A 55168-nucleotide genomic window follows, 5' to 3' on the forward strand; every position below is an offset into this window, starting at 1 on the left:
TCAAGCCCGCTGGACCATGCGCTGGAAAACCGCCCTGAACGCATTCGACATCACCTTCGACGGCCGACTCTCCGCAGCCCGCCAGTAACCCCAACCACCCCGGTTACACCGCTCGTTTGACAGGCCCGGATCTCGACGGGCTGATCGACGAACCGGACATCGCCAATTCAACCTGAGTAGGGGTGAGTTTCTGAGGCGCTCGTTGGGGTACGGCGGGACTCGAACTCGGTGGGACGTGACCGAGCTCGCCGTGGGCGTCGCTGGTTGCCCCAGTCGATGTACTCGGCGACAGCGATCTCGACGTCGTTGATGCCGGTCCAGGGCGCGGTTCAGCGCGCGGGCCGCCCCGGGTCTCCGTCCCCTCCGCCGTCTGCACGGAAGGGGACGGAGACCCGGGGCGGACCGCTACGGGCCCGGGGTCAGCCTCCGGTGCCGGCGGCGGGGCGGTCGGCTCCGCCGGTTCCGGTGGTCCCGTCCGTTCCGGTAACCGCCCCGGAAGCCGCGCCGGAGTCGGCTGCCGTCCGGGCGGCCGGGACGGCCTCCCCCTCGCCGGCGCTGTCCCGCTCCTGAAAATCGATCTTCGTGAACTGCTTGTTCATGTTCTTCATCAGCAGCCAGATGGCCCCGCCGAGAAGAGCGAAGACGATGAAGCCGAGGACGCCGGGCGTCACCTTGTTCTTGTCCAGCTCCTTCGCCAGCGGGACGAGCTGCGTCATGGCCTGGTTGCTCCAGGCGGCGGCCAGGGGGAGGGTGCTGTCGATCGTCATGGGGTCAATTCTCCCGGATGCCCGCGAAGAGGTCGTCCTCGGGGAGGGACGTCTCCACGTGCGACTTCACCAGCTCGTACTCCTCCGTGGGCCAGACCTCCTGCTGGATCTCCATCGGCACCCGGAACCACCCGCCGTCGGGGTCGATCTGCGTGGCGTGGGCGATCAGCGCCTTGTCCCGGACGGGGAAGAACTCCCCGCAGGGCACGTAGGTGGTGAGGGTCCGCTCCTTGCGGGCGAACTCCTCCCAGCGCTTGAGCCACTCCCCGTACGGGGACTCCATGCCGCGGGTCAGCAGCGCCTCGTGCAGCGCCAGGGTGCGGGGCTTGTTGAAGCCCTGGTTGTAGTAGAGCTTCAGCGGCTTCCAGGGCTCCCCGGCCTCCGGGTAGCGCTCGGCGTCCCCCGCGGCGTCGAAGGCCACCATCGAGATCTTGTGGGTCATGATGTGGTCGGGGTGCGGATAGCCGCCGTTCTCGTCGTACGTGGTGATGACGTGCGGGCGGAACTCGCGGATGAGCTTCACCAGCGTCCCCGCCGCCTCGTCCACGTCCTGCAGGGCGAAGCAGCCCTCGGGCAGCGGGGGCAGCGGATCGCCCTCGGGCAGCCCCGAGTCCACATAGCCCAGCCAGGCCTGCTGGACACCCAGGATCTGCCGGGCCTCGTCCATCTCCTTGGCCCGCACCTCGTGGATGTGCTCCTCGATGTAGGGGTCACCCTGGAGCTTGGGGTTGAGGATGGAGCCGCGCTCCCCGCCCGTGCAGGTCGCGACCAGCACGTCCACCCCCTCGGACACGTACTTCGCCATGGTCGCCGCGCCCTTGCTCGACTCGTCGTCGGGGTGGGCGTGCACCGCCATCAAACGCAGTTGCTCGGTCAAGACTCATCCTCGGTCAGTGGTCTCGGCCCCCTCCGCCGCTCGGAGACGGCGCCTTCTATAGTGACCGAAGCGGGAGCCCATTCATTCCACGTTCCCGGGCCCGGAGGAACCACGATGACCGCCACGCGCACCCCCCTCCCCGAGGGCCGGTACGGCCGCTCGGCCGACGAGCGTACCGACCGGGTGCTCAAGGTCACCGGTGCGGTGCTGGGCGCGGGGATGCTCGCCCTGCTCGGCTGGTTCGGTTACTCCTCCGTGACCGGTCAGGAGGTGAGCGGCGAGCTGATCAAGTTCCAGGTGGTCTCGGACGAGTCCGTCGAGGCCCATCTCGAGGTCCGCAAGGACGCCGCCACGCCGGGTCTGTGCACGCTCCGCTCGCTCTCCGAGTCGGGCGCCGAGGTGGGCTGGAAGGACGTCCGCTTCGATGAGCGCGCGGACCGGATCGACAGGGTCGTGACCGTCCGCACCACCGAGCGCGCCACGACCGTGGAGCTCCTCGGGTGCCGGGCCGCACCCCGCGGCTGACCTGCGGCCGGCCTGCGCACACCCGGACGTACGGGTTTTTCTCCCTTCCCTTTTCCGCCGGAATTGTTAGGCTCGTGGTTTCGCCCACCCGTGGAGGCGCAGACCCTTCGGGTAGGGCGTTGCTTTGTATTCCCAGCACGGACGAGGAGCACCTGTGACCCAGACCAGCGACAACGTCACCTGGCTCACCCAGGAGGCGTACAACCAGCTCAAGGCCGAGCTGGAGTACCTGTCGGGTCCCGCACGCACTGAGATCGCCAAGAAGATCGAGGCGGCTCGGGAAGAGGGTGACCTGCGGGAGAACGGCGGTTACCACGCGGCCAAGGAGGAGCAGGGAAAGCAGGAGCTTCGCATTCGCCAGCTCACCCAGCTGCTGCAGCACGCCAAGGTCGGTGAGACGCCGCCGGACGACGGGGTGGTCGAGCCCGGCATGGTGGTGACGATCGCCTTCGACGGCGACCCGGACGACACCACCACGTTCCTGCTCGCCTCCCGCGAGTACGCCAGCTCGGACGTGGAGACGTTCTCCCCGCAGTCGCCGCTGGGCCAGGGAGTGAACGGCAAGCGGGTCGGGGACGAGGCGCAGTACGAGCTGCCGAACGGCAAGATGGCCTCGGTGAAGATCCTGGAGGCCAAGCCGTACAAGGGCTGAGCCGCCGCCCCGCCGCACCCCGTCCCGGCACGTGGAGCCGGAGTGACGCGAGCGGCCGGAAACCGGGCGCACACCCCGGAACGGCGGCACCCGCGCGGCCACACCCGCACAGGGCGGAACCCCCGCCACGGACGACACGTACCGGGGGTTCCGCCTTGCTCGGGCCGCGTCAGACGGCCGCGGAGCGGTACTTCCGCACGGCGAGCGTGCGGAAGACCGCGATGATCAGCACCGACCAGAGGACGGACGCCAGCACCGGGTGCTGCATGGGCCAGGCGTCCGCCACCGGATAGCCGGCCGGAAGGTTGCCGAACAGTTCCCGGCACGCCTGCACGGTCGCGCTGAAGGGATTCCACTCGGCGATGTGCCTCAGGAAGGTCGGCATGTTGTCGGAGGGCACGAAGGCGTTCGAGATGAACGTGAGCGGGAAGAGCCAGATCAGGCCGCCGGAGGTGGCCGCCTCCGGGGTCCGGACGGAGAGCCCGATCAGCGCGCCGATCCAGGAGAAGGCGTATCCCAGGAACAGCAGCAGGGCGAAGCCCGCCAGCATCTTGAGCACGCCCTCGTGGATCCGCCAGCCGACGAGCAGGGCGACCACGGCCAGCACGACGACGGTCAGCGTCGTCTGCACCAGGTCGGCGAGGGTACGGCCGGTGAGCACCGCGCCGCGCGCCATGGGCAGCGACCGGAAGCGGTCGATGAGGCCCTTGTGCATGTCGTCCGCGATGCCGGCGCCGGCCCCCGCCGTGGCGAAGGTGACGGTCTGGGCGAAGATGCCCGCCATCAGGAACTCCCGGTACAGCTCCGGGCTGAGGCTGCCGCCGACGCTGATGGAGCCACCGAACACGTAGCTGAACAGCACCACGAACATGATGGGCTGGATCAGCCCGAAGACGATCATCTCCGGGATGCGCATCATCCGGATCAGGTTGCGCTTGGCGACGACCAGGGAGTCCTTCGCGGACTGGACGATCCCGCCGCGCGGGCGCGGGGCGGCCGTCGCGGTCCTCGTCTCGGTCACGGCGCTCACGTGGCGGCCTCCTCGGGCTGGGCGTTCTCCTCGCCGTGGCTCTCCGCCGCGTGGCCGGTGAGGGAGATGAAGACGTCGTCGAGGGTGGGGCGGCGCAGACCGATGTCGTCGATCTCGACGCCGCGGGCGTCGAGCTCGCGGATGACCTCGGCCAGGAGCTTGGCACCGCCGGTGACCGGGACGGTGATCCTGCGGGTGTGGTTGTCGACGCTGGGCTCGCCCTTGGCGAAGCCGCTGAGCACCTCGCCGGCGGTGGGCACGTGTTCCCGGTCGTGCACGACGACCTCGACGCGTTCCCCGCCCGTGCGGGCCTTGAGCTGGTCGGAGGTGCCGCGCGCTATGACCTTGCCGTGGTCGATCACGCAGATGTCGTGGGCGAGCTGATCGGCCTCCTCCAGATACTGCGTGGTGAGCAGCAGGGTGGTGCCGCCGGCGACGAGCTCCTGGATGATCGACCAGAGCTGCTGCCGGTTGCGGGGGTCGAGGCCGGTGGTGGGCTCGTCCATGAACATCACGGGCGGGCTGACGACGAGGGCTGCGGCGAGGTCGAGACGGCGCCGCATACCGCCGGAGTACGTCTTCGCGGGCCGGTCGGCCGCCTCGGTGAGATGGAAGCGTTCGAGCAGCTCCGCGGCGCGCGCCTTCGCGTCGCGCCCCGTCATCTGGTAGAGCTGGCCGACCATCCGGAGGTTCTCGCGGCCGGTGAGGTATTCGTCGACGGCGGCGAACTGGCCGGACAGGCCGATGGAACGGCGGACTTCGTTGGGGTGCTTGAGCACGTCGATGCCCGCCACGACCGCGGATCCGCTGTCGGGCCGCAGCAGGGTCGTGAGGACCCGTACGGCGGTGGTTTTCCCGGCGCCGTTCGGGCCGAGCAGCCCGAGCACCGTACCTTCGGGGACATCGAGATCAACGCCGTCCAGTGCCCGCACAGCGCCGAAGGTCTTCACCAGACCTTCGGCGTAAATGGCGCCTGGCATGGGACTCTCCTGGTGTTATTGACTTTTTGCGATGAATCGTTCGTTGTGTCGCGTTTCCGCGCCGGGCAGCGGTCAGCCTCCGCGGCCCGGCGCCGGGGAGGGGAGCGGCGAGGTGGCGCGGGGGCCATCACTCTAGCGCACTCACGATATATCGCGTTAGCCGCACCCCCGTGGGTCCATCGGCCTCTCCGTCCCTCCCGTTCGCGACCGTCCCGCCGCCCGCGTCATGGGCACCGCACCGCCCGTCCCTCTCACGGCAGGACCGTGTAACCCGCCTCCCGGATCGCCTCCCGCACCTCGGCGCAATGTTCCGGCCCCTGGGTCTCCAGCCGCAGCTCCACCTCCGCCTCCGAGAGCCCGAGCCGCGGATCCGTCCGGGCGTGGCTCACGTCGAGGACGTTAGCGTCCGCCTCTGACAACACCCCCAGAAGCGTCGCGAGCGACCCCGGACGGTCCGTGAGCCGCAGCCGCAGTGACAGATACCGGCCCGCCGCCGCCATGCCGTGCCGCAGGACGTGCTGCAGCAGCAGCGGATCCACGTTCCCCCCGGAGAGCACCGCCACGACCGGGCCCTCGAAGGAGTCCGGCTCCGACAGCAACGCCGCGACCGGACTCGCACCCGCCGGTTCCACGACGAGCTTGGCCCGCTCCAGGCACAGCAGCAGCGCCCGGGACAGCGCGTCCTCGGTGACCGTACGGACTTCGTCCACCAGTTCGCCAATGATTTTGAAGGGCACGTCCCCCGGCCGCCCCACCTTGATGCCGTCCGCCATCGTGGACGGCGACGCCAGCGCCACCGGATGCCCGGCCGCCAGCGAGGGCGGATAGGCGGCCGCACCGGCCGCCTGCACCCCGACCACCTTCACCCGCGGCCGCAGCGCCTTGACCGCCAGCGCGATCCCCGCCGCCAGCCCACCGCCGCCCATCCCCACCACGATGGTGCCGACCTCCGGGCACTGCTCCAGGATCTCCAGTCCCACCGTGCCCTGCCCGGCGACGATGTCCCGGTGGTCGAAGGGGTGGATGAACACCGCGCCCGTCTCCCGCGCGTACTCCTGGGCGGCCCGCAGCGTCTCGTCCACGACCTGCCCGTGCGTCCGCACCTCGGCCCCGTACTCGCGGGTCGCGGCCACCTTCGGCAGCGGGGCGCCGACGGGCATGAAGACCGTCGACCGCACACCGAGCAGAGAGGCCGCCAGCGCAACCCCCTGGGCGTGGTTCCCCGCACTCGCCGCCACGACCCCGGCCGCGCGTTCCTCCTCCGTCAGGCCCGCGATCCGCACATAGGCGCCGCGCAGCTTGAAGGAACCGGTGCGCTGGAGGTTCTCGCACTTCAGATGGACCGGAGCGCCCACCAGCCGGGACAGATGCCGGCTGCCCTCCATCGCCGTCACCCGGGCGACCCCGGACAGCATCTTGTGCGCGGCGCGCACATCCTCCACGGTGAGCACGGACGGGGCGGCGGACTTGTGGTCCGCGTCACAGCCATTGGTTGCAGCCATGCCGCCAGTCTCGCAGGACCCCCCGGTCACGCGCGCCCCGCTGATCAGCGCACGGGACCGGCGCCCGGTTCGCCCGGCACCCGTACGGCCTCCGTCCCGGCCGCGTAACCTGTGGCCATCCCATCGCCCCTTCACGAAGTGAGCCCAGGCCATGCCCCCCACTCCGGATGTGACGACTCCCCCCGACCGCGGCCTTCTCGACGACCTCCAGCACCAGGTCGCGGTCTTCGCCCGGCGCGCGGAGCAGACCCGGCTCGGCGGCGTCGGACAGGTGCGGAACTCGATGGACCGCGCCGCCTACCTGCTGCTCAACCGGCTCGACCGGGAAGGCCCCATGGGGGTCAAGGCCCTCGCCGCCGGCATGGGCATCGACTCCTCGACCGTCACCCGCCAGGTCGCCCCGCTCGTGGACACCGGCCTGGTCAAACGGGCCTCGCACCCCGAGGACGGCCGCGCCGTCGTCCTCGAACTCTCCCCGCGCGGCCAGGCCCGGCTCGACGAGGTGCGCTCCTCCCGCCGGCAGCTGATGGAGCTGCTCACCGAGGACTGGACGGAAGAGGAACGCACGCTCTTCTGCGAACTGCTCACCCGCTTCAACACCGCGCTCTCCGCCCGCCACCACGCGGTCGCGCCCACCGGGCAGCAGGACGTACCCCGCACCCCGGCCCCGGACGCCCGCTGACGTCCACCGGCGCTCCGCCCGCACCGCGGTACCGGCTTCACCGCGGCACTCCTGCCCCGGCGAGCCGCGGCCGGTGCCCCGGTCCCCGCCGTGGACATGCTCTGCCGACAGCCTCTTGACCGCGCCCCCGGGCTGCCGTCCCATGGAGGGCGGGAGGCGCTGTGCGAGAGCGTTGGGCGGAGCAGGACCGCCGCCGGGCCCGGGAGTTCCACGCGTTCGTCGCGGGCGCGGCCGGCCGGCTGCTGCACACCGCGACGCTCCTGACCGGTGACCGGGCCGCTGCCGAGCGGCTGTTGACCGCCGCCCTGGCCCGCACCTACGCCGGATGGGACAAGCTGCGCGGCGACGACCCGTACGACCTCGCACGCCAGGAGCTCGCCGCCCGCTACGCGAACACCGCCTGGCGCCGGCGCAGGCCGCGCGGCGGGGTCCTCGACGGACTCACCGCGCAGGAGCGGCTGGTCGTCGTCCTGCGTCTGCGCGAAGGAGTTCCCGAGGAGCAGGCCGCGGCGCAACTGGGGCTGCCCGCCGACCGGGTGCGCGCGACCTGCCTGCGCGCCGTCTCCCGGCTGCGCTCCTCGTCGCGCGCGGGGCCCACGACCGGGGCGGACGGGCCGGAGTGGTCCGGGGCGAACCCCGCGCACGGCGCACGGCGCCGGATCGGCGGCACAGGCCGGGCCGACGGAGCAGGCCGGGCCGACGGAGCAGGCCGGGCCGACGGAGCAGGCCGGGCCGACGGAGCAGGCGGAGAAGGCGACGCAGGCCGGGCCGACGGCACCGGCAGGGAAGGCGGCACCGGCGGAGTGGACGGCGCAGGCGGAGCAGGCCGCACAGGCCGGGCCTCCCCCCGCCCCCGCCCGCCCGTGGCCGGGGAGAGCGGGCCGTGAACCGGCCCGGCCCGCCCGGCTTCCCCGGCCCGCCCGGCTTCCCCGGTCCGCCCGGCCCTCCCGAACCGTACGGACTCCCCGATCTCTCCGGCATACCGGACCACAAGGAGGAGATGGTCCGGCGGATGCTCGACGGACCGCACCCACCGGTTCCCCCGGGCCTGGGCGCACGGGCCGCGGCCCGCGGAAGGCGCGCGGTGGCGCGCCGCCGGATGCTGCACGTGCTGGTGCTCGTCCTCGCGGGCGCGGTCGTCGGCGCTCTTCTGGTCTGGGCGGCCGTCAGCCAGCCCTGGTCCCCGCCCGAGATCACCACCCCGCCGGTCGAAGGCCTGTGAGGGCGAACCGCGCTGCCCGCGCACCGAGCGCGTACGCCCGGCGCGCGAGCAGCGCGGAACTCGGCCCGGCCGCCCCGGCCGCCCCGGTCAGCCCAGCGCCTGCGCCAGGTCCGCCAGCAGATCGTCGGCCGCCTCGATCCCGACGGAGAGCCGGACGAGATCGGAGGGCACCTCCAGCGCCGAGCCGGCCGCCGAGGCGTGCGTCATCCGTCCCGGGTGCTCGATCAGCGATTCGACGCCGCCCAGCGACTCCCCGAGGGTGAAGAGCCGGGCCCGGTCGCAGACGTCCACCGCCGCCTGCTCTCCGCCCGCCACCCGGAACGACACCATGCCGCCGAAGCCCCGCATCTGCTTGGCGGCGGTCTCGTGTCCGGGGTGGCCGGGGAGGCCCGGGTAGAGCACCCGCGTCACCTTGGGGTGCGCGATCAGCATCTCGGCGACGCGCTCGGCGTTGGCGGTGTGCCGGTCCATGCGGACGGCGAGGGTCTTGATGCCGCGCAGCACCAGCCAGGCGTCGAACGGCCCGGCGATGGCGCCCATCGCGTTCTGGTGGAACGCCAGTTCCTCGCCGAGTGTGTCGTCCCCCACCACCAGGGCGCCGCCGACCACGTCGGAGTGCCCGCCCATGTACTTCGTGGTCGAGTGGACGACGGCGTCCGCGCCCAGGGCGAGCGGCTGCTGCAGATACGGGCTGGCGAACGTGTTGTCGACGACCAGCCGGGCACCGGCGCCGTGCGCGACCTCGGCGACGGCGGCGATGTCGGTGATGCCGAGCAGCGGGTTCGACGGGGTCTCCACCCACACCACCCGGGTGCGGGGGGTGAGCGCGGCCCGCACGGCCGCCGGGTCGGAGGAGTCGGCGACCGACCACTCGACGCCCCAGCGCTCGACCACCTTGGCGAACAGCCGGAAGGTGCCGCCGTAGGCGTCGTTCGGGATGACCACGTGGTCCCCGGGCTTCAGCAGCGTCCGGAGCAGGCAGTCCTCGGCGGCCAGCCCGGAGGCGAAGGCCAGCCCGCGGCGGCCGCCCTCCAGTGCCGCGAGGTTCTCCTCCAGGGCTGTACGCGTCGGGTTGGCCGAACGGCTGTACTCGTAGCCGCCGCGCAGCCCGCCCACGCCGTCCTGCTTGTACGTGGAGACCTGGTAGATCGGCGGGACCACGGCACCGGTGGCCGTGTCGGCCTCCTGGCCCGCGTGGATGGCAAGGGTCTCGAAGCTCGTGGCTCCGTGCTGCTGGTGCTGGTCGCTCATGGGCCCGAGAGTAGTACCCGGGAGGGCCGCGCCCGGAACTTGAGCGCACCACCCGCGAGTAGAGAGAGTGGGGGCGCGACACTGGTAGTGCGCCCCGCCGCCCGAGCCCGCGCGCGGGCGGCCCGATCCGCCACCGTGACGGCACAGGACACCGACAGGACCTCCATGGACATGCTTTTCCTCCTCCTCGCCCTGACCATGATCGGCGCTGTCCTGGTCGTCTTCCTGCGGCGCATGCGCGGCGGCGCGCAGGCCACGGGGGCTTACGGCGCCGCCACCGACCCGGAGCGCTACGGCTTCGCCCCGGTGGAGCGGCTCGACGTCAGGCTGCCCGGCCCCGACCAGGAGCTGAGCGAGACGCTGAACGAACTGGTGCGCACCCAGGACTGGCGCCCGGCCCAGCGGCTGCTCGCCGCCACCGCGGACCCCGAACTGCGCTGGCAACGGGTGCAGAGCCTGGCCGGGGCGGCCTCCCACGAGCTGGCGGAGCGGCCCGGCGAGGGCGGCCGGTGGCTGCGGACCTGGCGGGTCGAGGCCCCGAAGGACGCCGGGGCCGCGGTGGTGCACGCGGAGTTCCTGGTCCACCAGGCCCGGCAGACGGCGGCCGTCTCCGGCACCGGCTCGGACGAACACCGGATCATCCTGGAGGAGGCGCGCTCCGTGTGCGCCGACGCCGCCCTGCTCGCGCCGGGCGACCCCACCCCGTACATCGTCGAACTGGCGATCGCCCGCGGCCTCGGCTACCGGCAGGCCGACTTCGAGGAGCTGTGGAGCACCGTCACCGCGCGCGCCCCGCACCACATGGGCGCGCATCTGGCCGCTCTGCACTACTGGTGCGCGAAGTGGCACGGCTCGAAGGAACTCGCCGACGCCTTCGCCCAGCGCGCGGCGGCCGCGGCCCCCGAGCGCAGCCTGCTGCCCGCGCTGCCGCTGTTCGCGGTCTTCGAACACCTGCCGGAGGTCAACACCGTCCGCAGCCTCTACCAGAGCGATGTGGTCACCAAGGCGATCGAGGGCGCCCTGTACGCCGTCCGCGGCGCGCCCGCCGACCACCCGGTGCTGCCGCACGTCCGGCACCTGCTGCTGTGGTTCCTGGTGCGCGCCGAGCGCTGGGCGGACGCGATGGAACAACTGGCGCACGTGGACGGCCATGTGGGCGCGGTCCCGTGGTCGTACGGCGCGAACCCGGCGGCGGAGTACGCGGCCCACCGCGCCCTGGCCGTCGCCGGCTGGGAAGCCGCGGGCGGCACCCCGGCGACGATGCCGCGCTGACCCGGGCCGGGCCCCGCACGGGCGTCCCGCTCCCCGAACGGAAGGCGGGAACGGCGCGGCCCTATGATGCTCCCTCCCGGGCGGCGAAAATCCGTTCGCCCCCCGGTGAATCCGGGGGGACACCGTCCATGGAAACAGCGCGCATCGTCACCTTCGTCGTGGTCGGCCTGATCGTTGCCGCCTGGCTGAGAAGGACCAGGGACAAGCACGGTCTCGACTTCGCCGCAACCGGTACCGCCGCCCCGCTGTCGCCGCGGGAAGCAGAGCTCGGGCTGCTGCCGGCCGAACGGCAGGACACCGAGCGTCCCGGGCCCCGCCCGGAGCTGACCCCCGTCCTCGACGCGGCGGCCAAGGGCGACTGGCAGCCCGCCGCCGCTCTCCTCGCCGGCACCCACGGAGACTGGGAGCGGCGCATGGTCTGCGTGGACGGGCTGGCCCAGGCGGCGATTCGCGACGACGCCTGGCTCAGAGCGTGGCGGGCCGCGCGGCCCGAGGACCCGGCAGCCGCTCTCGTCCAGGCGAACACCACCACGAAACTCGCGTGGAAGGTCCGCGGGCCCCGTATCGCTCAGCACACGACCGCGCAGCAGTTCGAGGGTTTCCACGACCTGCTGGTGCGGTCCCGTGAGCAGATCGCGTACGCGGCGTCACTGGCCCCCGAGGACCCGTCGCCGCACGTGGTGGAACTCTGGACGGCTCTGGGCCTCGGCTACTCGCACGACCAACTGCGCTCTCTGTGGTCCCTCATCACGGAGCGGGCCCCCCACCACTACGCCGCCCACTACGCCGCCCTGCAGTACTGGTGCGCGAAATGGCGCGGATCCGAGGATCTGGCGCGCGAGTTCGCGGCCCGCGCCGCCGCCTCGGCGCCCCGCGGCAGCCTGCTGACGCTGCTGCCGCTGATCTGGTGGTACGAGCACAAGGACGACACCGCACGCAGCGGGGACTACCGGACCGCCGCCCTCACCACGCAGGTGAACGCCGCGCTGGAGGACGTCGCGGCGGCACCGGCCGACCACCCTCGTCTCCCGGAGGCCCGGCACCTCCTGGCCTGGTTCCTGGTGAAGCAGAAGCGCCACACCGCCGCCCTGGAACAGTTCCTCCTGGTGGACGGCTACGTGGACGCCCTGCCCTGGCGCTACCACACAAATCCGGCAGCGGTCTACTGCGCGGCCCGTGAGATCGCGGTCCGCCGCAGCCGCAAGGAGACCCCCAGGACCCGCCGCGCCCAGGACTGACCTCACGGGGCACCACACCAAGCGAAGCCCTGCCGGCCCCTGCGTGCCTGCTGCGAACCGCGAAGGAGCCCGGTCCGCCCGCCCCCCTTCCGCACCGCCGGCGGGCCCCGGACAGGCACAGGCACAGGCACAGGTACAGGTACAGGCACCGGATGCGGCACCGGATGCGGAATCCCCGGCCCGCGCCGTACGTTCTCCGGAGCGGACACCACAGCCGAGGAGCGCACCTGATGTTCTGGACCCGCACGCCGCAGCTGCCCACCCCCGAACAGGCCCTCGAAGGCCGCCCCGAACCGGGGTACACGGTCCCCGACCGCCACACGGTCCTCGGCAACCCCCTCCTCGGCCCGTACCCGGAGGGGCTGGAGATCGCCGACTTCGGCCTCGGCTGCTTCTGGGGTGCCGAACGCAAGTTCTGGCAGACCCCGGGCGTCTGGACCACGCTCGCCGGCTACCAGGGCGGCTACACGCGCAACCCCGCGTACGAAGAGGTGTGCAGCGGCCTGACCGGCCACACCGAGGCCGTCCGCGTCGTCCACGACCCGCGGGCCGTCTCCTACGACGCCCTGCTCAAGCTCTTCTGGGAATCCCACGACCCCACGCAGGGCTTCCGCCAGGGCAACGACGTCGGCACCCAGTACCGCTCGGCGATCTACACCCACTCCCCCGCCCAGCAGGCGGCCGCGGAGGCCTCGCGCGACGCGTACCAGGCCGTCCTGACGGCCCGCGGCTACGGCACGATCACCACGGAGATCCTCCCGGCCGACACCCGCCCCTTCTACCCGGCGGAGCCGTACCACCAGCAGTACCTCGACAAGAACCCGAACGGCTACTGCGGCATCGGCGGCACGGGCGTCAAGCTGGGTGACCCTTCGGAAACCAACTGGGGCCGCTCCTGCCCGACGGGGATCGCACCTACGGAGGAGTGATCCGCCACACCTGAGCCCCGCGGCCGACCGTCCCCCCGCGAGCCGCGCTGGGCCCTTTTTCAGTCGAAGTCGCAGTTCATAACACTCCGCGGCCGTGCGCTCACTACGATCCGTCGCATGGCGACTTCGGGGGTAAGAAGCAAGAAGCTCGGTGGACTGGGCCAGTGGTGGGGAGTTCTGGTCGGCTCCTTGTTGATCGCGGCCTGGATCAACAAGGCGGCCGGACCGGTCGTGATTGTTCTGCTATCCTCCGGCGTCCTGCTCTGGTGCTTCTTCCAGGCACCAGTGACATGCCAGGCTGAGGTACGAGGACGTACAGACGGCTGCCGCAACAACGCGTCTGGTCTCCTCTTGGGCTGTCACATTCGGCAACACCGTTGGCAGAAGCTCAAGATGCTCGTCGTTCGCCGCCAAGTGCGGGCGTTCTGCTCAGGGTTGTTCTCCGACGGCAAGGCAACGGTCGTCACACTGGCCGGACTCGGCAGTTTTGCCTCCGGCCTTGCTGCGTTCATCCCTGGACTCGCCGACTGACGAGCGTTGACTGCCCCCGAGACGCTGCCCCGAGGATCACCCCAGGTACGGCCTCTCCCGGTGCTCCAGGAAGTGCCGGACGCGGAGCCGCTGCGTGTGGTGCATCGGGAGGGCGTCGATCTCGTCGGGGCTGACGAACCGAAGCTCCGTGGACTCGTCCGAGATGGCCAGCTCCCCGCCAACGATGCGCGCGGTGAAGCACACGTTGAACTGCCTCCGCACCTCCCCGTCCGTGTAGGCGATCACGTGGCGGGGATCGGTGTAGGTGCCCACCAACCCTGTGATCTCCACGTCAAGGCCGGTCTCCTCCTTCACCTCCCGGACGGCCGTGCCCGGCAGGGAGTCGGCCATCTCCATGCCGCCGCCCGGAAGTGCCCACAGATCGTTGTCGCGGCGACGCTGGAGCAGGATGCGCCCCTGGTCGTCGGTCACCACGGCAGAAGCGGCGACAACAAGGCTGTTCGGCTCGGGTGCGTCTGGGGCGTCGTAGTACTCGGTACGCGACAGAGGTCAGTCCTCCTGTACGGGCTTCGCCGTCTTCCATACCGCGTCGAAGCTCTGGGCGTAGGTGTCGAAGATCCCGCCGTCACCATTGCGACGCAGATGCCAGACAGGTGCTCCGTAGGCGTTCACTCCCCACACATGCGCATTGGCCAAGAGCTGATCGTCTGCCCGGTAGACGGAGTTGTAAAGCGTCGTCTCGTGAGTTCGGATCTCGATGCCCGGCACTCCGATCAACGACCGGTAGTGCATCAGAGCCAGCTCACATCGGGACTCGATGCCGTGGCCGAACCGTTCCTCCGCGCCACGCTGCCGGACGTTGTCACTCTCGGGATCCCCCAGTGCGATCCGCACGGAGCATCCTTCGGCGGCGCGCTCGCGGAGCAACTCGTTGAGCCGGGGGTACGCCTCGTGCAGGAAGATCGCCGCGTAGACGAGGACGTCGATGTTCTCGCGGGCCTGGGCGAACATGTCGGTGAACGCCGACACCGGGACGTCGGCTCGCTGGTCGTACAGAGCGACCAACTCAGGACTGACAGCCCGGGCAGCACGAGCCTGCCGGAGCGCCGGCCAAAGAGCTTGCACGTCTTCTCCTAACGTCTCCGCCGCCAGCAGGGCCGTTGCCCGTCGAGGTGTTCGTCCCAGATTGACCCATCGCTCAACGGACTTGGGATCCACCTCGGCCTTCGCTGCGAGGGTGGCGTAGGTCCACCCTCCGGCTGCCATCGCGGCTCGAAGCCTCTCGTTCGGCATCGCAGTCTCTCCCCAGAACTCAGGACTTTGCTAGGGACGTTCTACCGCTACTGGGACGTCCCCAAATGGGTTTTGGAGGAGGTTTCCACGTCCTGGTCACCGGCGTGATCCTCCCTGCATGAGCGACAAGGGAGCCCCGGAAGTGGGCACGCTGACGCTGGATGTCAAGAGCGGCCGCGTCGGGCGGGTGATGGATCACTTGGGGTCACGGGTGCAACTACGGCCGCCAAGCGGCGGGATGGAATGGGACGCGCGACCGGAGGACTTGCGCCCGATCGATACCTCGGAACTCCTGGCCGCTCGGGTGGCTGAGCGCAACGCCAACAGTGGAGGCAGGCTGTGACCCGCGCGATCTTCCGCCACATCAGGTGGACGATGGCACGGGAGACGGCCCGGGAAGCACCCGAGATGGTGCACGAGCTGGAATGCACGACGTGCCACGCGGAGTCCAGCCCTGCGGATGACTTCGAGACCGTCCGCAACTGGGCCTTTGCCCACACGAGCGGCAACCCGGCACACCGCGGATATCGCGAGACTGTGACGCGGTTCTGGCGCATGACGCCGACGGACGGTGAGCGCCCGTGAGACAGCGAATACTCAGCGTCCTGATCGTCGCCTTCTGGACAGCGGCCGTGGTGCCGCTCGCCGTGATCAGCACACCCTGCAACGGCTGACCCAAGACATGTGAGACCGGACCACCCCTGGCCTGGACAGCATCCGGGGTGGTCCGGCCCGGAGCCCTCGCGGACCCCGGTGCCGGGGGTACTGGGGCCGCTGTCATGCCCGTGACCGGCGGGCGGGGCGGCCCAGGTGCTCAACGACAGCTTCTGGGAATGAAGTTCTGTGCAGCACGATCCGATGGACCCGGACTTCAGCGGTGAAGGTCTGGACCCGGACGGCTGGGTGTGGGTGCAGGGTGTGGACTACGTGGCCGGCTGGCGGAGTGCCACGGACGCAGCGGCAGAACTGATGGCCGCCGTGGCTGAGGCGGGCGTTGACATATCCGGGTTCGAGTCTCGGGCGGACACGGCACCTGACGGCTCGGGCATCGTCCGGCTGGCGATTCCCGTAGAGGCGGCACGCGCGATTGCAGCCGTTGCGCGCAGGGGGAACACCGAGTTGGCGCCAGGCAGGCTGACCGGCCTGCGGCAACCAAGTCGTACGGCCTGGAAACAGCTTGGGAATCACCGGCCACTTGGGCTGCAAAATGGCCCCTGACCTGCTGGAACGATCCGATTCGGTGACCGTGACACAACTCGTTGCTGACCGTGGTTGACCGCAGTTCGCTCCCCAATCAGGCACGCATCGGGCACGGCTGCTCCAGCCGGGGAGAGAACTGCACAACCCACACGCTTTCCAACTGTGTTGGAGCGCTTGGAGCCCGCGTACGGGGGCGTTCACCTGCGTTCATGGGCGGTCGGATGGTGTGGCAGCCAGGGTACGCGGTCCGTGCTGAACGTCCGTGAACGGGACTGAATGAGACGGAAACTGAGACGGCGCCGCGGATCGGCACGCTACCGTGTCGGGCGTGTGCCACCCAGCAGGGACCAGCTCGTATGACCTGGGAGAGAGTGCGCCGACCGCCCCGGATCTACGGTCTGGACATGGCCCGGAACATGGTCCGCTCGCGAACCATCCCGTGGCTCGGCACCGGTTCGAGCGTTCGCTCCTTTCGCACGAGGACTGCGCAGCCGCAAGTGTGGGGACAAACCTGGCGGACGTGCTACGGCCGGGTTCTTGCCAGATGGAGGCGGGCGAGTATGGCATTCATGCAAGAAATTCTGGTGTCACTTGTGGCCAGTTCTGTGTTCGTAGCCCTGGCCTGGACGTTGTCGAAAACCGCACGCCGGGTTCTGCGTGGTGTGGCGGCTCATCTGCTGCGTCTGGACGTGGAGGAGGTTTTTGCGGGTGGTAGTGACGTGGCCGCCGATCTCACGCGGGAGTTGAGCAAGTCCCGAGAAGTGGCAATCCTGACGAGCCGGGGCATGGACTTGCAGCGCGGCCCGTTCCAAGAATTGTGGAGGCGTTGTCAGGCAGGCAGGTGCCGCTGCCGGATACTCCTGCCGCGTCTAGACGTGCCGACTGGCGAACGGGACTGGATCAATGACCGGGAGGAGGAGCTGCAGGCGTTCGATACATCATTCAGTGCGGGGCAGTTGCGCCGCCAGATTACCTCTACTCACGATTACCTGGCGCCGCTCGCGGCGGGAAGAGTTGAGGTGCGTGGCTACAACTTCCCGCATTTGGCCCGCGTTGTTCTGACCGAACGGGCCGTGTATGTGACGCGCTACCGAGCAGACGAGCACGGTTGGAACACACCTGTGTACAAGTATCGCCGGGGAGAGACGTACGACCTGTGGACCCGCGTGTTCACGAAGCTCTGGCAGGAGAACCCGACCGGCTGACTGCCACTCGCGGGACAATCGGAATGCAGCCGTGCCATGGACGTTTGTCAACCTGCGCACCCAGCTTGGGAAGCCTGGGTCATGGACGGACGGTTGCTCAGCTGGCCTGCGGCGGATCCGGAACGGGGGCCAGGTGGTTGCCGACTGGTTCCCCGCCGTTCCCCGTGGTTCTCCGCGAGACCTGGCACTCATCTGGCACGTCTGTCCGGTGCCTCGCCAGCAGTTGGCAGGGCGCGAGAGTGCTTCTCGTACGCCTCTACGATGCGAGCCATGGGGACCTCCGATTCCGCACCGCTCATACGCGCCTGTCGGCTCGCGGTCGCGACCGTCGATCAGGCGGAGGTGGCGAAGGCCCTCGGCTTGGCGGACATACGGGAGACCACCTGGGCCGACGGGGCGGAACTGATCGACGGGGTGGCACACGACGAGGAGGAGCGGTTCTCTGCAGTCGTCGTCATCCCACCCACGCGGGGGTGGACCGTGGTCGTCACGCGGACCCGGGCAATGGCACGTCGGGTCGGAGGTACCGTCAGACCAGCGGCGGCTTGCGTCACTTGAACGTCTTGCGCCGTGCGGCGGGCGGTACCGGCTGAACGCCGAACTCCCCCGGCGGTATCCGCAGCGCTGCTCCACGCAAGAATGCTGTCGCCATACCGTGTCTCCGCTCGGGCGATCGCCACACGGGCGGTGGCCTGAGCCCGGTGGAGGATGACGATCGTGTCCCTGACGGCAGCACATGACCGGCTTGTCGAGGTGTTCGGCGCCGACGGCGTGGTCCGGGCGCCTGATGCCCCGGTCCTCCATGAGGAGTCCCGGCGCTGGCTGGCCGAAGTCGGCGTGCCGCGGCAAGCAGGTTCCATGCGGCTCGACCCGGACCCGCCGGGTGGACTGCGCACTGTCGCGTCACACTTCACTCCCGGTGCCGAACTGCCGCCGGGCGTCGCCGAGATGCTGGTGATCGGGGAAGTGGTGGACCCCGAGGAGCAGGGCGCGGTGGCGTACGACCCGGACACAGCGCAGCGCAAGGTGCTGCTCGACCCGGTGAGCGGACGAGTGCACCTCGTGTGCTTCTTCGTCGAGGAGAATTCGGCCGGCTTGCTGGAGCTGCTGGCACCGGGCCTGTCGATGCTGGTCGCTTTGTCCTCCGATGTCGAGGAGTTGCGCACCGAGCGCGGCGAGTTCGCCCGCTTCGCCGGCCGTTTCGGGCCGGAGGTGGTTGCCGAACTCACCCGGCTCATGCTGGACCGGGTGCGGAGCCGCGGTCCGGAGCTGCTGCGATGCGTCCGCGATGTCTCCCGGCTCTGGCATATCGAGGCACGGATACGGCCGCTCGCCAAGATCGCCGGGCCTGGCGAGGGTTTGCTGCTCGACCTGCCGGACGGCTTCCTGGCCGGGGCTTTCGGCGCGGACGACGTGGTGTGCTTCCCGGACGAGGATGTTCCGGCGGTGCTCACTCACGAGCCGACCAGGCGCTTCCTCCGTGAACAGGGGCTGCCACGGGACGCCGGGTGGTTCACGGCCCGGGACGAGGAACGTCCCCTGAGGTCGCTGTGGGACCACTGGTTCGCGGATGACGACGCGGATCCGGATGAGGCCCCGGCGAACGTCCACGAGCTGGTGGTGCTCGGATACCTGATCGACGACATCGATCTGGTGGTCGAGGGACCGACCGGCCGCATCCTGGGCTGGTACGGGCCGGAGGCAACACTGCGGGTGGTCAACACCGATGTGTCCGGACTCGCCTTCACCACCTGGCTGTGGCACCAGGAGCAGGCACTCGACCGGGACGAGCGTCTCACCGATTCCTACGAGGAGCTGGCCACCACGATGACGGAGGTCCTTGCCCGCGTCGACCCGGCGGCGTGCGAACCCACGGGCGCCGAAGACGACTTCAGGTACTGGTCGGAAGTCTTTGCCGACGAGGGCGGAGGCGGACTCAGCGCGGGCTGAGGCCATCCGCGTGATCTGGCGTCACGCCCTCACGTTGCCGCGCCGTCTCGCCGAAGCCGGCGTGCCGGGCCGGAGGCCTCGTCCGTCGTCTTCCACGGGCTGACACCCGGCTTCCCGGTGGGGTGCCCGGACCCGGGTCCGGGTCCGGGTCCGGGTGCGGGTGCGGGTCCGGGTCCGGGTCCGGGTCCGGGTGCGGGTCCGGGTGCGGGTCCGGCTACGGATACGGCCCGTTGCATGCCTGTCGAGGGGGTGCATGGGCGGCGAGTGCCGGAGCCCGGCGGGCCCGGGCGCGGTCCCGTTCCGCGGTGGCCGGGTGGGCCGGACGGAGCAGTCCGGCGGGGTCCCGCCCCGCGCAGCGTGCACGCTGGTCCGGGAAGGACACGGCGTCACGGGCCGGGCCCCGGCCCCGGGTGGCTTCGAGCCGCCCCCGGATCCCGGTGTGCCGGCGGCGCACGCCGTGCGGAAACGAACCGGACGCTGGGCGGAGCGTGAGACGACTGGGCGGAGCGTGAGACGGCTGAGCGGATCTGAGGCGGCCGGGCGGAGCGTGAGACGGCTGACCGGAGCGCGACGAGCCGGCGGACGGGCCGGGGACGCAGGCGCGGCCGGTCCCGGGTCCGGTGACCGCGCCCTGCTCGTCCCCCTCGCCCTGCAGAACTTCCTGATGACGTACAACGCGACCGCCATGAACGTGGCCCTGTCGGCCGTGGTCAGGGATCTGCACACCTCGCTGACCGGCGTGCAGTCGGCGATCTCGCTCTACGGCCTGGTGGTGGCCGCGTTTCTGATCACCGGGAGCAAACTCGGTGCGCGCCACGGGTACCGGCGCACCTTCGTCCTCGGCGCGGAGATCTTCGTCCTGGGGACGCTGGTCACCGCCGTCGCGCCGAGTCTGGTGTTCCTGCTGGTCGGCTGGTCGCTGCTGCAGGGGGTGGGTGTGGCGCTGATGATCCCGGCGGTGCTGTCCCTGCTCACCCACGCCTCCAGCGGGGCCTCCCGTACCAAGGCCTTCTCCGCGGTCGGGACGGCGGGCGGTATGGGCGCGGCGGCCGGTCCGATCCTGAGCGGGGTGATCACCAGTTATGCGAGCTGGCGGGTGTCGTTCATCCTGGGTGCAGTGATCACGGGGACCGTCGTCCTGCTCCTGCGCCGGGCGCGGGCTCCCGAACCGCCCCCGGTGTGCGACCGGCGTTTCGACGTCCCGGGTGCGGTGCTGTCCGCCGTGGGCTGCGGACTGCTCGTCATCGCGACGCTCCTGGCGGGGCGGTACGGCCTGTTCGAGGCCCGGCAGGATTTCGAGGTGCTGGGCCGCACGCTGCTGCCCCGTGGCGGCCTGTCCCCCGTGGTCGTGCTGGCCGGCCTCGGGCTGCTGGTCCTCGTCGCGTTCGCCGGCTGGGAACTCCGTGTCGTCAGGAGGGGCAAGGATCCGGTGGTGCGTGTCTCCGTGCTGCGCGACCGGACGATCCGGACCGGTTCGGCGGCCCAGGCGATGCAGTTTCTGGTGCCCGTCGGTGCCCTCTTCCTGGTCCCGGTCTTTCTGCAGACCACGCTCGGACTGGACGCGCTGTGGAGCGGGCTCGTCCTCCTCCCGACGGCCGGGGGCCTGCTGGTGGCCGCCTCGCTGGCGGCCAAGGCGATCGCGGGAGGACGGATGCGGCATCGCACCGCCCAGATGTGGTCGTTCCTGTGCATGCTCGCCGGCTGCCTGGTGATCGGTGCCCTCTTCGTTCCCCGTGAGCAGAACGCGCTGGTCATCGGGCTGGCATTCGCACCGGGGCTCTTCCTCATCGGGCTGGGCCAGGGGCTGGCCACGACGACGGCCGACCTGATCCAGTCGGTTCCGCCGGAGCGGGAGGTGAGCGACGTGACCGGGCTCTCCCGCAGTGGCAGCTATCTCGGCAGTTCCCTCGGGGTCGCCCTGGCCGGCGCCTTCCTGACCACGGCCCTGGTCCATTCCTTCGAGGCCGAGACGGAGAAGAGCTCGGTGCTGACCGCCCGCCAGAAGCAACTGGTCGTGAAGACGCTGGAAGAGCAGGTGCACGTCACGGCGGCGAGTGACAGCAAGGTGCGGGCGAAGCTCCGTTCCCAGGGCGTCACCGGTGATGCGGCGGACGAAATCGTCCGCATCAACGTCCGGGCCCGGGAACAGGCACTGACCTTCGCCGTCGCCGGTATGGCCGTGCTGGCCGTCGGCGGTCATCTGGTGACACGGCGCCTGCCGCGGGTGCGCGCCCGCGGCGGGCGTCCGGAATGACCCGCGGCGGGCGCCTGCCGCGGGCTGTCCCCGGGCGGCGCGGACGGCGGCCTGGAGGAACCCCGCCGGACGGTGCGTGCGTCCGGCGGGGCCCCTGGCTCGGCGGCCCGGTCAGCGGAAGTTCACGTCGCTGCAGATGTAGTACGACTGATCGGCGTGCGAGGCCTGCCAGATCGTGTAGACGACGTGGTGGCCGCTGCGGCCCGGGGCGCGGACGTCGACCGGCATGGTCCCGCTGGGCGCGATCCTGCCCGTCTCCGCCACCAGTTCGAGATCGCCCCAGCCCAGCCGCTGCCTGGCCGGGTCGAAGCCCTGCTTGGTGACGTAGACCCGGAGGTAGTCCGCGCCGTGGTGGGCCTGGTCCGTCAGGGTCACCGTGAATGCGGCACCGACGTCCTTGGTCTTCCACGGCCCGGGCGTGTCCATCGAGGCGTACCGGCCGTCACCGGTCAGGCCGGCGCTGCACAGCTGCCCGTCCGGGATCGCCGCCCGGTGGTTGCCGCCCACGTTCTCCCGGTACAGGCCGTTCCAGTTCCACATCGCGTTGGTGTCGTCCTGCCACGCCTGCCAGCACATGGGGTCCTGCTGGGCCATGGCCGGGTTCTGGAAGTCGCTGCCCCAGCGTTCCCAGCAGCCGTAGTTGCGGGACGGCGGGTCGGTGACCGACCCGTGGGCCACGGCCGTGCCCGACCAGGGGATCAGGCAGAGCAGTGCCGCGGACAGCAGCGTGAGGACGCGGAGCGGCCACGAGGACAGCCCGCCGCGTTGATGCCAATGCATGGGAGATCTCCGCCTTCCGGCTGTGGGCTTCGGAAATGGGAGCGCTCCCATACTGCCCCCTTGGATGAACCCCGAAACACTTCATCCGGGGACGGGGACTGCGAGGCACCGGCCGGCACCAGGAGCCCCGCACTCCCCAACCGTCACAGACTGCCACCGCTGGGGGGCGACGGAACGGCGGGTGGGCCATGCTGGTGTGATGACTCAGGTGCGCGCCGAGATTCTGGTGAATGGCACATGGCTTCCGGTGTATTCCATCCACTCCGCCCCCCACCTGGAACACGAGCCCACCGTTCTCGAACCCGTTTCGGCCGACGAGACCATGGTCGATCTCGTTCTCCGGCCCCGGCTGGAGAAATGCCTGCAATGGCAGCGGCCGGTCTGGGTGACCTGTACGGACGGCACCACGGTCTTCTACGCGGCCGGCGCGGCGGGCCCTTTCCGTATCGCGCCCGTCCGGCCCGGCCCCGCCACCGGCTGGCGATGACACACCCCGCCGGCCCCGCGGCGCTCCCGTCCGCCGGGGCCGCCGCACCGCCGGACCGCCGCCCCGCCGGGCCGCCCGGCGCCCGATCCGCCTGATCCGCGGGGGCCGCCCGATCCGCGGGGGCCGCGAGGGCCGCTGAGCCCGCCTCCTGCCGTCCGCTCCGCCGTCGCGCGGCGGACGCGCGTACTCCGTCTGCCGCGGTCCGCGATGCGGAGGCCGGAACTCCCTCGTAAATTCTCAGCCATCGCGATTCCGGTATCGCCCCGGCGCATCCGGACCGCTTTCGCCACCGGCCGGCGCGTGAGCCGGCCGTCTCGGAAAGTCTCGGCACTGGGGAAATCCATGCAGCGATGCGCAGCGTTCCTGTCCCGTCGTATGTCCGGCTTCGTCATCACCCTGGTGATCGCCCTCGCGGCCGCCGTCCTCCCGTCCTCCTTCGGCACCGCCCGGGCCGATGAGAGGACGGGACCGAAGCGATTCGCCGTCGGCGTGCTGGTGATCACCGCGTTCGACGTCGAAACCCGTCCGTGGCTGGAGCGCGAGCACCTGCCCGTCCGGATCGACGTGCCCGGGGCGTACCGCCCCCTCCACTGCGACCGGCGGGGGCTCTGCGTCGCCGAGACCGGCCGGGGGAAGACACGTGTCGCCACCAGCATGACGGCCATCCTGAGCAGCCCCCGGCTCGACTTCCGTGACGCCCACTTCATGAGCGCCGGGATCGCGGGGACACCGCCGGACGCCGGAACCCTGGGATTCGCGGCCTGGGCCCGGTGGGTCGTCGACTGGGACCTCGGACACCACGTGCTCCCGAAGACCGCGCCCGACATCCCCTACGGCTACCTCCCCGTCGACACCGGGACCAACGCGTTCCGGCTCAACGACGAACTGGTCACCCGCGCCTACGAGCTGACGAAGGACGTCGAGCTGGCCGACAGCCGGGAGGCCAGGGAGCTGCGCCGGCGGTACCCCGGCCAGGCCGGCCGGCGCCCGTACGTCGACATCTGCGACACCATCGCGGGTGACGACTACTGGGCCGGAAGGAAGCTGTCCGAGACCGCCCAGTACATCACCGACATCTGGACCCACGGCCAGGGCGAGTACTGCACCACCCAGAGCACGGACACGGCCGTGGCGGCACCCCTCGCCGCGTACGGCCACCTCGACCGCTACCTCAGCCTCCGCACCGCCAGCAACTTCGACCAGCCGTACCCGGGCCAGACCATCCGTGAGCTGCTGACGGCGCCCTGGCAGGACATCGCGGTCGAGAACGCGTACCGCGTCGGGTCCGTCATGGCGGACGACCTCCTCGCCCGTTCGGCGGAGGGCTGAGCCGCGACCGGCGCCGCTTCGCACAACGGGAGACCGGCCGCGCGCAGCAAGCCGGCCGGGGCCCCCGCCCCGCCGCGGGGAGACGGAAGGCAGGCTGTCCTTCCGGCTCCCCGCGGAAGCGGGCGGGCGGCTCCTCCCGCGGCGGGTCAGACCTCCAGACCCGCCTCGATCCGCTTGAGCTGGTGGCGGGCCATGGCCAGGTTCGCGCGGCCGCGGTCCAGGGCCAGGTAGAGGAAGAGACCGGTCTTGCCGCGGCCCTTCATCAGCCGGATCAGGTGGTACTGGCCGCCCAGCGTGATGAGGATGTCCTCGATCTCGTCCTTCAGCCCCAGGTGCTCCATGGTGCGCACCTTCGCCCGCACCACGTCGGTGTTGCCCGCGGCGGCCACACCCAGGTCGAGATCCTTGCCGCCGCCGAGGGTTCCGAGGGCCATACCGCTGTTGAAGTCGACGAGCGCGACGCCGACGGTGCCCTCGATGGACGTCATCGCTTCCTTGAGGGCGGTTTCCGTGTTGCTCATATCGGTTCCTGCTTCCCTTTCCTGATGGGTGTTCTGTTCAGTGGTGGTCTGTCGGCCGGAGACGGACGGACAAGGGGACGAGGGCGGACGGCACGGACGGCACGGACGGCACGCGGGGAACGGTCCGGGTGAACCCGGACGTCCGCGCTCCCCGCGCCACCACCCGCCGCCGCCCCCCGTCGCGCCCCGCCCGCCGGGACGGCGGCGGCCGCCCTCCACTGCGCGAGGCAGCGCCCGCGGCACCCCCGGCCCTTCCGCTCAGCCCTGCTGCTCCGGCCGTTCGAGTGCGCCGTCGACCATCTCTCCGATGCGGGCGCCGGACCGCCGCGCCTCCAGATGGAGCCGCCCCACGTTGGTGCGCGGCCCTGCCAGCACGGTGACGACGGTCGCCGTTCCGGCCGCGTAGGTGGCGACGTAGCCCCGGTCGCCCCGCGTCAGCAGCTCACGGAAGCCGCCGCGGCCGGTCGCGTCCGTCAGCCGCAGGGCGACCCCGAGGGCGGCCGCGGTCAGTGCGGCGACCCCCTCGGCGCCCTCCCCGGCCCCGTCCTGCGCCAGGACGAGCCCGTCGGCACTGGCCGCCAGGGCGCCGGTCACCCCCGGCACGCGGGCTCTCAACCGGGCCAGCTCCTCCAGGATTTCCGGTTCTGCCTTCATCAGCTGCCTCCTCTCGGCGCGCTGTCGGAGTGCTCGCCTCATGACACCGCTGAGGGAGCCTCATGAGCGGACGGGGAATTCACATGGCCTCCAGTGCGGCTCGGAGCCGGCGCAGCAGGTCGACGTCCGGGTCCTCGGAGATGTCCGCGACCCAGGCGGGCAGGGCGGGCCGGGGCGGTTGCTCCCCCGGACGGGGCGTTTCGATGTGGCCCGCCGCCGCGAGCCTGCGGATGTCCAGCAGGGCGTGGAAGGCCGGGCGTCCCAGCAGCCGGGCGATGTCCGCGGGGGTGCGCACCCCGTCCGCGAGGTCGAGGACGGCCCGCTGCCGGCGGGTGACCGCCGGCGCCCGTATCGGGGCGCGCCGCACCACGGGGGCGGTGTCGACCTGCGGATGCGGCCACACCGCCTCCAGCAGGGCCCTGCGCCGCCGCGTCTCCCGCTCGACGGCCTCGACGCGCACGGGGCGTACGGGCCCGAGCCAGTGTGCCGCCCCGTGGCGGAAGCGGACCGGGCCGCGGCCCGGGGCCAGCGCGAAGTAGGCCGCGTCGAACAGGGCGCCGAGATGGCAGATCTCCAGTTCGCCGCCGGCGAGCCGCCCGCTCTCCACCAGGAAGCGGCCGACCTCCCGGCGGGCACCGGCTGCCGCGATCGCCTCCCGCCAGCCCTCGGCCGGCAGCCTGCCGCCCGCGGCCAGCAGGATCTCCAGTCCGGGAGCCACCGGGCTCTCCGCGTGCACGATGCGCCCGTCGACCAGGTAGAGCGTGCCGGACTCCCCGAACAGCGCTCCGGTGGCCCGCCGGGCGGCCATGCGGGCCAGCAGCGGGGAGAGCGCCGGCCGTGGCGCGGTCCCGGCCCTCATACCAGGGCCAGCCGTTCGACCAGGTCGCGCAGCCGCAGCCGGGCCAGGGCCAGGTTTCCCTCGTCGCGTCCGAGCCACAGGTAGACGAAGACACTGTCGTCCAGGGTGTTCTCGACGAAGCGCAGCAGGTGGTAGCCGGTACGGGTGGTGAGCAGGAGGTCCTCCACGGGGACCGGGCCGGCGCCGGTCCCGGCCTCCCCGCCGTCGGCCCCGTCGTCCTCGGCCGATCCAAAAGCGGTGTGCTCGGCCGCGAGCCGGGCGAGTTCCGCCATCTCCGCCGCGGTGACCTCGTGGTCACCGTTGGGTGCGTCGCCCGCCGTCCCCAGGGCCAGCCCGCTCGTCCACTCGATCACGGCGGCACCCCGCGCCCCGGGCAGCACCATGGCTTCCATCAGGCACTCGTCGATTCCGGGCACGCCGGTGTCCTCCCCATCCCCCAAACGTGCTGAGACGGCTGTCACCCCGCATCAGTGACCAGGAGGTTACGCAACGTGCCCCACTCGCACGAGAATTCGGGCATTCTCCTGCGGCATATCCAACCGGTCGCATAGGGTGACGGCGCCCTCGCTGCGTGCCCGCTCGGCGGTGCTCCGCGCCGGCGCCCGCCGCGCGGGTGTCGGCCCAGGTCGGACGGGGTCCGCCATGACATCCCGCCGTGCGGCCGTCAACCGGGCCGGCGGACGGCCGGCGGACAGACGGCGGACAGACGGACGACGGACAGACGGACAGCAGGCAACAGCCAACCGGCGCGGCGGACGGCGGCGCGGCGGCCCCGGCCGGCACGGAGGTGGCGCCCAGTGGGCGGCTGTGAACAGCGGGTATACGGAAGCCGGCGAAAGTGGAGCCGGAGCCCGTGCCTGTGCTAGCCCTTGTCGGTGACATCCGGCAGTTGAAGGAAGCGGTGCAGCGTGAGCGGTACGTCGATGATCGTCCTGGGGATCGGCTTCTGCATTGCCCTCTACCTCCTGTTCATGACCCCGAAGGGCGGCGAGAAGGGGGACCTCTGAGCGCACCGGCCACGGCCCGTGGGGAGGCCGGACGGCGCATCGCGCGAACGCCACAGGCTCCGCCCCCGCACCGCGGAGCCCTCGGATGTCAGTGCCCGGACCTGCGGTCCCGCCATGGGCCACGGAAACCCGCAGCACATCGGCGCACCCCTACGGCGCGACGGCCCTCGGCGCCGGAGCGGCGAGCGGCCGCCGCCCCGGGACAGCCGAGACGCCACGGACCGCGACGGACCGCGACGGACCGTGGCGTCTCCGCGCCTCTCACCGGCGGGGAGCGCGCCCGGCCCGGCCGGGATCGTCCCCGGCCGGACGACCGGCTCGGAGCGACCGGCGCAGCGCCTCCCCCCTCCGGGCCGGGTCGTAGTCCGGCCCGACCCCCTCGACCAGGAAGGCCTCCCCGTCGACGTGCCGGGTGCGCAGCGGCAGGATCTTCTGGTAGCCGGGCGAGCCGTACCAGGCCCGGGCCTCCTCCACCCCCGGGAACTCGATGACGACCAGCTGCACCGCGCACTCTCCTTCGAGCGACTCGGTCCGCCCTCCGTGAACGAGGAACCGGCCGGAGTACGGATCGAGCGTGGCCTGGATGCGCTCCACGTAGTCGATGAGGTCGAGGTGCGGACGGACGCCGGTGAAGTGTCCGATGGCGTAGGCGGGCATGGCCCCTCCCGGGATCGTTCGATGGCGGATCGTCGGTACGGCCCCGCGGCGGACCGGCGGCGGGGGGCCGGCCGGTCGGCCGGCGGTATCCGATATGCCCTCAGGAATCGGCACAGTCGGCACCGGGCGTGCAGGCGGCGGCCACGGCGAGGCTGTCCTCGTACACGTGATGCCGGGTGATCAGACCGTCCTCGACGGTCAGGCGCAGGGCGAAGGGACTCCGGAAGGTCTTGCCCGTGGCGCCGGCCGTCCCGCCGAGTTCCCCGGTGACCACGGCCTCGGCCCCGTCGACGACGACGGCGTCCACCGTCGCCCACCCCTCCCCGCTCACGGTGTGTGCGGCGAGGTCGGTCCAGTGCCCGGCCACATCGGCACGGGTCCTGCGCGGCCGGATCCAGGGGACCGCCGGGTTCGCGGCGACCATCCAGTCGACCTCCTCGGCGTAGAGGGAGGCGATGGCGTCCGGATCGGCCTCCGTCACCCGCCGCAGAAACTCCCGCACGACCTGCCGGGTGCGGGTCTCCCCGGAGCCCTTCCCGGGGCTGCCGGTGATGCCGGCGGGCGCTGACCCGCCGGGGGCCGTGCGCGTTCCGCATGCGCCGGAGAGGTTCACCATGCCGGTCATATCGAGCCTTTCCCTGGTTCGGGGGGATTCCTTGCTCCTGTGACGATCCTGCCGCCGGAGCCGGCCGGGGTCGATTACCTCCCGGGTCATGGGCTGCCTCCCACGTCAGGGGCACAGGCGGGGGCGGGTTCCCGCACGGAGGGGCGGACAGAAGAAACGTCCATGCGACATACCACCCACTTGGCCCAACGAACGGCGTCTGGAGGGTTACCCGATCATCCGGCGGTGCGTTGTCGCGGTCATGGAGCCGCGGCAGTGGTGGGAACGGAACACGGTGCTGGCAGAAGCGTTCTGCCGGAGTGACGAACAGGTGCGCTCGGCGCAGGCGATTCTGGACGAGGCCCAGGTGCACAGGTCGCGCCTGCTGGCGGCGTTCGCCGTCACGGTCGGCAGTGACGGCGCGGTGGCCGGCGTGCTGGGGCTGAACGAACGCGAAGTGCGCGTCGCACGGCGGACGGTGGGCAAGGAGGACGCCCGCGGGGTGGCGGACGAGCTGCTGACCGCGGCGATGATGCCGGACGAGGCGCGGCTGCCACCGGAGGGGGTGCCGGCGCCCGAGGCGGTCGCCGCACCGCCCGCGGGGGCGGCCGCCGTGCAGGGGGCCCCCGGCATGGCGGGAACCGCGGCGCCGGCCGGGGTGACGGGGCCCGGGTACGAGGCCGTCGGCCCGGCGCCCGAGGTGTACGCGGACCCGACGGCGTATCAGCACTACGCCCACGCACACCCGCAGTACCGGCATCAGCAACCGAACCACTCGTACCACCAGGAGAACCAGACCCAACCGCCGCCGCAGTCCCAGACGCACGCGTATCCCCAGCAGTCGTATCCCCAGCAGCAGCCGTACCGTGAACCGCGCTGGACCGGTGCCATGGACGCGTTGCTCGTCGGCAGCTGGCAGACCGGAGTCGATCTCCAGGTCCTGGCCGCCGAGTTCGGTCTCGACCTGGCCCGGCTGGTCTCGCGGGCCCAGCAGTTGTCGGCCGAGGGACGGCTCTCGCCGCCCTGGGCGGGCACCGGCCCGGGCGGCGAGCCGCGGTCGGGGCGGCACCGCCGCAGCAGCACCGACCTGGACGACGCCTACGACTTCTACGACGCCTACGGCCACCCGGTCCACCCGGGCGCCTGGGAGGTGCCGTCCACCGTGCCCGACGACATGGTCGCCAGCGTGGGCCAGCAGAGCGGTGTGCCGCACTACACGCACGGTGCCGTCGCGTAACGGCCCGTGCCGGGCTCCCGCCGGAACTGATCGCATTCCGACGGGAGCTGATCGAATTGACGTACGGGCCGGCCGGGTGTCCGCTGGAAGAGCGGGGGCAGCGGGAGAGAGGAGCCGCGCCATGCAGACCCATGCGGAGCGCCACGGCACGGCGGCGCACGCCCGGCCCCGTGGGCGCAACATCTGGCGGACACCGGTCGTCACGAGCGCCGTCTTCGGCTTCTACGCCGGCTTCCTCGACCAGGAGGGCGGCGCCTCACTCGGCAGGGCCTGGCTGCTCGGCATCGTGGCGGGTGTCGCGTTGCTGGCGCTCTGGCTGGCCGTCCACAGCATGCGCGGAAGGATGATCCGCGAGGTGCGCTCCCTGCTCTACGGGGCGCTGGCGGGGAGCGCCGTCGGCTTCCTGGTGGGGCTCAGCGGCGCCGCCGTGCTGAAGGCCTCGGCCATCGGGTTCTTCGTCGGCCTGGGCATGATGATCGCGGTGAACTACCGGCTGTACGGCAGGGTTCGCTGAGGCGAAGCCGTCCCGGCCGGCCGCTGCTCCGCGCCGCTCCCCGCTTCTCCGCCCCTCGCCCAGCGCCTCCCGTACCGGCCTCCTGCCATCCGCGCGGCCGGGTGCCCGGGCACCCGCGCACCCGCGCACCCGCGCGCCCGGGGCCACGGCACCGCCGCCGGTGTCCGGCCGCGGCTCCGGCCGGCCGGACACCGATGGGACTGCGGCGGGACGCGGACCGCCGGCCGGCCCCGTCCCCGGTGACCTGGAGGTCAGGAGGCCGGAGCGGCCCGTTCCGCGATCGTCAGCCTCCCCGCCTCGATGGTCGCGAGGCGGGGAGCGCGCCGGGCGACGGCGCTGTCGTGGGTGACCATCACGAAGGTCAGGGAGTGCTCCTTCCAGAGCCCTTCCAGCAGATCGACGATGTCGTCCCGGGTCCCCTCGTCGAGGTTGCCGGTCGGCTCGTCGGCGAGCAGCACCCCGGGGTGCTTCACGAGGGCCCGGGCGATCGCCACCCGCTGCTGCTGGCCGCCCGACAGCTCGCCCGGCAGATGCCCGAGCCGCTCCGCCAGCCCCACGGAGGCGAGGGCCTCGGCCGCGCGCTCACGCCGTTCCGCCGCCTTCACCCGTAGTGGGACGAGAGCGGCCTCGACGTTCTCCAGCGCGGTGAGCGTGGGAATCAGGTTGAAGCTCTGGAAGACGAAGCCGATCTTCTCGGCGCGTACGGCGGTGAGCCGGGACTCGCTCAGCCGGGCGAGGTCCACGCCGTCGAGGACGACGCTGCCGGCGGTCGGGCGGTCGAGGCCGCCGAGCATCTGCAGCAGGGTCGACTTGCCGCCGCCGGTGGGGCCCTGGATGACGAGCCGGTCGCCGTCGTCGATCGTGAGATCGACACCGGCGAGGGCGTCGACGCTCTCCTTGCCGCGGGCATAGCGCTTGGTGACAGCCGTGAGCTGGTACATGTCGCTCCTGATCCTGAGGGGAGTGGATGGCGGGGATCGCGCGGGTCCCGGGGCCCGTCCCGTCCCCCCGGGCGGCGGACAGCCGGACCGGCCGCGGTGGGCGGAAGGCCGAGGCATGGCCTCCGCGTCCGGCGGAACGGGGGCGGGGCCGGGGACACGGCCGCCGGGACGGAACCGGGCCCCACGCGGACGGTCACCGGGACGCGACGTGATCCGAGGAGGCCGGGACCGGGTGGTCCGAGCGGCCCGGACCGGGTCCGGGTGGTCCGGGCGGGCCGGGACCGGGTGGTCCGGGCGGGCCGGGGCCGGTGGTCAGGTGACGCGGCGGAGGGCGTCGGCCGGGCGCAGCCGGGCGGCGCGCCAGCCGCCGAAGGCTCCGGCGACCAGTCCGCCGGCCACCGCGAGCCCGACCGCGAGCCCGATGGTGCCGAGGGCGACGGGCGCGGTCAGGGCGATGTCGATGCTCTGCGCCGCGAGCCCGGCGCCGCCGCCCGGTCCGCCGCCGGGCCCGGCGGCCATCCGGCCGCCGCCGGACAGCCCCGCCCCGCGGGCGAGTTCGGCGGTGAGCCCGGGACTGAGCGCGGTGATGAGGTAGGCGCCGCCGAGGCCGAGGGCGATGCCGAGGGCCCCGCCGAGAAGTCCGTTGGCCACCGCCTCGCCGACCACCTGCCGGGTCACCCGTCCGCTCTTCCAGCCCAGTGCCTTGAGGGTGCCGAACTCCCGTACCCGGCGGCTCACCGCGGAGGAGGTCAGCAGCCCGGCCACCAGGAAGGCGGCGGCCAGGACGACGGCGGACAGCCACTTCCCGACGCCCGACGCGAGGTCGGAGGCGGTGCTGAGGGAGCCGGCGACGGTCGCGGCCAGATCCTCGGAGGTCGTGACGGTCGTTCCGGCCACGTTCTTCTGGATGGCGGCCTTCACCGCGCCGATCGCCTGGGAGTCCTCGGCCCGCACGTAGACCGTGGTGATCTCGTCCTTCGCGTCGGACAGGGTCTGGGCCCGCCGCAGCGGGATGTAGACGTCGGCGGCGGCCGAACCGCTGTCGGCGGTCGCGATGCCGACGATCTCGAACTCCGTGCCCTTGACGGAGATCTCGTCGCCGACGGCGAGGTCCTCCCGCTGGGCGTAGGCGTGGTCGACGACGGCGACCTCGGCGTTCGTCTCGCCGCCGGTGAAGGCGCGCCCCTCGGTGAGGGCGGAGGAGGTCAGCGGTCCGAGGGCGGGCTCGGTGACGTCGGTGCCGTAGACGGTGAAGGATTCGATGCCGAAGTCGGCGCCCCCGCCGCGGACTTCGCCCCCGCCCCGGCCGCTGCCGCCGCCCCCGGGCCCGGTGCCCGGCGCGGCGCCGATCTCGCCGCGCTCGAAGCTGCCGCTGATCTTCAGGTTCACCAGGCTGAGGCCGCCCACCGCGTCGGCGACGCCCTCCTGCCCGGCCACCTTCCCCACGGTGTCCGCGTCGAGCGTCTCGAAGCCCTGCACCATCAGCCGGCCGTCGCTCTGCTCCTCGCCCTCCTCGCCGGCGTCGAAGCGGAAACGGGGGCGCTGCGGGGCCTCGCCCTCCTCGGGCTGCTCCTGTGCCTTGGTGACGGTCATGTCGGTGCCGAGTCCGTACAGCGACTCCAGGACCCGGGCCTGGGCCTGCTTCATCCCCGCGGAGACGGACGTGACGACGATGACGAGGGCGATGCCCAGCGCGAGGCCGGAGGCGACGACGAGCGCCGCTTTCCTGCGGCGGCGCAGCTCGCGCCGTAGGTAGGTGAGGAACATGCGGTGACGGTAGGAAGCCGCGGTGAGGGAGGTCTGAGGCCCCGATGAGAGCCGGGTGAGAATCCACGGCGGTGGCGCGCGGCCCGCCCGGGAAACGGTGCGGGACGGCACGCAGGCGGGGGACGCCGGGAAGCGGGTGCGGGGGAGGGCACGGGGGCACGGGGGCACGGGAACACGAACGCCGGGCGGTGGCCGACGTTTCCTGTCGGCCACCGCCCGGCGGTGGTGTGGTGCCTTCCGCCCGCCGCGCTCCGCGCCCGCGCGCGGGCCCGTGCGGCCGGACCGCTCCGGCGTGAGATCAGATCGCGCTACCGGCGACCCACTCGTTCCAGTCCATGTTCCAGCCGTTGAGGCCGTTGTCCGGGGAGATCTCCTTGTCGGGGGAGTTCTTCACGGTCACGACATCGCCGATGAGCGACTGGTTGTAGAACCAGGCGCCGTCCTGGCCGGGGTCGTCCGCGCCCTTGACGTCGTTCAGACCGACGCAGCCGTGGCTGGTGTTGGTCTGGCCGAAGATGGAGTCGGCGCCCCAGTAGTTGCCGTGGATGAAGGTGCCGGAGGTGGAGAGCCGCATGGCGTGCGGCACGTCCTTGATGTCGTACTCGCCCTTGCCGTCGTCGTCCGTGAAGCCGACGGTGGCGCCGTTCATCCGGGTCTCCTTGAACTTCTCGGAGATCACCATCTGGCCGTTGTACGTCGGGTTCTCGGAGCTGCCCGCGGAGATCTTGAACTTCTTGATCTCCTCGCCGTCCCGCACCACCGACATCGTCTTGCTCTTGACGTCGACGGTGGAGACCTGGCTGCGGCCGATCGTGAAGCTGAACGACTTGCTCTGGACGCCCTTCACCCCGGGCGACCCCTCGACACCGTCGAGGTTGAGCTTGACGGTGACCGTGGAGCCGGCCTTCCAGTACTCCCTGGGCCGGAAGTCGAGCCGCTGGGTGCCGAACCAGTGACCGACGACCTCCTGGCCGCTGGTGGTGTTGACCTCGATCGCGGACTGCACGGCCTTCTTGTTCTGGATGCTCTTGTCGAAGTTGATCGACACGGGCATCCCGACGCCCACGGTGGAGTCGGCCTCGGGCGTGTAGTAGCCCAGGAAGCTGTTGTCCGGCGAGACGGTGGTGAAGGAGGAGTGCTCGGTGGCCTTGCGGCCCTCCGCGTCCTCCGCGGTGGCGGTGATCTTGTACTTGGTCGACCGCTCCAGGGCGCCGTCCGGCTTCCAGCTCTTGCCGTCGGCGGACAGGGTTCCGGGGACCTCCGCGCCGGACGCGACGGCCGTCATCGACACCGCGGAGAGCTTGCCCTTGGTGACGGTGACCTTGACGTCGTTGTTGATGCCGGCGTTGTCGGTGCCGTTCTTGGGGGTGATCCTTATTCGGGCGTCCGAGGCGTCCTTGGCAGCCGCCCGGTCGACCTGCGACTGCTTTGCGCCGTCGCCGCTGTCCCCGCCCTTGCCGTCGGAGTCAGCGCTGCCGCCACCCCCGCAGGCGGTGAGCGTCAGCACGCCGCTGAGCAGCGCGGCGGCGGCGACGACCGCTTTCCGCCGCTTACCTGTCGTCATCACACGCTTCTCCATCACTACTGTCCCCGGGTCGCGTGCCGGACGCCGCAAGCGACTCCCGGCCAGTGCCTAAAAAGAACACCTGGACCCGCCGACCCGTTCCACGGGCCTCGGAAGTGTGGCGCACGCCACGTGCTCCGCCGGTCCGGACACGACCCTCCGAAGAGTGACCGGTTGTCCCGGCGCCGTTCCTCACTCCTTCGTGTCGTAGGGCGCCTGCCGTGTGGGGCGCCTGCCCGCGTCCGCGGGTTTCCATCCATCCCGGACCGCCCGCTTCCGCGGTTCCGGATGCCCGGCCCCGCGGCGGCCGGACATCCCAACTGCCGCGAAACACACCAGGAGCGGACGATCCACGGCAGGCGGGGCACTGGTGAGAGTACCGCTCGGCTCCCGGACTTTCCCATGACCCGCGCCCTTCACTACTATCGGACCGGCCGCTCAACCAACCTGCATTGCAAGGGGTCCATGACGTGTCCGCACGCCGACCACTGCTGACCGCCTCCGCCGCCGGGGCCGTGCTGCTCGCTCTGTGGTTCGTGCCGTCCGCGAACGCGACCGTCGAAGAGGGCAGAGCTCCGGCCGCCGGACAGGTCGAGAGCCGGGCGCAGAGCCAGATCTCCGCGGAGGAGGCGGATCCCGCCGCGGGCTCCGACCCCGCTGCGGGGGAGGCCGTCACGGACGCCGACGAGCTCGCGCTGGCCGACACCGGCAGTGTCGACACCACCCCGTATCTGCTGGGCGGCACGCTCTTCCTGGGCCTGGGCGCCGCTCTGGTCTCCTCCGCCGGGCGCCGCTCGCGGACCGTCGCCTGACCGCCGCCCGGTCCCGGGGGTCCGCCCCGGCCGTCGTTCCCGCGGGCGGGGTGCCGCCCCGGGCGGAGCGGCACCTTCCGGCCGTCAGGCCAGCGGCCCCGTGACCGCCTCCGCCGCCGCGACCAGCGCTCCCGAGGCCACGAAGGCGTCCGCAGCGGCCAGGTCGGGAGCCAGGTAGCGGTCCCCGCCCGGACCTGCGACGCCCGCCGCGCGCACCGCCTCCAGCACGGCACGGGTCGCGGGAGCCGGGGTGAGCCCTTCGCGCAGTTCGACGGCGCGCGTGGCGGCTACGAGTTCCACCGCGACGACCCGGGTCACGTTGCCGAGCGCCGTGCGCAGTTTGCGCGCGGCGGACCAGCCCATCGAGACGTGGTCCTCCTGCATGGCGGAGGACGGGATCGAGTCGACCGAGGCCGGGACGGCCAGCCGCTTCAGCTCACCGACCAGCGCCGCCTGCGTGTACTGGGCGATCATCAGCCCGGAGTCGACTCCCGGGTCGCCGGCGAGGAAGGCCGGCAGCCCGTAGGAGCGGTTCTTGTCGAGCAGCCGGTCCGTGCGGCGCTCGGCGATGGACGCCAGGTCGGCGGCGGCCACGGCCAGGAAGTCCAGGACGTAGGCCACGGGCGCGCCGTGGAAGTTGCCGTTGGACTCGACGCGCCCATCGGGCAGTACCACCGGGTTGTCCACGGCGGCCGCGAGCTCCCGCTCGGCGACGAGACGGGCGTGCGCGAGGGTGTCACGGCCCGCTCCGGCGACCTGCGGCGCGCAGCGCACGGAGTAGGCGTCCTGGACGCGGGGAGCGGCCCGGAGGCCGTCGTAGCCGGTCTGGTGGTGGCCGGTGAGCCCGGAGCCGGCGAGCACCCGCAGCATGTTGTCCGCGCTGGCGGCCTGGCCCGGGTGCGGCCGGATGGCGTGCAGCTCCGGGGCGAGGACCCGCTCGGTGCCGAGCAGCGCCTCCAGGGTCAGGGCGGCGGTGATGTCGGCGGAGGTGAGGAGACGGCCGAGGTCGGCGTTGGCCATGACGAGCATGCCCAGCATCCCGTCGGTGCCGTTGAGCAGGGCCAGCCCTTCCTTCTCGCGCAGGTCGAGCGGGGTGATGCCGTGCTCGGCGAGCAGCCCGGCCACCGGGCGCACGGTGCCGTCGGGGCCCTCCGCGTCACCCTCCCCCAGGAGGGCCAGGGCGCAGTGGGAGAGCGGCGCCAGGTCGCCGGAACAGCCGAGGGAGCCGTACTCGTGGACGACCGGGGTGATGCCGGCGTTGAGCAGGGCCGCCATGGTCTCGGCGACGAGCGGGCGCACCCCCGTGCGTCCCGAGGCGAGGGTCTTGAGGCGCAGGAACATCAGGGCCCGGACGACCTCGCGCTCGATGCGGGGGCCCATGCCCGCGGCGTGCGAGCGGACGATGTTCTGCTGGAGGCGGCCGCGCAGCTCGGGGCTGATGTGGCGGACGGCGAGGGCGCCGAAGCCGGTGGAGACCCCGTACACGGGCTCCGGGCGGGCGGCGAGGGCGTCGATGACCTCGCGGGAGGCGGCGAGCGCCTCGCGGGCCCCGGCGGAGAGCTCGACCCGGGCCCCGCCGCGGGCCACGGCGATGACGTCGTCCGCGCTGACACCGGAGGTTCCCAGCACCACAGTGTGCATATCCATATTCAGGAACCCTAAGTTCTGAATCATGTTCTGTCACGACGCGGACCGCACGGCCGCGAACAGCACCCCTCTGGCCCGGCCGCCCCTTCCCTGACATGATCGGATGAACGATCGTTAACACGGTGCGGGACGACCACGGCAGCGGGACCAGGAGGCGGCGATGAGCAGCACGGCGGACGAGGTGCGGTACGGCGAGTGGATCGCCGTCCGGCGGCACGGCACCCATGTGGCGGAGCTCGTCCTGGACCGCCCCCGGGCCATGAACGCCGTCTCCACCGAGCTCGCCCGCCGCCTCGCCGAGGCGTGCGGCGCCCTCGCCGCCGACCCCTCGGCGCGGGCCGTGGTGCTGACCTCCAGCCACGAGCGTGCCTTCTGCGTCGGCGCCGACCTCAAGGAGCGCAACTCCTTCACGGACGCCGAACTGCTGCGCCAGCGGCCGGTCAACCGGGCCGCCTACACCGGCGTCCTGGAACTGCCGATGCCCACGATCGCCGCCGTGCACGGCTTCGCCCTCGGCGGCGGCTTCGAGATCGCCCTCTCCTGCGATCTGATCGTCGCCGACCCCACCGCCGTGGTGGGGCTCCCGGAGGTGTCCGTCGGCGTGATCCCCGGCGGCGGCGGCACCCAGCTGCTGCCGCGCCGGGCCGGTGCCGCGCGGGCCGCCGAACTGATCTTCACCGGGCGGCGGGTGGCCGCCGCCGAGGCACTGTCCCTGGGCCTCGTCGACCAGCTCGCGGACGAGGGCCGGGACCGCGAGGAGGCCCTCGCCCTCGCCGCCCGCATCGCAGCCAACTCCCCCGTCGGTCTGCGGGCGGCCAAGCGCGCCCTCCGCCTGGGACACGGACTGGACCTGCGCACCGGCCTGGAGGTGGAGGACGGCGCCTGGCGGACGGTGGCCTTCTCCGGCGACCGCGCGGAGGGTGTCGCGGCCTTCAACGAGAAGCGGACACCGGACTGGCCCGGGGAGTGAGCCGGGGACGGACGCCGGGCGCCGGGGCCGCCCCCGGCGCCGGGGCGCGCCCGGTGCGGGGCCGCGCCGGGTGCGGGGCGCGCGCCGGGTGCGGGGCGCGCGCCGGGTGCGGGGCGCGCGCCGGGTGCGGGGACGGACACGGGGCACCGGGGGCCGGAGGCGGGGCCCCGGAGCGTGCGCCGGGCGCGGGACCGGGCACCGGAAGCGGCCCCGCGGACTGCGCGGAAGCACGCCACGGCGGCCCCGGCCACCGCGGCAGGCACCCCGGGTCCGGGCGGCGAGACACCCTGCGGGCACCCTCCCGCACGTCCGCGTCGGCCCGGTGGCGGCCCCCGGCGCCGGCCCGGCCCCGGACTCCCGGCCGGGCCCGGCGCCCGGCCCGGCCGCGGTTCGGCAACGGCTCCCCGGCGCCCGGACGCGGAGCGGCGACGGCCGGATCTCGGACCGGAGAAGAAGCCTTCCCCAGGAGGGCGCTCACCGGGAAATGTTCCTAGTCTGGGGTGAAGGGTGTGCCCACAGTGACGGAACGCGAGGTGCCGGGTGGCTGGTGACGGCGGGGGCGACGCACGGCTGGCCGCCGTGGTGGCGCTGGCCCAGGCGATGGCCGCCGCCCAGACGCCCCGCGAGACGGCACGTGCCGCGGCCCTCGGCGCGTGCGGCGCCCTCGGCGGCTGCTTCGCCGCGATCTCCGCGTGGGAGCGGGAGAAGGGCCGGCTCCGGGTCCTGGTGAACGTCGGTGAACTCGCCCCGGGTGAAGAGGAGTTCCCGGAGGACGAGTCGTACCCCGTCCGGGACTTCCCCGAGATCGCCGAGTTCCTGCACGACCGGTGGGCGGGAGGCGGCGAGCCCGACGCCTGGGTCGAGACGGCGGACGGCCCGCCCTGCGACCGCGGCCCCGGCTCGTACTGCCACCAGCGCGTCACGGCTCTCCGGCGGCGCGGCCGGGGCTGCTGCGTGGTCGCGCCGATCGTGCTCCACGGCCGTGCCTGGGGCGAGCTGTACGTGGCCCGGCCCGTCGGCGCGCCCGTCTTCGACCGGGACGACGCGCGCTTCGCCACGGTCCTCGCCGCGGTGGCCGCCTCCGGCATCGCCCAGACCGAACGGCTGGCGGAGGCCCGCCGGCTCGCCTTCACCGACCCGCTGACCGGCCTGGCCAACCGCAGGGCCGTGGACGTACGGCTGGAGGAGGCGCTGGAGCGGCACCGGGCGGACGGCACCGTGGTGAGTCTCGTGGTCTGCGACATCAACGGGCTCAAGCAGGTCAACGACACCCTGGGGCACGCCGTCGGCGACCGGCTGCTGGAGCGTTTCGGCTCCGTGCTCTCGGTGTGCGGGGCCATGCTCCCGGGAGCGCTGGCGGCACGGCTGGGCGGGGACGAGTTCTGCCTCGTCGCCGTCGGACCGCCCACCGAGGAGGTGGTGCGGGCGGCCACGGAGCTGTGCCACCGCGCGGCCAAGCTGGACCTCGGCGAGGGCGTCGCCTGCGGGGTGGCCTCGACGGGGCAGCCGGTCGGGCCCGTGGCGTCCGCGCGCCGGCTGTTCCGGCTGGCCGACGCGGCGCAGTACCGGGCGAAGGCGGCCCGGGCGGAGGGGCCGGTCGTGGCCGGGGACGAGGGGCCCGACGACCCGGTGGTACGGATGGCCGACGCCTCTCCGACGGCTCCGGCTCCCGGCCCGGAGCGGCGGCGGTTCCGCGGCCGGTGACACCCCCGGTGCGGACCCGCCGCCCGGGACGGGCTTCCCGGGAGGCGGGCTCGCCGGGTGAGGTGTCTCGGAGGTGTCTCGGAGGTGTCTCGGAGGTGTCTCGGAGGTGTCTCGGAGGTGTCTCGCCGGATGCGGTGCCCGGCCCGGATGCGGTGCCCGGCCCGGCGCGGTGTCCGACCCGGCGCGGTGTCCGACCCGACGCAGTGTCCGACCCGACGCAGTGTCCGGCCCGGCGCAGTGTCCGGCCCGGCGCAGTGTCCGGCCCGGCGCCGTGTCCGACCCGGCGCCGTGTCCGACCCGGATGCGGGCCTGCCGGGCGCGGCCTCTGCGGGCGGCTCGCCCCGGGCCGGGGGAAGGCCCGCCCCCGCCCGTTCCGCGGGGGCCCGGCGCGGCACCCGCGCCGTCAGGCCCGTACTGGTCGTACTGGTCGCACTGGTCGTACCGCCCCTACCGCCCGTGCCGGCCGGGCGGCGACCGTCACCCCGGGCGGCGGGTGAGGAGCCAGGGCTCGACGACGCCCAGACCGCGGACCGGGCGCTGCCACATCGGCTGGAGCGCGAAGCGGTACGGGTGGGACGGCTCGGCGCCCTCCTTCTCCGCCGCGGCCGCCTCCGCCTCCGACTCCGGCGCGTCGCCGGACCGCATCAGCTCGGCCGCGAACGCCTCGTCCACCAGGACCGCGTCCTTCGGGGCTATCGACGTGAGGCGGCTGGCGAGGTTGACCGTCGTGCCGAAGACGTCTCCCATGCGCGTGGTGACGGTGCCGAAGGCGATACCGACCCGCAGCTCCGGCATGGTCTCGTCGCTGGCCAGCGTCTCGATCATCCGCAGTCCGATCTCGGCGGCCGTGCCCGCGTCGTCCGCCGCGTACAGCACTTCGTCACCGAGGGTCTTGATGAGCCGCCCGCCGCGGGCCGCGACCAGATCGGCCGCCGTCGTCTCGAACGCCTCGACGAGCTCGCCGAGTTCCTCCTCCTCCAGCCGCCGGGTGAGCCGGGTGAAGCCCACGAGGTCCGCGAAGCCGACGGCCAGCCGGCGGTCCACCATCTCCTCGTCGTCCTGGGTCTGGATGACACGCCCGGCCGCCGCCGCGAGCTGCCGCCGCCACACATAGACCAGGAACTCCTGGAGCTCCGGCAGCAGCAGCTGGACCAGCGGGTACGCGACCTCGGTGCGGGTCATCCCCGGCTCGGGGGGCTCGGTGAGGCCCTCCAGGAAGCCCTCGATCTGCCAGTCGGCCAGCCGGGCCGTGGTCTGGCCGGTGGAGCGGGCGACCTGGACGGCCATCGGCTCACTGAGCAGGCCCGCCTCGACGAGGCCCGCCAGCCGCCGCAGCGCCAGGACGTCGGCCTCCGTCAGCGCCCGGGCCTGGCCGATGTCGGCGAAGCCCATGGCCCGCCAGAAGCGGGAGGCCAGCTCCATCGAGACCCCGGCACTGCGGGCCGCCTGGAAGGGGGTGTACTGCCGCTCGGCGCCCAGGATCAGCTGCTCCAGGCGGATCGCGAGGGGGTTGTCCTCGGTCTCCTCCACCTCGTCGGAGTCGTGGGAGCCCGCGAAGGCGTTCGCGGTGTACGGCGCCCCGGCCCCGGGCGGCACCGGGGGCGGGGCGCCGGTGCCGGGCCCCTCCTCCCCGGGCGGGGCCTCGCCCGGGCCCTCGTCCGAACCCTCTGGGCCCTCCGGCCCGTCGGAGCTCTCGGCGGTCCGCCCGCCGCCCGCCGCGGCCGCGCCGCGGCCGGGGGTCCCGCCGGCATCCGGTCCTTCCGAGCCCTCGCCGGCGCCCGCGTCGTCGACGATCACTGCCCGCCCCCTGTCCGATCCCTGCGCACAGGCCTTCCGATCACATCTCGCCGCGCCGTCCGGGTCCGCCACCCGGACGGGCCCGGGACGCTGTCCCCGGCCGCCTCAACGATACGTCAGGTGTGTGCTGGCTCACTCTCTCCGGCGGCCCGCTCACCCGCGGGGCCGCAGGTGGACGATGTCGCCCGCGCCGACGGCCTCCCGGCCGCCCGCCGCGGTCCGCAGCACCAGCCGCCCGTCCTCGTCCAGGGCGACCGCCTCGCCGCTGATCTCCCGGTCGCCCGGGAGCTCGGCGCGGACCGTCCGGCCGAGGGTGGCACAGCCGGCGGTGTACGCCGCCAGGAGTCCGCTGCGCACCGGGTCGCCGCCGGCCGCGCGCCAGTCGCCGTACCACTGTTCGAGTGAGCGGAGGACGGCCCGCAGGATCGGGTCCCGGTCCGTGGAGACCGCCCCGGCCAGGGCCAGCGACCCCGCGCCGGGAACGGGGAGTTCGGCGGCGGCCAGCGACACGTTGAGCCCGATGCCGAGGACGACGGCCCCCTCGCCGACGCGTTCGGAGAGCACGCCGCCGGCCTTGCGCTCCTCCCCGTCCACCGTCACCAGCAGGTCGTTGGGCCACTTCAGCGCGGTGTCGGTGCCCGCGGTGCGGGACACGGCGGTCGCGGTCGCCACCCCGGCGAGCAGCGGCAGCCAGCCCCAGCGGGTCACCGGGACGGCGGGGCCCGGCCGCAGCAGTACGGAGACGAAGAGCCCCGAGCGGGCCGGTGCGACCCAGTGGCGGTCGAGCCGGCCGCGGCCCGCCGACTGCTCCTCCGAGAGGAGCACCGCTCCCTCGGCGGCGTTCCCGGCCGCCGCCCGTTCGGCCAGATCGGTGTTGGTGGAGCCGGTGACCTCGACGACGTCCAGCGAGGTCCACAGCCCGCCGGGGCGGACGAGGGCGCGGCGCAGCGCGGTGGCGTTCAGCGGTGGCCGCTCCAGATCGGACCAGCGGCCGGACGGTTCCGGCGCGGATCCGCCGGGCGGTGTGGCAGTCATGGGGCCAGCGTAGGCAGGGAACGAGCGGCCGGCGTGCCGGCGGGCGGGGGGTACGCCCCTCGGGCCCGCCTCCCCGGCCCTGTGCGATCGCCCACATCCCGCCGCTCCGCCGCGTCCCTCCGCGCACAGGAAGCGTGCGCCCACCACCGCCCGCACCGCGCGCCCCTCCGCGCGCGGTGGCCGGCCTGCGGAGATGTGGCCAACGCCGCACTCCCGGGACACAGCGTCGCCGATACCCTACGAGGCGGTAACCCAGGTAACCCCCACCAGGACGAGCAGGAGCCGCATCCCGATGTCCGAGCCGGAAATCGACCTTCACACCACCGCGGGAAAGATCGCGGACCTGCAGCGGCGCATCGGCGAGGCCACGCACGCCGGCTCGCAGCGCGCAGTCGAGAAACAGCACGCGAAGGGCAAGTTGACGGCTCGTGAGCGGATCGATCTGCTGCTCGACGAGGGCTCCTTCGTGGAGCTGGACGAGTTCGCCCGGCACCGCTCCACCAACTTCGGCCTGGAGCAGAACCGCCCGTACGGTGACGGCGTGGTGACCGGCTACGGCACCGTCGACGGCCGCCCGGTGGCCGTCTTCTCCCAGGACTTCACCGTCTTCGGCGGCGCCCTCGGTGAGGTGTTCGGCCAGAAGATCGTCAAGGTGATGGACTTCGCACTGAAGAACGGCTGCCCCGTCATCGGCATCAACGACTCCGGTGGCGCCCGCATCCAGGAGGGCGTCAGCGCCCTCGGCCTCTACGGCGAGATCTTCCGCCGCAACACCCACGCCTCCGGGGTGATCCCGCAGATCTCCCTGGTCGTCGGCCCCTGCGCGGGCGGCGCGGTCTACTCCCCGGCGATCACCGACTTCACGGTGATGGTCGACCAGACCTCGCACATGTTCATCACCGGCCCGGACGTCATCAAGACCGTCACCGGCGAGGACGTCGGCTTCGACGAGCTGGGCGGCGCCCGCACCCACAACTCCACTTCGGGTGTGGCCCACCACATGGCGGGCGACGAGAAGGACGCCATCGAGTACGTCAAGGCGCTCCTCTCCTACCTCCCCTCCAACAACCTCAGCGAGCCCCCGGCCTTCCCCGAGGAGGCCGACCTGGAGACCTCCGACGAGGACCGGGAGCTGGACACGATCATCCCGGACTCCGCGAACCAGCCGTACGACATGCGTTCCATCGTCGAACACGTCCTGGACGACGGTGAGTTCCTGGAGACCCAGGCGCTCTTCGCGCCGAACATCATCACCGGCTTCGGCCGGGTCGAGGGCCACCCCGTCGGCATCGTCGGCAACCAGCCGATGCAGTTCGCCGGCACCCTGGACATCGACGCCTCCGAGAAGGCAGCGCGCTTCGTGCGCACCTGTGACGCCTTCAACGTGCCGGTCATCACCTTCGTCGACGTCCCCGGCTTCCTGCCCGGCGTCGAGCAGGAGTACGGCGGCATCATCCGCCGCGGCGCCAAGCTGATCTACGCCTACGCGGAGGCGACCGTCCCGCTGATCACGGTCATCACCCGCAAGGCGTTCGGCGGCGCGTACGACGTCATGGGCTCCAAGCACCTCGGCGCCGACCTCAACCTCGCCTGGCCCACCGCTCAGATCGCGGTCATGGGTGCCCAGGGCGCGGTGAACATCCTGCACCGCAGGACGCTCGCCGCCGCCGAGACGCCCGAGGCGCAGGAGGAGCTGCGGCAGCGGCTCATCACCGAGTACGAGGACACGCTGCTCAACCCCTATGTCGCGGCCGAGCGGGGCTACGTGGACGCGGTGATCATCCCGTCCGAGACCCGCCGCCACATCACCCGGGGTCTGCGCACCCTGCGCTCCAAGCGCGAGTCCCTGCCGCCGAAGAAGCACGGCAACATCCCGCTGTAGCCGCCCGCCCCGCCGCCCGCCGGGACGGCCCGGGGACGGCGGGGACGGCAGCGGGTACACGGAAGAACGGGCAGGGGAACGGGACCGACGGAAAGGAAGGCCGGCGATGTTCAAGGTGGTACGGGGCAATCCGACCCCGGAGGAGCTGGCCGCCGCACTGGCGGTGGTCCGGGCACGCGCCTCGGCGGCCTCGTCCGCCGCGGAGGCGCCGGAGCAGCTGGACGAATGGGCCGACCCGGCACGCAACGTGCCGGGCCGCGGGCTGCCGCACCCCGGCCCCACGGCCTGGCGGAGCTCGTACTGGCCGCGCTGAGGCGCGGTCCGGCCGTGCCGCACGGCGGTGCCGCCTGAGTATCCGTACTCAGGCGGCACCGCCGTTTCCGCCGGATCATCGGACGTATGCTCTGGTCCGACCCCTCCGACGAACCGTCCCGGGACCTCCGCGACACCGAGGCGATGCTGCGGCGTGCCGGAGGCGTGCTCGCGGTCGCGGTCGTCGTGGTCCTGCTGCTCGTCCTGGGCTTCCAGGGCTGAGGCCGTCTCCCCCCGCGCCGCCGCTTCTATACGCTGTGCCGCATGCAGAACACCGCATCCGCCGCCCGCCGCACGCTCGTCCTCGCCTCCCGTTCCCCGGCCCGTCTGGCCCTGCTCCGGCAGGCCGGCCTGGCGCCCGCGGTCATCGTGAGCGGAGTGGACGAGGACGCGCTGACCGCGCAGTCCCCGGGGGAACTCGCACGGCTCCTGGCGGAGGCCAAGGCCACCGCGGTGGCGTCCCGGGCGGAGGCCGCGGGCGCGCTGATCGTCGGCTGCGACTCGGTCCTGGACCTGGACGGGCAGGCCCTCGGCAAGCCGGACGGCCCGGAGGACGCGACGGCCCGCTGGAAGTCCATGCGGGGCCGCTCGGGCGTGCTGCGCACCGGCCACTGCGTCATCGACACGCGGAGCGGACGGCAGGTGTCGGCGACCGCGTCCACGACCGTGCGGTTCGGCGAGCCGTCGGACGAGGAGATCGCCGCCTACGTCGCCAGCGGTGAACCCCTCCATGTGGCGGGCGCGTTCACGCTCGACGGGCGGTCGGCGCCGTTCATCGACGGTGTCGACGGCGACCCGGGCAACGTCATAGGGCTGTCCCTGCCCACCCTGCGCGCCCTCCTCGCCGACCTGGACCTGCGGATCACGGACCTGTGGGTGCGGGAGGAGGAGCGGCCGGCCGTCTGAGTCCCGGGAGCGCGGCGCCGGACTCCCGGCCCGCTCAGACCGGTTCGGCGTCTCCCGGCACGACCGGAGGCCGGGGCCCCGGAACCGTGCCGACCGGTCCGGTGAGCCCGGCGGGCCCTGCGGGTCCGCCGCCGGCGGCGCCCGCGGCCCCGGCTTCGGGGGCCGGGCCGCGGCCGGGCTCCCCGTAAGCGATCAGCGAGAGCACGACCAGCCCGAACACGAGCATCATGAAGGCGAACGCGCCCCAGCCCACCAGGCCGACCGTCAGGGCACCCAGCAGCGCGTGCACCACCGCGCAGGCGATCAGCAGGACGCGCGGGAAGCGGCCCGGTGCCCGGTCGGTCAGCGCGCTGCGCAGCAACACCGCCCCGCAGGCGAACAGATAGAGCCCGAAGCCGATGCCCAGCGCCAGGGTGCCGGACGACATGTGGTCCGGGTCGAGGCCCGCCAGCGACATGCGCTGGCCCGCCACGACCTTTCCCAGGAACCAGTGCAGCCAGACGATGCCCAGCGCCTCCGCCATCAGCACCACCGCCGCCACGAGCGCCACCGGTCTGCGAGCCACCGAACCCACCCCTCTTCCCACCGCTCTGCCTGTTACTTCGAGTATCAGACGACGTGCGGCACGCTACTAACGGGTAACGCCGTAGGACAAGGGGTCTGCGGCGGCAGCGGGGAGGAAAGGATCACCCGGCAAAGTTTCCCCCCGGGCTTCGTAGGGAGTCCACAAAAAAACCCACCCGGCCACCTGCGGCACCGACAGAGACCTTGCCCACACCGGCGCTCGACCACGCCCCCGGCAAGGGCCGCTTATCCTTGCACGACAAGGACTTTCAGCACTTCGACACCGGCAGCCTGACCCTGCGTGTGGGGAAGGTCACCCCCTGGGGCGCCTCGGCATGGCGTGTCGGCAGTCCCTAAACTCGCCTTGTTTCAAGGAGGGAGCCATCGTGCGCAAGGTGCTCATCGCCAACCGTGGCGAAATCGCTGTCCGCGTTGCCCGCGCCTGCCGGGACGCCGGGATCGCGAGCGTAGCCGTCTACGCCGATCCGGACCGGGACGCTCTGCACGTCCGCGCGGCCGACGAGGCCTACGCGCTGGGTGGCGACACCCCGGCGGCCAGCTATCTGGACATGTCCAAAGTACTCAAGGCCGCCGCCGAGTCCGGCGCCGACGCCATCCACCCCGGCTACGGCTTCCTCTCGGAGAACGCCGAGTTCGCCCAGGCCGTCATCGACGCCGGCCTGACCTGGATCGGCCCGCCCCCGCAGGCCATCCGCGACCTCGGCGACAAGGTCGCCGCCCGCCACATCGCCCAGCGCGCCGGCGCACCCCTGGTCGCCGGCACCCCCGACCCCGTCTCCGGCGCGGACGAGGTCGTCGCCTTCGCCGAGCAGCACGGCCTGCCCATCGCCATCAAGGCCGCCTTCGGCGGCGGCGGCCGCGGCCTGAAGGTCGCCCGTACCCTCGACGAGGTCCCCGAACTCTACGACTCCGCCGTCCGCGAGGCCGTCGCCGCCTTCGGCCGCGGCGAATGCTTCGTCGAGCGCTACCTCGACAAACCCCGGCACGTGGAAACCCAGTGCCTGGCCGACACCCACGGCAATGTCGTGGTCGTCTCCACCCGCGACTGCTCCCTCCAGCGCCGCCACCAGAAACTGGTGGAGGAGGCCCCGGCGCCGTTCCTCTCCCCGGAACAGAACGCCGAGCTGTACCGCGCCTCCAAGGCCATCCTCAAGGAAGCCGGCTACGTCGGCGCCGGCACCGTGGAATTCCTCGTCGGCGCCGACGGCACCATCTCCTTCCTGGAAGTCAACACCCGCCTCCAGGTCGAACACCCCGTCACCGAGGAAGTCACCGGCATCGACCTCGTCCGCGAGATGTTCCGCATCGCCGACGGCGAGGAACTCGGCTACGACGACCCGCCGGTGCGCGGCCACGCCGTCGAGTTCCGCATCAACGGCGAGGACCCGGGGCGCAACTTCCTCCCCGCCCCCGGCACCGTGACCACCTTCGCCCCGCCCTCCGGCCCCGGTGTCCGCCTCGACGCCGGCGTCGAATCCGGCTCGGTCATCGGCCCCGCCTGGGACTCCCTCCTCGCCAAACTCATCGTCACCGGCGCCACCCGCCGCCAGGCCCTGCAACGCGCCGCCCGCGCCCTGGCCGAGTTCACCGTCGAGGGCATGGCCACCGCCATCCCCTTCCACCGCGCCGTGGTCACCGATCCCGCCTTCGCCCCCGAACTCGACGGCTCCCAGGAGCCGTTCACCGTCCACACCCGCTGGATCGAAACCGGGTTCACCAACGACATCCCGCCGTTCGCCGCCCCCGGCGCCGACGACACCGAGACCGAGTCCCGCGAAACCGTCGTGGTCGAAGTCGGCGGCAAGCGCCTGGAAGTCTCCCTCCCCGCCTCCCTCGGCATGGCCTCCGCCCCCGCCACCGCACAGAAGAAGCCCAAGCGGAAAGCCGGGAAGAAGGCCGGCGCGGCCGCCTCCGGCGACACCCTCGCCTCCCCCATGCAGGGCACCGTCGTCAAAGTCGCCGTCGAAGAGGGCCAGCAGGTCGCCGAAGGCGACCTCATCGTCGTCCTGGAAGCCATGAAAATGGAACAGCCCCTCAACGCACACCGCTCCGGCACCATCAAGGGCCTCGCCGCCGAAGTCGGCACAGCCCTCACCTCCGGCGCCCCCATCTGCGAGATCAAGGACTGAACCCGCTCGCACGGCGGATTCTTCGCGCACGGCAGCCCCGGCCCGACGGCCGGGGCTGCCGCGTTCCCGGGGCCCCGGACCACCGGGCGGACCGGGCGGACCGGGCCGGCCGGGCCGGAGCCCGGGCACCGGGCCGGGATTACGAGCCGGGGCGTTCGGCGGTCACCCATCCGTCCGGCGGTGGCATCCTGGGACGCACACAGCCGGCAGAGCGAGGGGAGAACCGGCGGCGATGACGGCGGAGACGGCGCGGACGGCGGCGCGTCCCATGCGCGCGGACGCGCGGCGGAACCACGAGCGGCTGCTGACCGTGGCCCGGTCCGCCTTCACCGAACACGGCACGGACACCTCCCTGGAGGACGTGGCGCGCCGTGCGGGTGTCGGCGTGGGCACCCTCTACCGGCACTTCCCCAGCCGCCGCGCGCTGATCAGCGCCGTCTTCCAGAGCGAGGCCGACGCCCTGGTGACCCGGGGGCGGGAACTGCTGGACGCCGAGGAGCCGTGTGCCGCACTCCTCGACTGGCTGCGGGCCCTCATCGGCCACGCCGTCACGTACCGCGGGCTCTCCCGCACCCTGATGACCGCCTCGCCGGACGGCAGTTGCGAACTGTCCTCCTGCAGCGTGCCCGTACGGGCCGCGGGCGGCGCCCTGCTGGCCCGGGCCCAGCGGGCCGGGAGCGTGCGCCCCGAGGTGGCGATCGGTGATCTGCTGCAGCTGACCAACGCCATCGCGCTCGCCGCCGAGGAGAGCCCCGGCGACGCCGGGCTCGCGGACCGGCTGCTCACCCTCACCCTCCACGGCCTCCGCCCGGCCGCCTGACCCGCGCGCCGCGGCGGTCCGGGCCGCGCCCTGCGGCGGGCACCGTACGGCGTCGGCGCCCGCCGCTCAGCGGCGGCGCAGGTCCGCCACCCGGCCGTTCCCCGGCGGCTGTTCAACCAGGGAGGCGGCGCCGCGCAGCTGGGGCGGCGGACCGCCCGCCGGGTGGGCCCGCCGCTGCCCGGGAAGGGGCAGTTCGTCGCTCTTCGCGGCGGGGGGCGGCGAGGCCATCCGGCGCGGTCTTCGGCCGGCCCGGCCGCCACCGCTCTCCGCGCCGCCGCCTCCGGCTCCGGCCACCGCGATCTGCACGCCCTGATCGGCCAGGGCCTGGAGTTCGGTGGCGGCCCGGTCGTCTGCCGCGGGCGGCTCGTCCGTGACCAGCCGGGTGATCACCTCGGTGGGCACGGTCTGGAACATGGTGTCGGTCCCGAGCTTGGTGTGGTCGGCCAGGACCACGACCTCGCCGGCGGCCTGGACCAGGGCCCGGTCCACACTCGCCGACAGCATGTTGGAGGTGGAGAGTCCGCGCTCGGCGGTCAGCCCGCTGCCGGACAGGAAGGCGCGGGAGACCCGCAGTCCCTGCAGGGACTGCTCGGCTCCGCTGCCGACCAGGGCGTAGTTCGAGCCACGCAGGGTGCCGCCCGTCATGACGACTTCGACCCGGTTGGCGTGTGCCAGGGCCTGGGCGACGAGCAGGGAGTTGGTGACGACGGTCAGACCCGGGACGCGGGCGAGCCTGCGGGCCAGTTCCTGGGTGGTGGTACCCGCACCGACGACGATCGCCTCCCCCTCCGTGACGAGGCTCGCCGCGAGATCGGCGATGGCGGTCTTCTCGGCACTGGCGAGATGGGACTTCTGGGGGAAGCCGGACTCCCGGCTGAGGCCCCCGGGCAGGACCGCACCACCATGGCGGCGGTCGAGCAGTCCTTCTGCCTCCAGCGCCCGCACGTCCCGCCGTACGGTCACTTCGGAGGTCTGGACGACGCGGGCGAGCTCCCGGAGCGACACCGCTCCGTTGGCACGCACCATTTCAAGGATCAATTGGCGACGTTCTGCAGCGAACACGAAACTGACAGTAACGCCATCGACCAACTGCTTTCAGCAGTTTTCACCGAATAGCAGAAGTTGCCCGCAGGCAGCCCCCGCACCTGCTATGCGGGACCGCGGCCGGACCTCGCCCGGTGCGGCACTAGACCTCGCCCGCGCTCTTCCGGGTGTGCAACTGCCGCGCCACCTCGGCGATCGAGCCGGACAGCGAGGGATAGACCGTGAAGGTGTTGGCGATCTGCTCCACGGTGAGGTTGTTGTCGACCGCGAGCGATATCGGGTGGATCAGCTCGCTGGCGCGCGGGGCGACCACCACACCGCCGACGACGATCCCCGTACCCGGGCGGCAGAACAACTTGACGAAGCCGTCCCGGATGCCCTGCATCTTGGCCCGCGGGTTGCGCATCAGCGGCAGCTTGACGGAGCGGGCCTCGATGCGGCCGCTGTCGATGTCGGCCTGCGAGTAGCCGACCGTGGCGATCTCGGGGTCCGTGAAGATGTTCGCCGAGACGGTCTTGAGGTCCAGCGGCGCGACCGCGCCGCCGAGGATGTGGTACATCGCGATCCGGCCCTGCATCGCCGCCACCGAGGCCAGCGCGAAGACGCCCGTGCAGTCGCCCGCGGCGTACACGCCCGGCGCGCTGGTACGGGAGACCCGGTCGGTGCGGATGTGCCCCGAGTCCCTGAGGGCGACCCCGGCCTCCTCCAGACCGATGCCGCTGGTGTTGGGCACCGCGCCGACGGCCATCAGGCAGTGCGAGCCGGTGATCGTCCGCCCGTCGGCCAGCCGCACCTCGACCCCGTCGTCCGTGCGCTTCACCGCCGCCGCGCGGGAGCGGCCCATGACGTTCATCCCGCGCCGCCGGAAGACGTCCTCCAGGACCGCCGCGGCGTCCGGGTCCTCGCCGGGCAGCACCCGGTCCCGGCTGGAGACCAGGGTGACCCGGGAGCCCAGCGCCTGGTAGGCACCGGCGAACTCCGCACCGGTCACACCCGAGCCGACCACGATCAGCTCTTCGGGCAGTTCCTCCAGGTCGTACACCTGGGTCCAGTTGAGGATGCGCTCGCCGTCCGGGCGGGCGTCGGGAAGTTCGCGCGGGTGCGCGCCGGTGGCCACCAGCACGGCGTCCGCGACCAGGGACTCCTCGCTGCCGTCGGCGAACCGCACGGTCACCGTGCGGGAGCCGTCCGCGGCCCGCGTGGGCTCCAGCCGGCCCCGGCCGCGCAGCACCCGGCCGCCGGCGCGGGTGACGGACGCGGTGATGTCGTGGGACTGGGCCAGCGCGAGGCGCTTCACCCGGCGGTTGACCTTGCCCAGGTCCACACCGACGACGCGGGCCGCCTGCTCCACGTGCGGGGTGTCGTCGGCGACGATGATGCCCAGTTCCTCGTAGGAGGAGTCGAAGGTCGTCATCACCTCGGCCGTGGCGATCAGCGTCTTCGACGGCACGCAGTCGGTCAGCACCGACGCCCCGCCGAGGCCGTCGGTGTCGACGACGGTCACTTCCGCGCCGAGCTGTGCGGCCACCAGGGCCGCCTCGTAGCCGCCCGGTCCACCACCGATGATCACAATCCGAGTCACGTACTCCATTGTCACCCACCCGTCCGCAGACCTCCCGGCCGGGGGTCGGGGGGCGGGGCATCCGGGTGGGCCGCGGAGAGTGCGGACGAAGCCGCGAGCCCGCGGCCCGGCTCCCGTACCCTCGTGGTCATGTCGCTCTACGCCGCGTACGCCGGCAACCTCGACGCGCGGCTGATGTCCCGCCGCGCCCCGCACTCACCGCTGCGCGGCACCGGCTGGCTCTCGGGCTGGCGGCTGACGTTCGGCGGCGAGCAGATGGGCTGGGAAGGCGCCCTGGCGACGATCGTCGAGGCGCCGCGCGCGCAGACCTTCGTCGCGCTCTACGACATCGCCCCCATGGACGAGGACTCCATGGACCGCTGGGAGGGCGTCGGCCTCGACATCTACCGCCGGATGCGGGTGCGGGTGCACACGCTCGACGGCGAGGAGGCGGCCTGGCTGTACGTCCTCAACGGCTACGAGGGCGGGCTGCCCTCCGCGCGCTACCTCGGGGAGCTCGCGGACGCGGCGGAGTCGGCGGGGGCGCCGCACGACTATGTGATGGAGCTGCGGAAACGGCCCTGCTGAACGCCGTCCGCCGGGGCCGGGCCGGTCCTGGTTCGGCCGGGGGCCGGGAGCCCGGGGCCGGGAGTCCGGGGCCGGGGCCGGGGCCGGGGCCGGGGCCGGGGCCGGGGCCGGGGCCGGGGCCGGGGCCGGGGCAAGAGTTCCGGATCCCGCGCCGGCGTCCTCCCGCGCCGGGGCCGGTCGGGCGCCGGGCCGGTGGGCCTCCGGGAAGCGCGGGCAGGGCCGGAGGGCCGGCTCCGAGGGCCGGGAGCCCGCAACGGCCGGGCACGCGGCCGGGGCCGGCTCCGTCCCGGCGTCCTCCTCCGGGAGGCTGTTCCGCGTTCCGTGAGCCCTCACCGGATGGCCGAGTTTCGCCGGGTCACCCCCCTACGTCTACGCGCGTAGGCGAAACCGGGTTACCCTCGTCCGCGTGAACGCTTCAGAGACTTCCCCGCAGCCCTCCGGCGCACCCGGCGCACCCGGCGCACCCGGCGCAGCCGACGCCACCGCCGCCGCCGAACGCCTGCGCGAGCTGACCGGTGCCGAGAGCCACGACGTGGCCCTGGTGATGGGCTCCGGCTGGGTCCCCGCCGCGGACGCGCTGGGAACACCGGAGTACGAACTCCCGGTCACCGAGCTGCCCGGTTTCGCGCCGCCCGCCGTCGAGGGGCACGCGGGGAAGATCCGTTCGTACCGGATCGGGGAGAAGCGCGCACTGGTCTTCCTCGGCCGCACCCACTACTACGAGGGCCGCGGCGTCGCCGCCGTCTCCCACGGGGTGCGGACCGCCGTGGCGGCCGGCTGCAAGATCGTCGTGCTGACCAACGGCTGCGGCGGCCTCCGCTCCGGTATGCGCCCCGGCCAGCCGGTCCTCATCAGCGACCACATCAACCTCACGGCGGTCTCGCCGATCGTGGGCCCCAACTTCGTCGACCTCACCGACCTGTACTCGTCCCGTCTCCGCACCCTGTGCCGGGAGATCGACAGCACCCTCGAAGAGGGCGTGTACGCGCAGTTCCCCGGCCCGCACTACGAGACCCCGGCGGAGATCAACATGATCCGCACCCTGGGCGCCGACCTCGTGGGCATGTCGACGGCGCTGGAGGCCATAGCGGCGCGTGAGGCGGGTGCCGAGGTGCTGGGCATCTCCCTGGTGACGAACCTGGCCGCCGGTATGACCGGCGAGCCGCTCAACCACGAAGAGGTGCTCCAGGCGGGTCGCGATTCGGCCACCCGCATGGGCAGTCTGCTCGCCCAGGTCCTCGGCCGTCTCTGAACGCTCCGCGCACAGGAGGCCGAGAGGACGGCGTGGGGCCCGGAGCCGGTGAGATCCACGGAGCCGCGTTGCGGGCCGGGCGTGCGTCCGCGGCCCGGCGGTGGCCGGAGCCGGACGGCCGCCCGCACGGGTCCCGCGGCGCGGATCCCCGGGGAGGGACCGCGAGGACGGGAGGGGAGGACGGGGGCTCCGGGCAGGCGCTCTCCGCGGCGGTGCACTCCGTGGCGCGCTCCCCCGGAGCGAGGCCGGCCGGGCCCCTTACCGGCCCGCGGACCGGTAAGGAGCGATCAAGCCGGGTACTGGTCCCGGCGGGCGTGGTTCCGAGGGCCGTCCGAGTGCGGTCCCCGGCTCCGGGCCCGGCACATCCGCTGCCGGGGCGCCCGGCCGCCGGCCCCTCCGGTGCCCCGCCCGCACACCCGCCGATCCGTACCGTCACAGCACCGCAGGCCGTGCCCCGGAGCCGGACCACAGGTCCCGGCCCGTTCCGCGGGACACGGAACCCGCAACCTCACAAGCAACCCCTGACCCCGCACCCCGCACCCCCAGCACAGATCAGCACAGATCAACACAGACCAGAACACCGAGCGCGTACACCGCAGATCCGTACACCGGCCCCGCCGCGCCGAACCGGCGCGCAGTGGCCGAAGCCCCGGGCGAACGGCCCGCCTCCCACCGGGCCGGCCCGCCCACGACACAGCAGGAGCGTCACGTGGCAGTGGCAAGCGACACAGCGGAGCTGATCCAGCAGGCCCGAGCCTGGCTGGCCGAGGACCCCGACCCCGAGACCCGCGAGGAGCTGAGCGCGCTCATCGACGCGGAGGACACCGCGGCCCTCGCCGACCGCTTCGGCGGCATGCTGCAGTTCGGCACCGCCGGCCTCCGCGGCGAGCTGGGCCCCGGTCCGCTGCGGATGAACCGCGCGGTGGTGATCCGCGCCGCCGCCGGCCTCGCCGCGTATCTCCGCAAGCGGGCCGCGTCCTCGGACGGCGGTCCCGGCCTCGTCGTCATCGGCTACGACGCCCGCTACAAGAGCGCCGACTTCGCCCGGGACACCGCCGCCGTCGTGACCGGCGCCGGGCTGCGCGCCGCGCTGCTGCCCCGTCCGCTGCCCACGCCCGTCCTGGCCTTCGCCGTACGGCACCTGGGGGCGGTCGCCGGCGTCACCGTCACGGCGAGCCACAACCCGCCGCGCGACAACGGCTACAAGGTGTATCTCGGCGGCGATTCCGGCGGCGGCTCGCAGATCGTGCCCCCGGCGGACGCGGAGATCGCCGCCGAGATCGCGGCGGTGCGGAGCCTGGCGGACGTGCCCCGCGCGGAGACCGGCTGGGAGACGCTCGGCGACGAGATCGTCGAGGCCTACCTGGCCCGTACGGACGCGGTGCTCACCGGCGGCTCCCCCCGGGACGCCCGCGCCGTCTACACCCCGCTGCACGGCGTGGGCCGCGACACTCTGCTCGCCGCCTTCGACCGGGCCGGTTTCCCGGCACCCGTCGTCGTGGCCGAACAGGGCGATCCCGATCCGGCGTTCCCCACCGTGGCCTTCCCCAACCCGGAGGAGCCGGGGGCCATGGACCTGGCCTTCGCCACCGCCCGCGCCGCCTCCCCGGCCCCGGACCTGATCATCGCCAACGACCCGGACGCGGACCGCTGCGCCGTGGCCGTCCCCGCGCCCGGCACCCCGGCCGGCTGGCGGATGCTGCGCGGCGACGAGGTCGGCGCCCTGCTGGCCGAACACCTGGTGCACAAGCGGGCGGCCGGCTCCTTCGCCACCACGATCGTCTCCTCCTCCCTGCTCTCCCGGATCGCCGCGGCGGCCGAACTGCCGTACGCCGAGACGCTGACCGGCTTCAAGTGGCTGGCCCGCGTCGAGGGGCTGCGC

54 protein-coding genes and 1 pseudogene (1 of these 55 cut by a window edge) are annotated in these 55168 nt (G+C 72.7%); 30 read left to right on the top strand and 25 right to left on the bottom strand.

Going from position 1 to position 55168, the window contains the following annotated elements; genetic code table 11:
* Positions 1–419: 419 nt before the first annotated feature.
* Entirely contained in the window at positions 420–767 is a 348-nt protein-coding gene (locus KBZ10_RS29695; RefSeq protein ID WP_247702826.1) for a hypothetical protein, read from the bottom strand.
* Between the two features lie 4 nt (positions 768–771).
* Positions 772–1644, bottom strand: coding sequence for a mycothiol conjugate amidase Mca (gene mca, locus KBZ10_RS22785; RefSeq protein ID WP_210989571.1), 873 nt, complete (start codon positions 1642–1644; stop codon positions 772–774).
* A 114-nt stretch (positions 1645–1758) separates the two neighbouring features.
* Here mca and KBZ10_RS22790 point away from each other — a divergent pair, with 114 nt between their 5' ends.
* Both KBZ10_RS22790 and greA read left to right on the top strand, forming a co-directional pair.
* Positions 1759–2169, top strand: a complete 411-nt coding sequence (locus KBZ10_RS22790) for a DUF4307 domain-containing protein (RefSeq protein ID WP_210989572.1) — start codon at positions 1759–1761, stop codon at positions 2167–2169.
* A 154-nt stretch (positions 2170–2323) separates the two neighbouring features.
* Positions 2324–2821 carry a transcription elongation factor GreA gene (gene greA / locus KBZ10_RS22795; RefSeq protein WP_210989573.1) on the top strand — a complete coding sequence of 166 codons (498 nt, stop codon included), beginning with the start codon at positions 2324–2326 and terminating at the stop codon, positions 2819–2821.
* Positions 2822–2990: 169 nt separating this feature from the next.
* On the opposite strand, the gene KBZ10_RS22800 is transcribed toward greA, so the two are convergent.
* From KBZ10_RS22800 to ilvA, 3 genes are all read right to left on the bottom strand, one after another.
* Complete coding sequence (locus KBZ10_RS22800; RefSeq protein ID WP_210989574.1) at positions 2991–3851, bottom strand: ABC transporter permease; 861 nt, start codon at positions 3849–3851, stop codon at positions 2991–2993.
* Complete coding sequence (locus KBZ10_RS22805) at positions 3848–4831, bottom strand: ATP-binding cassette domain-containing protein (RefSeq protein WP_210989575.1); 984 nt, start codon at positions 4829–4831, stop codon at positions 3848–3850. Before KBZ10_RS22805 ends, KBZ10_RS22800 begins: the two co-directional genes overlap by 4 nt.
* Before the next feature lie 251 nt (positions 4832–5082).
* Positions 5083–6333, bottom strand: coding sequence for a threonine ammonia-lyase (gene ilvA / locus KBZ10_RS22810; RefSeq protein WP_210989576.1), 1251 nt, complete (start codon positions 6331–6333; stop codon positions 5083–5085).
* 151 nt (positions 6334–6484) lie between these two features.
* Between ilvA and KBZ10_RS22815 the strand changes: the two genes are divergently transcribed.
* The 3 genes and pseudogenes from KBZ10_RS22815 to KBZ10_RS22825 all read left to right on the top strand — a co-directional run bounded on the left by KBZ10_RS22815 (position 6485) and on the right by KBZ10_RS22825 (position 8237).
* Entirely contained in the window at positions 6485–7015 is a 531-nt protein-coding gene (locus KBZ10_RS22815; RefSeq protein ID WP_210989577.1) for a MarR family winged helix-turn-helix transcriptional regulator, read from the top strand.
* 161 nt (positions 7016–7176) lie between these two features.
* A pseudogene (locus KBZ10_RS29700) lies at positions 7177–7629 on the top strand (sigma factor-like helix-turn-helix DNA-binding protein); the annotation flags it as partial.
* A 269-nt stretch (positions 7630–7898) separates the two neighbouring features.
* Positions 7899–8237: a hypothetical protein gene (locus KBZ10_RS22825; RefSeq protein WP_307847562.1), complete on the top strand. Its 339-nt coding sequence runs from the start codon at positions 7899–7901 to the stop codon at positions 8235–8237.
* A gap of 87 nt (positions 8238–8324) precedes the next feature.
* Here KBZ10_RS22825 and KBZ10_RS22830 read toward each other — a convergent pair whose 3' ends face one another.
* Positions 8325–9488, bottom strand: coding sequence for a cystathionine gamma-synthase (locus KBZ10_RS22830; protein WP_210989579.1), 1164 nt, complete (start codon positions 9486–9488; stop codon positions 8325–8327).
* 165 nt (positions 9489–9653) lie between these two features.
* Here KBZ10_RS22830 and KBZ10_RS22835 point away from each other — a divergent pair, with 165 nt between their 5' ends.
* From KBZ10_RS22835 to KBZ10_RS22850, 4 genes are all read left to right on the top strand, one after another.
* Complete coding sequence (locus KBZ10_RS22835) at positions 9654–10760, top strand: hypothetical protein (protein WP_210989633.1); 1107 nt, start codon at positions 9654–9656, stop codon at positions 10758–10760.
* Between the two features lie 128 nt (positions 10761–10888).
* Positions 10889–11998 (top strand): hypothetical protein, encoded by a 1110-nt coding sequence (locus tag KBZ10_RS22840; protein ID WP_210989580.1) that lies wholly within the window; start codon positions 10889–10891, stop codon positions 11996–11998.
* 230 nt (positions 11999–12228) lie between these two features.
* The gene (gene msrA / locus KBZ10_RS22845; protein WP_210989581.1) at positions 12229–12927 is read left to right on the top strand and encodes a peptide-methionine (S)-S-oxide reductase MsrA; all 699 of its coding nucleotides are present in this window, start codon (positions 12229–12231) and stop codon (positions 12925–12927) included.
* A 117-nt stretch (positions 12928–13044) separates the two neighbouring features.
* Positions 13045–13458 carry a hypothetical protein gene (locus KBZ10_RS22850; RefSeq protein WP_210989582.1) on the top strand — a complete coding sequence of 138 codons (414 nt, stop codon included), beginning with the start codon at positions 13045–13047 and terminating at the stop codon, positions 13456–13458.
* Positions 13459–13494: 36 nt separating this feature from the next.
* On the opposite strand, the gene KBZ10_RS22855 is transcribed toward KBZ10_RS22850, so the two are convergent.
* Complete coding sequence (locus tag KBZ10_RS22855; RefSeq protein WP_210989634.1) at positions 13495–13965, bottom strand: NUDIX domain-containing protein; 471 nt, start codon at positions 13963–13965, stop codon at positions 13495–13497.
* A gap of 3 nt (positions 13966–13968) precedes the next feature.
* Positions 13969–14712 carry a helix-turn-helix domain-containing protein gene (locus KBZ10_RS22860; RefSeq protein WP_210989583.1) on the bottom strand — a complete coding sequence of 248 codons (744 nt, stop codon included), beginning with the start codon at positions 14710–14712 and terminating at the stop codon, positions 13969–13971.
* A gap of 118 nt (positions 14713–14830) precedes the next feature.
* On the opposite strand from KBZ10_RS22860, the gene KBZ10_RS22865 reads away from it, so the two are divergent.
* The 3 genes from KBZ10_RS22865 to KBZ10_RS22875 all read left to right on the top strand — a co-directional run bounded on the left by KBZ10_RS22865 (position 14831) and on the right by KBZ10_RS22875 (position 17117).
* Positions 14831–15055 (top strand): hypothetical protein, encoded by a 225-nt coding sequence (locus KBZ10_RS22865; protein ID WP_210989584.1) that lies wholly within the window; start codon positions 14831–14833, stop codon positions 15053–15055.
* Positions 15052–15297: a hypothetical protein gene (locus KBZ10_RS22870; RefSeq protein ID WP_210989585.1), complete on the top strand. Its 246-nt coding sequence runs from the start codon at positions 15052–15054 to the stop codon at positions 15295–15297. Before KBZ10_RS22865 ends, KBZ10_RS22870 begins: the two co-directional genes overlap by 4 nt.
* Positions 15298–16472: 1175 nt before the next feature.
* Entirely contained in the window at positions 16473–17117 is a 645-nt protein-coding gene (locus KBZ10_RS22875; protein WP_210989586.1) for a hypothetical protein, read from the top strand.
* 332 nt (positions 17118–17449) lie between these two features.
* Here KBZ10_RS22875 and KBZ10_RS30110 read toward each other — a convergent pair whose 3' ends face one another.
* Positions 17450–17575: a hypothetical protein gene (locus tag KBZ10_RS30110; RefSeq protein WP_282107869.1), complete on the bottom strand. Its 126-nt coding sequence runs from the start codon at positions 17573–17575 to the stop codon at positions 17450–17452.
* Positions 17576–17825: 250 nt separating this feature from the next.
* Here KBZ10_RS30110 and KBZ10_RS22880 point away from each other — a divergent pair, with 250 nt between their 5' ends.
* On the top strand, positions 17826–19067 hold the full coding sequence (locus KBZ10_RS22880) for an SUKH-4 family immunity protein (protein ID WP_210989587.1): 1242 nt from the start codon (positions 17826–17828) through the stop codon (positions 19065–19067).
* 547 nt (positions 19068–19614) lie between these two features.
* Positions 19615–21321 (top strand): MFS transporter, encoded by a 1707-nt coding sequence (locus KBZ10_RS22885; RefSeq protein ID WP_210989588.1) that lies wholly within the window; start codon positions 19615–19617, stop codon positions 21319–21321.
* A gap of 111 nt (positions 21322–21432) precedes the next feature.
* Here KBZ10_RS22885 and KBZ10_RS22890 read toward each other — a convergent pair whose 3' ends face one another.
* Positions 21433–22101 (bottom strand): lytic polysaccharide monooxygenase, encoded by a 669-nt coding sequence (locus KBZ10_RS22890; protein WP_210989589.1) that lies wholly within the window; start codon positions 22099–22101, stop codon positions 21433–21435.
* Positions 22102–22300: 199 nt separating this feature from the next.
* Between KBZ10_RS22890 and KBZ10_RS22895 the strand changes: the two genes are divergently transcribed.
* Both KBZ10_RS22895 and KBZ10_RS22900 read left to right on the top strand, forming a co-directional pair.
* Positions 22301–22588 carry a hypothetical protein gene (locus tag KBZ10_RS22895; protein WP_043465383.1) on the top strand — a complete coding sequence of 96 codons (288 nt, stop codon included), beginning with the start codon at positions 22301–22303 and terminating at the stop codon, positions 22586–22588.
* 342 nt (positions 22589–22930) lie between these two features.
* Entirely contained in the window at positions 22931–23917 is a 987-nt protein-coding gene (locus KBZ10_RS22900; RefSeq protein WP_210989590.1) for a purine nucleoside permease, read from the top strand.
* Between the two features lie 146 nt (positions 23918–24063).
* On the opposite strand, the gene KBZ10_RS22905 is transcribed toward KBZ10_RS22900, so the two are convergent.
* The 6 genes from KBZ10_RS22905 to KBZ10_RS22930 form a co-directional block, all read right to left on the bottom strand.
* Positions 24064–24438, bottom strand: coding sequence for a hypothetical protein (locus tag KBZ10_RS22905; protein ID WP_210989591.1), 375 nt, complete (start codon positions 24436–24438; stop codon positions 24064–24066).
* A gap of 258 nt (positions 24439–24696) precedes the next feature.
* On the bottom strand, positions 24697–25134 hold the full coding sequence (locus KBZ10_RS22910) for a roadblock/LC7 domain-containing protein (protein WP_210989592.1): 438 nt from the start codon (positions 25132–25134) through the stop codon (positions 24697–24699).
* 37 nt (positions 25135–25171) lie between these two features.
* Positions 25172–25951: a transcriptional regulator gene (locus KBZ10_RS22915; protein ID WP_210989593.1), complete on the bottom strand. Its 780-nt coding sequence runs from the start codon at positions 25949–25951 to the stop codon at positions 25172–25174.
* A complete protein-coding gene (locus KBZ10_RS22920) occupies positions 25948–26367 on the bottom strand; it encodes a hypothetical protein (protein ID WP_210989594.1) in 420 nt (139 codons plus the stop codon). The genes KBZ10_RS22915 and KBZ10_RS22920 overlap by 4 nt, the downstream gene beginning before the upstream one ends.
* 852 nt (positions 26368–27219) lie before the next feature.
* Positions 27220–27615, bottom strand: coding sequence for a DUF1330 domain-containing protein (locus KBZ10_RS22925; RefSeq protein WP_210989595.1), 396 nt, complete (start codon positions 27613–27615; stop codon positions 27220–27222).
* A gap of 100 nt (positions 27616–27715) precedes the next feature.
* Positions 27716–28240, bottom strand: a complete 525-nt coding sequence (locus tag KBZ10_RS22930; RefSeq protein WP_247702828.1) for a nuclear transport factor 2 family protein — start codon at positions 28238–28240, stop codon at positions 27716–27718.
* Positions 28241–28481: 241 nt separating this feature from the next.
* On the opposite strand from KBZ10_RS22930, the gene KBZ10_RS22935 reads away from it, so the two are divergent.
* Together KBZ10_RS22935 and KBZ10_RS22940 are read left to right on the top strand one after the other, a co-directional pair.
* Complete coding sequence (locus tag KBZ10_RS22935) at positions 28482–29456, top strand: hypothetical protein (RefSeq protein WP_210989647.1); 975 nt, start codon at positions 28482–28484, stop codon at positions 29454–29456.
* A 121-nt stretch (positions 29457–29577) separates the two neighbouring features.
* A complete protein-coding gene (locus tag KBZ10_RS22940; RefSeq protein ID WP_210989596.1) occupies positions 29578–29970 on the top strand; it encodes a hypothetical protein in 393 nt (130 codons plus the stop codon).
* 251 nt (positions 29971–30221) lie between these two features.
* Here KBZ10_RS22940 and KBZ10_RS22945 read toward each other — a convergent pair whose 3' ends face one another.
* The 3 genes from KBZ10_RS22945 to KBZ10_RS22955 all read right to left on the bottom strand — a co-directional run bounded on the left by KBZ10_RS22945 (position 30222) and on the right by KBZ10_RS22955 (position 34257).
* The gene (locus tag KBZ10_RS22945) at positions 30222–30911 is read right to left on the bottom strand and encodes an ABC transporter ATP-binding protein (protein WP_210989597.1); all 690 of its coding nucleotides are present in this window, start codon (positions 30909–30911) and stop codon (positions 30222–30224) included.
* A gap of 312 nt (positions 30912–31223) precedes the next feature.
* Positions 31224–32678, bottom strand: coding sequence for an ABC transporter permease (locus KBZ10_RS22950; protein ID WP_210989598.1), 1455 nt, complete (start codon positions 32676–32678; stop codon positions 31224–31226).
* Between the two features lie 298 nt (positions 32679–32976).
* Complete coding sequence (locus KBZ10_RS22955; protein ID WP_210989599.1) at positions 32977–34257, bottom strand: Ig-like domain-containing protein; 1281 nt, start codon at positions 34255–34257, stop codon at positions 32977–32979.
* A 455-nt stretch (positions 34258–34712) separates the two neighbouring features.
* Here KBZ10_RS22955 and KBZ10_RS22960 point away from each other — a divergent pair, with 455 nt between their 5' ends.
* Positions 34713–35054, top strand: a complete 342-nt coding sequence (locus tag KBZ10_RS22960; RefSeq protein WP_210989600.1) for a hypothetical protein — start codon at positions 34713–34715, stop codon at positions 35052–35054.
* A gap of 84 nt (positions 35055–35138) precedes the next feature.
* Here the strand turns inward: KBZ10_RS22960 and hutH are convergent, their stop codons facing one another.
* Entirely contained in the window at positions 35139–36695 is a 1557-nt protein-coding gene (hutH, locus tag KBZ10_RS22965) for a histidine ammonia-lyase (RefSeq protein WP_210989636.1), read from the bottom strand.
* 166 nt (positions 36696–36861) lie between these two features.
* Between hutH and KBZ10_RS22970 the strand changes: the two genes are divergently transcribed.
* A complete protein-coding gene (locus KBZ10_RS22970; RefSeq protein WP_210989601.1) occupies positions 36862–37671 on the top strand; it encodes an enoyl-CoA hydratase/isomerase family protein in 810 nt (269 codons plus the stop codon).
* 600 nt (positions 37672–38271) lie between these two features.
* The gene (locus tag KBZ10_RS22975; RefSeq protein ID WP_210989637.1) at positions 38272–39375 is read left to right on the top strand and encodes a sensor domain-containing diguanylate cyclase; all 1104 of its coding nucleotides are present in this window, start codon (positions 38272–38274) and stop codon (positions 39373–39375) included.
* A gap of 477 nt (positions 39376–39852) precedes the next feature.
* On the opposite strand, the gene KBZ10_RS22980 is transcribed toward KBZ10_RS22975, so the two are convergent.
* Both KBZ10_RS22980 and KBZ10_RS22985 read right to left on the bottom strand, forming a co-directional pair.
* The gene (locus tag KBZ10_RS22980; protein ID WP_374223403.1) at positions 39853–40905 is read right to left on the bottom strand and encodes an adenylate/guanylate cyclase domain-containing protein; all 1053 of its coding nucleotides are present in this window, start codon (positions 40903–40905) and stop codon (positions 39853–39855) included.
* 420 nt (positions 40906–41325) lie between these two features.
* On the bottom strand, positions 41326–42207 hold the full coding sequence (locus KBZ10_RS22985; protein ID WP_210989603.1) for a biotin--[acetyl-CoA-carboxylase] ligase: 882 nt from the start codon (positions 42205–42207) through the stop codon (positions 41326–41328).
* Positions 42208–42499: 292 nt separating this feature from the next.
* Between KBZ10_RS22985 and KBZ10_RS22990 the strand changes: the two genes are divergently transcribed.
* The 4 genes from KBZ10_RS22990 to KBZ10_RS23000 all read left to right on the top strand — a co-directional run bounded on the left by KBZ10_RS22990 (position 42500) and on the right by KBZ10_RS23000 (position 45307).
* A complete protein-coding gene (locus KBZ10_RS22990) occupies positions 42500–44089 on the top strand; it encodes an acyl-CoA carboxylase subunit beta (RefSeq protein WP_210989604.1) in 1590 nt (529 codons plus the stop codon).
* 106 nt (positions 44090–44195) lie between these two features.
* Positions 44196–44402: an acyl-CoA carboxylase subunit epsilon gene (locus KBZ10_RS22995; RefSeq protein ID WP_210989605.1), complete on the top strand. Its 207-nt coding sequence runs from the start codon at positions 44196–44198 to the stop codon at positions 44400–44402.
* An 86-nt stretch (positions 44403–44488) separates the two neighbouring features.
* Positions 44489–44623 (top strand): morphogenic membrane protein MmpB, encoded by a 135-nt coding sequence (gene mmpB / locus KBZ10_RS30115; RefSeq protein ID WP_282107870.1) that lies wholly within the window; start codon positions 44489–44491, stop codon positions 44621–44623.
* A 42-nt stretch (positions 44624–44665) separates the two neighbouring features.
* Complete coding sequence (locus KBZ10_RS23000) at positions 44666–45307, top strand: nucleoside triphosphate pyrophosphatase (RefSeq protein WP_210989606.1); 642 nt, start codon at positions 44666–44668, stop codon at positions 45305–45307.
* A gap of 34 nt (positions 45308–45341) precedes the next feature.
* Here KBZ10_RS23000 and KBZ10_RS23005 read toward each other — a convergent pair whose 3' ends face one another.
* The gene (locus KBZ10_RS23005; protein ID WP_307847563.1) at positions 45342–45872 is read right to left on the bottom strand and encodes a hypothetical protein; all 531 of its coding nucleotides are present in this window, start codon (positions 45870–45872) and stop codon (positions 45342–45344) included.
* Positions 45873–46257: 385 nt separating this feature from the next.
* On the opposite strand from KBZ10_RS23005, the gene KBZ10_RS23010 reads away from it, so the two are divergent.
* Both KBZ10_RS23010 and KBZ10_RS23015 read left to right on the top strand, forming a co-directional pair.
* Positions 46258–48021: a biotin carboxylase N-terminal domain-containing protein gene (locus KBZ10_RS23010; protein ID WP_210989607.1), complete on the top strand. Its 1764-nt coding sequence runs from the start codon at positions 46258–46260 to the stop codon at positions 48019–48021.
* 232 nt (positions 48022–48253) lie between these two features.
* Positions 48254–48841 (top strand): TetR/AcrR family transcriptional regulator, encoded by a 588-nt coding sequence (locus KBZ10_RS23015; RefSeq protein ID WP_247702830.1) that lies wholly within the window; start codon positions 48254–48256, stop codon positions 48839–48841.
* Between the two features lie 66 nt (positions 48842–48907).
* On the opposite strand, the gene KBZ10_RS23020 is transcribed toward KBZ10_RS23015, so the two are convergent.
* Together KBZ10_RS23020 and KBZ10_RS23025 are read right to left on the bottom strand one after the other, a co-directional pair.
* The gene (locus KBZ10_RS23020) at positions 48908–49903 is read right to left on the bottom strand and encodes a DeoR/GlpR family DNA-binding transcription regulator (protein WP_210989608.1); all 996 of its coding nucleotides are present in this window, start codon (positions 49901–49903) and stop codon (positions 48908–48910) included.
* A 124-nt stretch (positions 49904–50027) separates the two neighbouring features.
* Entirely contained in the window at positions 50028–51476 is a 1449-nt protein-coding gene (locus tag KBZ10_RS23025) for an NAD(P)H-quinone dehydrogenase (RefSeq protein ID WP_210989609.1), read from the bottom strand.
* Between the two features lie 120 nt (positions 51477–51596).
* Here KBZ10_RS23025 and KBZ10_RS23030 point away from each other — a divergent pair, with 120 nt between their 5' ends.
* The 3 genes from KBZ10_RS23030 to KBZ10_RS23040 form a co-directional block, all read left to right on the top strand.
* Positions 51597–52034: a gamma-glutamylcyclotransferase gene (locus KBZ10_RS23030; protein WP_210989610.1), complete on the top strand. Its 438-nt coding sequence runs from the start codon at positions 51597–51599 to the stop codon at positions 52032–52034.
* A gap of 406 nt (positions 52035–52440) precedes the next feature.
* Complete coding sequence (locus KBZ10_RS23035; protein WP_210989611.1) at positions 52441–53286, top strand: purine-nucleoside phosphorylase; 846 nt, start codon at positions 52441–52443, stop codon at positions 53284–53286.
* Positions 53287–54001: 715 nt separating this feature from the next.
* A protein-coding gene (locus KBZ10_RS23040; RefSeq protein ID WP_210989612.1) for a phospho-sugar mutase crosses the window boundary here: on the top strand, positions 54002–55168 show its 5' portion. Its footprint extends 549 nt past the window's final position; only the first 1167 of its 1716 coding nucleotides appear in the window; it begins with the start codon at positions 54002–54004; the stop codon falls past the right edge of the window.

It is taken from the genome of Streptomyces sp. F63 (assembly GCF_018070345.1).
GTDB lineage: Bacteria > Actinomycetota > Actinomycetes > Streptomycetales > Streptomycetaceae > Streptomyces.

Coding starts and splice junctions, on each gene's coding strand:
- KBZ10_RS29695 (WP_247702826.1), bottom strand. CDS start 767: ATGACGATCGACAGCACCCTCCCCCTGGCCGCCGCCTGGAGCAACCAG.
- KBZ10_RS22790 (WP_210989572.1), top strand. CDS start 1,759: ATGACCGCCACGCGCACCCCCCTCCCCGAGGGCCGGTACGGCCGCTCG.
- KBZ10_RS22805 (WP_210989575.1), bottom strand. CDS start 4,831: ATGCCAGGCGCCATTTACGCCGAAGGTCTGGTGAAGACCTTCGGCGCT.
- ilvA (WP_210989576.1), bottom strand. CDS start 6,333: ATGGCTGCAACCAATGGCTGTGACGCGGACCACAAGTCCGCCGCCCCG.
- KBZ10_RS22815 (WP_210989577.1), top strand. CDS start 6,485: ATGCCCCCCACTCCGGATGTGACGACTCCCCCCGACCGCGGCCTTCTC.
- KBZ10_RS22830 (WP_210989579.1), bottom strand. CDS start 9,488: ATGAGCGACCAGCACCAGCAGCACGGAGCCACGAGCTTCGAGACCCTT.
- KBZ10_RS22835 (WP_210989633.1), top strand. CDS start 9,654: ATGGACATGCTTTTCCTCCTCCTCGCCCTGACCATGATCGGCGCTGTC.
- KBZ10_RS22840 (WP_210989580.1), top strand. CDS start 10,889: ATGGAAACAGCGCGCATCGTCACCTTCGTCGTGGTCGGCCTGATCGTT.
- msrA (WP_210989581.1), top strand. CDS start 12,229: ATGTTCTGGACCCGCACGCCGCAGCTGCCCACCCCCGAACAGGCCCTC.
- KBZ10_RS22850 (WP_210989582.1), top strand. CDS start 13,045: ATGGCGACTTCGGGGGTAAGAAGCAAGAAGCTCGGTGGACTGGGCCAG.
- KBZ10_RS22860 (WP_210989583.1), bottom strand. CDS start 14,712: ATGCCGAACGAGAGGCTTCGAGCCGCGATGGCAGCCGGAGGGTGGACC.
- KBZ10_RS22865 (WP_210989584.1), top strand. CDS start 14,831: ATGAGCGACAAGGGAGCCCCGGAAGTGGGCACGCTGACGCTGGATGTC.
- KBZ10_RS22875 (WP_210989586.1), top strand. CDS start 16,473: ATGGCATTCATGCAAGAAATTCTGGTGTCACTTGTGGCCAGTTCTGTG.
- KBZ10_RS30110 (WP_282107869.1), bottom strand. CDS start 17,575: ATGACGACGACTGCAGAGAACCGCTCCTCCTCGTCGTGTGCCACCCCG.
- KBZ10_RS22880 (WP_210989587.1), top strand. CDS start 17,826: ATGACGATCGTGTCCCTGACGGCAGCACATGACCGGCTTGTCGAGGTG.
- KBZ10_RS22890 (WP_210989589.1), bottom strand. CDS start 22,101: ATGCATTGGCATCAACGCGGCGGGCTGTCCTCGTGGCCGCTCCGCGTC.
- KBZ10_RS22895 (WP_043465383.1), top strand. CDS start 22,301: ATGACTCAGGTGCGCGCCGAGATTCTGGTGAATGGCACATGGCTTCCG.
- KBZ10_RS22900 (WP_210989590.1), top strand. CDS start 22,931: ATGCAGCGATGCGCAGCGTTCCTGTCCCGTCGTATGTCCGGCTTCGTC.
- KBZ10_RS22905 (WP_210989591.1), bottom strand. CDS start 24,438: ATGAGCAACACGGAAACCGCCCTCAAGGAAGCGATGACGTCCATCGAG.
- KBZ10_RS22910 (WP_210989592.1), bottom strand. CDS start 25,134: ATGAGGCGAGCACTCCGACAGCGCGCCGAGAGGAGGCAGCTGATGAAG.
- KBZ10_RS22915 (WP_210989593.1), bottom strand. CDS start 25,951: ATGAGGGCCGGGACCGCGCCACGGCCGGCGCTCTCCCCGCTGCTGGCC.
- KBZ10_RS22925 (WP_210989595.1), bottom strand. CDS start 27,615: ATGCCCGCCTACGCCATCGGACACTTCACCGGCGTCCGTCCGCACCTC.
- KBZ10_RS22930 (WP_247702828.1), bottom strand. CDS start 28,240: ATGACCGGCATGGTGAACCTCTCCGGCGCATGCGGAACGCGCACGGCC.
- KBZ10_RS22935 (WP_210989647.1), top strand. CDS start 28,482: ATGGAGCCGCGGCAGTGGTGGGAACGGAACACGGTGCTGGCAGAAGCG.
- KBZ10_RS22940 (WP_210989596.1), top strand. CDS start 29,578: ATGCAGACCCATGCGGAGCGCCACGGCACGGCGGCGCACGCCCGGCCC.
- KBZ10_RS22945 (WP_210989597.1), bottom strand. CDS start 30,911: ATGTACCAGCTCACGGCTGTCACCAAGCGCTATGCCCGCGGCAAGGAG.
- KBZ10_RS22950 (WP_210989598.1), bottom strand. CDS start 32,678: ATGTTCCTCACCTACCTACGGCGCGAGCTGCGCCGCCGCAGGAAAGCG.
- KBZ10_RS22955 (WP_210989599.1), bottom strand. CDS start 34,257: ATGGAGAAGCGTGTGATGACGACAGGTAAGCGGCGGAAAGCGGTCGTC.
- hutH (WP_210989636.1), bottom strand. CDS start 36,695: ATGCACACTGTGGTGCTGGGAACCTCCGGTGTCAGCGCGGACGACGTC.
- KBZ10_RS22970 (WP_210989601.1), top strand. CDS start 36,862: ATGAGCAGCACGGCGGACGAGGTGCGGTACGGCGAGTGGATCGCCGTC.
- KBZ10_RS22975 (WP_210989637.1), top strand. CDS start 38,272: ATGGCCGCCGCCCAGACGCCCCGCGAGACGGCACGTGCCGCGGCCCTC.
- KBZ10_RS22985 (WP_210989603.1), bottom strand. CDS start 42,207: ATGACTGCCACACCGCCCGGCGGATCCGCGCCGGAACCGTCCGGCCGC.
- KBZ10_RS22990 (WP_210989604.1), top strand. CDS start 42,500: ATGTCCGAGCCGGAAATCGACCTTCACACCACCGCGGGAAAGATCGCG.
- KBZ10_RS22995 (WP_210989605.1), top strand. CDS start 44,196: ATGTTCAAGGTGGTACGGGGCAATCCGACCCCGGAGGAGCTGGCCGCC.
- mmpB (WP_282107870.1), top strand. CDS start 44,489: ATGCTCTGGTCCGACCCCTCCGACGAACCGTCCCGGGACCTCCGCGAC.
- KBZ10_RS23000 (WP_210989606.1), top strand. CDS start 44,666: ATGCAGAACACCGCATCCGCCGCCCGCCGCACGCTCGTCCTCGCCTCC.
- KBZ10_RS23015 (WP_247702830.1), top strand. CDS start 48,254: ATGACGGCGGAGACGGCGCGGACGGCGGCGCGTCCCATGCGCGCGGAC.
- KBZ10_RS23025 (WP_210989609.1), bottom strand. CDS start 51,476: ATGGAGTACGTGACTCGGATTGTGATCATCGGTGGTGGACCGGGCGGC.
- KBZ10_RS23030 (WP_210989610.1), top strand. CDS start 51,597: ATGTCGCTCTACGCCGCGTACGCCGGCAACCTCGACGCGCGGCTGATG.